Origin of the sequence: Paracoccus zeaxanthinifaciens ATCC 21588 (genome assembly GCF_000420145.1) — a bacterium.
Classification (GTDB): domain Bacteria; phylum Pseudomonadota; class Alphaproteobacteria; order Rhodobacterales; family Rhodobacteraceae; genus Paracoccus; species Paracoccus zeaxanthinifaciens.
In genome coordinates this window covers 280,481-325,039 of sequence record NZ_ATUJ01000003.1, presented here as the reverse complement: position 1 = coordinate 325,039, position 44,559 = coordinate 280,481, and the positions used below count along the sequence as shown (strand labels likewise).

At 68.5% G+C, this 44,559-nt stretch carries 39 protein-coding genes and 1 tRNA gene (1 of these 40 running past the window's edge); 20 read left to right on the top strand and 20 right to left on the bottom strand.

The window, feature by feature from the left end:
* A partial coding sequence (locus tag F804_RS15670; RefSeq protein WP_022706632.1) for a transposase occupies positions 1-269 on the bottom strand: 269 nt, incomplete at its 3' end.
* Position 270: 1 nt separating this feature from the next.
* Here F804_RS15670 and F804_RS15665 point away from each other — a divergent pair.
* The 4 genes from F804_RS15665 to F804_RS0104870 all read left to right on the top strand — a co-directional run bounded on the left by F804_RS15665 (position 271) and on the right by F804_RS0104870 (position 4,409).
* Positions 271-1,473, top strand: coding sequence for a cytochrome P450 (locus F804_RS15665; protein ID WP_245540312.1), 1,203 nt, complete (start codon positions 271-273; stop codon positions 1,471-1,473).
* 75 nt (positions 1,474-1,548) lie between these two features.
* A complete protein-coding gene (locus F804_RS0104880; RefSeq protein ID WP_022706630.1) occupies positions 1,549-2,955 on the top strand; it encodes an alanine/glycine:cation symporter family protein in 1,407 nt (468 codons plus the stop codon).
* Positions 2,956-3,039: 84 nt separating this feature from the next.
* A complete protein-coding gene (gene pheS, locus F804_RS0104875) occupies positions 3,040-4,122 on the top strand; it encodes a phenylalanine--tRNA ligase subunit alpha (protein ID WP_022706629.1) in 1,083 nt (360 codons plus the stop codon).
* On the top strand, positions 4,119-4,409 hold the full coding sequence (locus F804_RS0104870; protein ID WP_022706628.1) for a YrhK family protein: 291 nt from the start codon (positions 4,119-4,121) through the stop codon (positions 4,407-4,409). The genes pheS and F804_RS0104870 overlap by 4 nt, the downstream gene beginning before the upstream one ends.
* A 3-nt stretch (positions 4,410-4,412) precedes the next feature.
* On the opposite strand, the gene F804_RS0104865 is transcribed toward F804_RS0104870, so the two are convergent.
* The gene (locus tag F804_RS0104865; RefSeq protein ID WP_022706627.1) at positions 4,413-4,715 is read right to left on the bottom strand and encodes a TM2 domain-containing protein; all 303 of its coding nucleotides are present in this window, start codon (positions 4,713-4,715) and stop codon (positions 4,413-4,415) included.
* Positions 4,716-4,795: 80 nt separating this feature from the next.
* On the bottom strand, positions 4,796-6,031 hold the full coding sequence (locus tag F804_RS0104860) for a hypothetical protein (RefSeq protein WP_022706626.1): 1,236 nt from the start codon (positions 6,029-6,031) through the stop codon (positions 4,796-4,798).
* Between the two features lie 177 nt (positions 6,032-6,208).
* Here F804_RS0104860 and pheT point away from each other — a divergent pair, with 177 nt between their 5' ends.
* Complete coding sequence (gene pheT, locus F804_RS0104855) at positions 6,209-8,596, top strand: phenylalanine--tRNA ligase subunit beta (protein ID WP_022706625.1); 2,388 nt, start codon at positions 6,209-6,211, stop codon at positions 8,594-8,596.
* A 121-nt stretch (positions 8,597-8,717) separates the two neighbouring features.
* Positions 8,718-9,560, top strand: coding sequence for a fumarylacetoacetate hydrolase family protein (locus tag F804_RS0104850; RefSeq protein ID WP_022706624.1), 843 nt, complete (start codon positions 8,718-8,720; stop codon positions 9,558-9,560).
* Positions 9,561-9,585: 25 nt separating this feature from the next.
* Here F804_RS0104850 and F804_RS0104845 read toward each other — a convergent pair.
* Both F804_RS0104845 and F804_RS0104840 read right to left on the bottom strand, forming a co-directional pair.
* Positions 9,586-9,659: transfer RNA gene (locus tag F804_RS0104845), tRNA-Gly, on the bottom strand.
* 50 nt (positions 9,660-9,709) lie between these two features.
* Positions 9,710-10,162: a nucleoside deaminase gene (locus tag F804_RS0104840; protein WP_022706623.1), complete on the bottom strand. Its 453-nt coding sequence runs from the start codon at positions 10,160-10,162 to the stop codon at positions 9,710-9,712.
* A gap of 112 nt (positions 10,163-10,274) precedes the next feature.
* On the opposite strand from F804_RS0104840, the gene F804_RS15660 reads away from it, so the two are divergent.
* Positions 10,275-11,858: a pseudouridine synthase gene (locus F804_RS15660; RefSeq protein ID WP_022706622.1), complete on the top strand. Its 1,584-nt coding sequence runs from the start codon at positions 10,275-10,277 to the stop codon at positions 11,856-11,858.
* Between the two features lie 55 nt (positions 11,859-11,913).
* Here the strand turns inward: F804_RS15660 and hemP are convergent, their stop codons facing one another.
* Positions 11,914-12,090, bottom strand: coding sequence for a hemin uptake protein HemP (hemP, locus tag F804_RS15655; protein WP_084686456.1), 177 nt, complete (start codon positions 12,088-12,090; stop codon positions 11,914-11,916).
* Between the two features lie 139 nt (positions 12,091-12,229).
* The gene (locus F804_RS0104825; RefSeq protein WP_028725627.1) at positions 12,230-13,267 is read right to left on the bottom strand and encodes a zinc ABC transporter substrate-binding protein; all 1,038 of its coding nucleotides are present in this window, start codon (positions 13,265-13,267) and stop codon (positions 12,230-12,232) included.
* A 104-nt stretch (positions 13,268-13,371) separates the two neighbouring features.
* On the opposite strand from F804_RS0104825, the gene F804_RS0104820 reads away from it, so the two are divergent.
* From F804_RS0104820 to F804_RS0104805, 4 genes are all read left to right on the top strand, one after another.
* On the top strand, positions 13,372-13,863 hold the full coding sequence (locus F804_RS0104820; RefSeq protein ID WP_022706619.1) for a Fur family transcriptional regulator: 492 nt from the start codon (positions 13,372-13,374) through the stop codon (positions 13,861-13,863).
* A complete protein-coding gene (locus F804_RS0104815) occupies positions 13,860-14,627 on the top strand; it encodes an ATP-binding cassette domain-containing protein (protein WP_022706618.1) in 768 nt (255 codons plus the stop codon). The genes F804_RS0104820 and F804_RS0104815 overlap by 4 nt, the downstream gene beginning before the upstream one ends.
* Entirely contained in the window at positions 14,620-15,402 is a 783-nt protein-coding gene (locus F804_RS0104810; RefSeq protein ID WP_022706617.1) for a metal ABC transporter permease, read from the top strand. The genes F804_RS0104815 and F804_RS0104810 overlap by 8 nt, the downstream gene beginning before the upstream one ends.
* A gap of 111 nt (positions 15,403-15,513) precedes the next feature.
* Positions 15,514-15,804, top strand: a complete 291-nt coding sequence (locus F804_RS0104805; RefSeq protein ID WP_371822299.1) for a hypothetical protein — start codon at positions 15,514-15,516, stop codon at positions 15,802-15,804.
* Between the two features lie 151 nt (positions 15,805-15,955).
* On the opposite strand, the gene F804_RS0104800 is transcribed toward F804_RS0104805, so the two are convergent.
* From F804_RS0104800 to F804_RS0104785, 4 genes are all read right to left on the bottom strand, one after another.
* A complete protein-coding gene (locus tag F804_RS0104800) occupies positions 15,956-16,588 on the bottom strand; it encodes a YjbF family lipoprotein (protein ID WP_022706615.1) in 633 nt (210 codons plus the stop codon).
* A complete protein-coding gene (locus F804_RS0104795; protein ID WP_022706614.1) occupies positions 16,585-18,771 on the bottom strand; it encodes a YjbH domain-containing protein in 2,187 nt (728 codons plus the stop codon). The genes F804_RS0104800 and F804_RS0104795 overlap by 4 nt, the downstream gene beginning before the upstream one ends.
* A gap of 33 nt (positions 18,772-18,804) precedes the next feature.
* Positions 18,805-19,383, bottom strand: coding sequence for a COG3650 family protein (locus tag F804_RS15650; RefSeq protein ID WP_022706613.1), 579 nt, complete (start codon positions 19,381-19,383; stop codon positions 18,805-18,807).
* Positions 19,384-19,491: 108 nt separating this feature from the next.
* Positions 19,492-20,874: an L-serine ammonia-lyase gene (locus tag F804_RS0104785; protein WP_022706612.1), complete on the bottom strand. Its 1,383-nt coding sequence runs from the start codon at positions 20,872-20,874 to the stop codon at positions 19,492-19,494.
* A gap of 255 nt (positions 20,875-21,129) precedes the next feature.
* Here F804_RS0104785 and dusB point away from each other — a divergent pair, with 255 nt between their 5' ends.
* From dusB to hflX, 9 genes are all read left to right on the top strand, one after another.
* Positions 21,130-22,134, top strand: coding sequence for a tRNA dihydrouridine synthase DusB (gene dusB / locus F804_RS0104780; protein WP_022706611.1), 1,005 nt, complete (start codon positions 21,130-21,132; stop codon positions 22,132-22,134).
* Complete coding sequence (locus F804_RS0104775) at positions 22,131-23,246, top strand: two-component system sensor histidine kinase NtrB (RefSeq protein WP_022706610.1); 1,116 nt, start codon at positions 22,131-22,133, stop codon at positions 23,244-23,246. The genes dusB and F804_RS0104775 overlap by 4 nt, the downstream gene beginning before the upstream one ends.
* Before the next feature lie 11 nt (positions 23,247-23,257).
* Entirely contained in the window at positions 23,258-24,712 is a 1,455-nt protein-coding gene (locus F804_RS0104770; protein ID WP_022706609.1) for a response regulator, read from the top strand.
* A 75-nt stretch (positions 24,713-24,787) separates the two neighbouring features.
* Positions 24,788-27,046, top strand: a complete 2,259-nt coding sequence (locus F804_RS0104765) for a sensor histidine kinase NtrY-like (protein ID WP_028725623.1) — start codon at positions 24,788-24,790, stop codon at positions 27,044-27,046.
* Positions 27,043-28,434: a nitrogen assimilation response regulator NtrX gene (ntrX, locus tag F804_RS0104760; RefSeq protein WP_022706607.1), complete on the top strand. Its 1,392-nt coding sequence runs from the start codon at positions 27,043-27,045 to the stop codon at positions 28,432-28,434. Before F804_RS0104765 ends, ntrX begins: the two co-directional genes overlap by 4 nt.
* An 82-nt stretch (positions 28,435-28,516) precedes the next feature.
* Positions 28,517-29,893, top strand: coding sequence for a Trk system potassium transporter TrkA (gene trkA / locus F804_RS0104755; protein ID WP_022706606.1), 1,377 nt, complete (start codon positions 28,517-28,519; stop codon positions 29,891-29,893).
* A gap of 11 nt (positions 29,894-29,904) precedes the next feature.
* Positions 29,905-31,527 (top strand): potassium transporter TrkG, encoded by a 1,623-nt coding sequence (locus F804_RS0104750; protein WP_022706605.1) that lies wholly within the window; start codon positions 29,905-29,907, stop codon positions 31,525-31,527.
* 118 nt (positions 31,528-31,645) lie between these two features.
* Positions 31,646-31,879, top strand: a complete 234-nt coding sequence (hfq, locus tag F804_RS0104745; RefSeq protein ID WP_022706604.1) for an RNA chaperone Hfq — start codon at positions 31,646-31,648, stop codon at positions 31,877-31,879.
* A complete protein-coding gene (hflX, locus tag F804_RS0104740; RefSeq protein WP_022706603.1) occupies positions 31,880-33,214 on the top strand; it encodes a GTPase HflX in 1,335 nt (444 codons plus the stop codon).
* Between the two features lie 43 nt (positions 33,215-33,257).
* On the opposite strand, the gene F804_RS0104735 is transcribed toward hflX, so the two are convergent.
* The 9 genes from F804_RS0104735 to F804_RS0104695 form a co-directional block, all read right to left on the bottom strand.
* Complete coding sequence (locus F804_RS0104735) at positions 33,258-34,169, bottom strand: carbohydrate kinase family protein (RefSeq protein ID WP_022706602.1); 912 nt, start codon at positions 34,167-34,169, stop codon at positions 33,258-33,260.
* A gap of 24 nt (positions 34,170-34,193) precedes the next feature.
* A complete protein-coding gene (locus F804_RS0104730) occupies positions 34,194-35,360 on the bottom strand; it encodes a TFIIB-type zinc ribbon-containing protein (protein WP_022706601.1) in 1,167 nt (388 codons plus the stop codon).
* 2 nt (positions 35,361-35,362) lie between these two features.
* Positions 35,363-36,496, bottom strand: coding sequence for an SPFH domain-containing protein (locus F804_RS0104725; RefSeq protein ID WP_022706600.1), 1,134 nt, complete (start codon positions 36,494-36,496; stop codon positions 35,363-35,365).
* A gap of 58 nt (positions 36,497-36,554) precedes the next feature.
* The gene (locus F804_RS0104720; protein WP_028725621.1) at positions 36,555-37,595 is read right to left on the bottom strand and encodes a DUF2927 domain-containing protein; all 1,041 of its coding nucleotides are present in this window, start codon (positions 37,593-37,595) and stop codon (positions 36,555-36,557) included.
* 2 nt (positions 37,596-37,597) lie between these two features.
* Positions 37,598-38,767 (bottom strand): toxic anion resistance protein, encoded by a 1,170-nt coding sequence (locus F804_RS0104715; protein WP_022706598.1) that lies wholly within the window; start codon positions 38,765-38,767, stop codon positions 37,598-37,600.
* Between the two features lie 127 nt (positions 38,768-38,894).
* Entirely contained in the window at positions 38,895-41,081 is a 2,187-nt protein-coding gene (locus F804_RS0104710; RefSeq protein ID WP_022706597.1) for a 3-hydroxyacyl-CoA dehydrogenase NAD-binding domain-containing protein, read from the bottom strand.
* 11 nt (positions 41,082-41,092) lie between these two features.
* Positions 41,093-42,304, bottom strand: a complete 1,212-nt coding sequence (locus F804_RS0104705) for an acetyl-CoA C-acetyltransferase (protein ID WP_022706596.1) — start codon at positions 42,302-42,304, stop codon at positions 41,093-41,095.
* A complete protein-coding gene (locus F804_RS0104700; RefSeq protein ID WP_028725620.1) occupies positions 42,301-42,942 on the bottom strand; it encodes a glutathione S-transferase family protein in 642 nt (213 codons plus the stop codon). Before F804_RS0104700 ends, F804_RS0104705 begins: the two co-directional genes overlap by 4 nt.
* Before the next feature lie 54 nt (positions 42,943-42,996).
* Positions 42,997-44,559, bottom strand: partial view of an acyl-CoA dehydrogenase C-terminal domain-containing protein gene (locus tag F804_RS0104695; RefSeq protein WP_022706594.1) — the 3' portion only. 213 nt of this gene lie beyond the right edge of the window; only the last 1,563 of its 1,776 coding nucleotides appear in the window; its start codon lies off the right edge, out of view; the stop codon is at positions 42,997-42,999.

Below are 44,559 nucleotides of genomic sequence, written 5' to 3'. Positions count from 1 at the left end.
AGGATCTCGTTTGCCTGACGCAGCTCCCGGTTCTCCCGTTCCAGCGCCTTCATCTTCTCGGTCATGTCGGTCGGGATGCCAGCCCGCTTGCCGCTGTCGACCTCGGCCTTCTTGATCCACTCGTTCAAGGTCTGGGGCGCACAGCCGATCTTTGCGGAAATCGACATGACGGCCTGCCAGCGCGATCCATGCTGGCCCTCATTGTCGAGGACCAAGCGCACCGCACGCTCACGCACTTCGGGGGAAAATTTGTTCGTCGTCTTGCTCATGATGCTCCATCCTACTCAGGAGTTGGAGCCTCCGGCAAACCCGGAGCGGTTCAAGGAACGGGTCGAGGATTACCCGAAATCCACCACGACCAAGCTGATCCTGGAACCGGCCATCGGCGACAGCCTGTTCGTGGCCGAGGGCGCGCATTGGCGCTGGCAGCGCCGCGCCGCGGCCCCCGCCTTTTCCAGCCGCAACGTCGAGGCGCTGGCCCCCGTGATGACCGCCGCGGCCGAGGCGTCCTGCCGCCGCATCGCCGCCGCCCAGGGCGCGCTGGACATCTTCGAGGAGACGGTGGCCGCCACCTTCGAGGTGATCTCGGACGTGACCTTCTCGGGCGGCGAGGGCGCGTTCGACCGCGACGGCGTGCATCAGGCAATCGACGCCTATATCGCGCAGACGGCCAAGGTGTCGCTGATGGACGTGATGGGGCTGCCCGCATGGCTGCCGCGTCCGGGGCGGCTGTTCGCGGGGCCGGGGCTGAAGCGGATGAAGGCCATCGCGGACCGGGCCATCGCGACCCGGGCCGAGCGTCCGCATGTCGGGGTGCCGGACCTTCTGGACCTGCTGCTGGGCGCGTCCGACCCCGAGACCGGTCGCGCGATGAACCGCGACGAGCTGCGCGACAACCTGCTGACCTTCATCGTCGCGGGCCACGAGACGACGGCCCTGACGCTGGCCTGGGCGCTGTATCTGATGGCCTTCGACCCCGACTGGCAGGAACGCGCGGCGGCCGAGTCGCAGGCCCTCCTGCAGGGGCGCGCGGCCACCGCGGCGGATGTCGCGCATCTTCCCGTCACGACGCGCATCGTCAACGAGACGCTGCGCCTTTATCCGCCGGCGGCCTTCCTGTCACGCACCGCGCAGGCGGCGGACCGCCTTTGCGGCCGCGAGGTGCGCCCCGGCGACACGGTCATCCTGCCGATCTATGCGCTGCACCGTCACCACCTGCTGTGGGACCGCCCCGACGGGTTCGATCCCGACCGCTTCCTGCAAACCCCTGACCGCTATGCCTTTCTGCCCTTCGGCGCGGGGCCGCGCATCTGCATCGGTGCCAGCTTCGCGATGCAGGAGGCCGTGATCATCCTGGCGACGCTGCTGTCGCGCTTCCGTTTCCGCCGCGTGCCGGGCCGCGATCCCAGGCCCCGGATGATCCTGACCCTGCGCCCCGAGGGCGGCGTCTGGCTGACGGCCCGACCCCGCTGATCGCGGGTCCCCGGACTTGCCATCGCTCACGACCCTGTTAAGGACTGCCTCATATCTCGGCAGAGGAGGGGCGGCATGGACGCCATCATCGATTTTCTGAACAACATCTTCTGGGGCTATGTGCTGATCTACGGTCTGCTGGCCGTCGGCATCTACTTCACCATCCGCCTGGGCTTCGTCCAATTCCTGCATTTCCGCGAGATGTGGCGCTGCGTGAAGGGCTCGGGCGAGGTCGACCGGGCGGGCATCTCGCCGTTCCAGGCGCTGGCGGTGTCGCTGGCAAGCCGCGTGGGCACGGGCAATATCGCAGGCGTCGCGGTCGCGCTGACCCTGGGCGGCCCGGGCGCCATCTTCTGGATGTGGATGGTCGCGCTGGTCGGCATGGCCACCGCCTATTCCGAAAGCCTTCTGGCGCAGCTCTACAAGGTGCGTGACGGGCAGGGCATGTATCGCGGCGGTCCCGCATATTACATCGCCCGCGGCCTTGGCCAGAACTGGATGGCGGCGCTGTTCTCGGTCGCGCTGATCGTGTCCTTCGGTCTGGTCTTCAACGCGGTCCAGGCCAATTCGATCGCGCAGGCGGTCGAGGGGTCGTTCGGCGTCAGCACGCTGGCCGTCGGCATCTTCGTGGCCGCGCTGTCGGGCCTGATCATCTTCGGGGGCATCCCGCAGATCGCGCGCACCGCGCAGCTGATCGTCCCGATCATGGCGGGCCTGTACCTGCTGGCCGCCGTCATCGTGCTGGTGATGAATATCGGCGCGGTTCCGGGCATCCTGACCGGCATCGTGAAATCGGCCTTCGGCCTGCAGGAAGCGGTGGGCGGCGTCACCGGCGGCGTCATGGCCGCGATGATGAACGGCATCAAGCGCGGGCTCTTCTCGAACGAGGCCGGCATGGGCTCGGCCCCGAACATCGCGGCAGTTGCCGTGCCGGATCCGCACCACCCCTCCAGCCAGGGCTTCGTGCAGGCACTGGGCGTCTTCATCGACACCATCCTGGTCTGCACCGCGACGGCGGTGATGATCCTGCTGGCCGACGTCATGCCCTCGTCCGAGCTGACGGGCGTGAACCTGACGCAGGCGGCGCTGGCCGACCATTTCGGCGGCTTCGGCCACATCTTCGTCGCGATCGCGATCTTCTTCTTCGCCTTCACCTCGATCATCGGCAACTACTCCTATGCCGAGAACGCGCTGGTCTTCCTGGGTGCGGGCAAGTCGGGGATCATGGTGCTGCGGATCGCCGTTCTGGGCATGGTCGTCTGGGGCGCGCTTCAGGCCGTCTCGACCGTGTTCAACTTCGCGGATGCCAGCATGGGCCTGATGGCCACGATCAACCTGATCGCCATCGTGCTGCTGTCGGGGACGGTCGTGCATGTCACGCGCGACTACCTGCGCCAGCGCAAGGCGGGGCAGGAACCCGAGTTCCACATCGAGAAGCACCCCGGCATCGCGCCCGGCGTGACGCGCGACATCTGGAACTGAAGAACGGCGCGCGCGGGGGGCGGACAGGCTTTCCCCGCGCGCGCACCCATGCTAACCGAGGGCCGACTGGAATGAGGCCCCTCGATGGATGATCTGAACCCCCTTCGCCAGACTTGGCTCGACCGTATCGCCGGTGCCGCCGATCCTGCCCAGATCGAGGAAGTGCGTCTTGCCGCCCTCGGCAAGAAGGGCGAGATCAGCCTGAAGATGCGAGAGCTGGGCAAGATGACGCCCGAAGAGCGTCAGACCACCGGCCGCGCCCTGAACGAGCTGCGCGACGAGATCGACGCCGCCCTGCGCACCCGCAAGCTTGCGCTGGAAGACGCGGCGCTGGATGCGCGGCTGAAGGACGAATGGCTGGACGTGACCCTGCCGGGTCGCCCGCGCCGCCAAGGCACCATCCACCCCATCAGCCAGGTCACGGAAGAAATCACCGCGATCTTCGCCGACATGGGCTTTGCCGTGGCCGAAGGCCCGCAGGTCGAGAGCGACTGGTACAATTTCGACGCGCTGAACATCGCGCCCGAACATCCCGCGCGCCAGGAACACGACACCTTCTTCATGCATCGCGAGCCGGGCGACGACCGCCCGCCGCATGTGCTGCGCACCCATACCAGCCCCGTGCAGATCCGCGCGATGAAGGAACAGGGCGCGCCGATCCGCGTGATCGCACCGGGCCGTGTCTATCGCATGGACATGGACCAGACGCATACGCCGATGTTCCACCAGATCGAGGGTCTGGCCATCGGGCGCGACATCAGCATGGCCCAGCTGAAATGGACGCTGGAGGAATTCTGCCGCGCCTTCTTCGAGGTGGACGAGGTCGAGCTGCGCTTCCGCGCCAGCCACTTCCCCTTCACCGAACCCTCGGCCGAAGTGGACATCCGCTGTTCCTGGGAAGGCGGCCAGCTGAAGATCGGGCAGGGCAATTCCTGGCTGGAGATCCTGGGCTCGGGCATGGTCCATCCCAACGTGCTGCGCGCTGCGGGGATCGATCCCGACCAGTGGCAGGGCTTCGCCTTCGGCGTGGGCATCGACCGGATCGCCATGCTGAAATACGGCATCCCCGACCTGCGCGCCTTCTTCGAAAGCGACCTGCGCTGGCTGCGCCATTACGGCTTTGCCGCGGGCGACATGCCCTCGATCGCAGGCGGTCTGAGCAAATGAGCTTCTGGGCCGGCGCGTTCAGGCATCACCGTCGCGAGGCGTCCCATGCCTCGCGCAGGCTCTATGCCCAGGTCGAGCTGGCCCATACCTTCGTCGATTTCGGCGCGGCGATCTGCTTTCTTGTCGGGTCGATCATGTTCTTCTTCGACAGCTGGACCTTCACGGCGACCTGGTTCTTCACCATCGGCTCGGTCCTGTTCTGCGTGAAGCCCACCCTGCGCCTGTGGCGCGAGGTGAAGCTGTATCGCATGGGCAAGACCGACGAGCTGGCCGACCGGGCCGAGTAGCCGTCAGACCGCCAGCCTGCGGCGGGTGTCGTCCTTGTCGGCGCGGATCATGCCGGGGATCAGGAACAGGTCGATCACGCACCACAGCGCGACGAAGGCGATCGGGATCCAGCCGATCAGGATGGGCGTCATCAGCCAGCCCAGCAGCCAGGTGACCAGCATGATCAGCCCGCTCATCCAGCGGCCCAGATACATGCGGTGCACGCCGAAGCCCCACAGGAAGATCAGCAGCAGATAGGCGACCACCGGCGATCTTGCGTCATTCGCGACGCGTTGTTCGATCAGCAGTTCCCGTTGCGTGTCCATGGCTTTCCCTATGTCTGTTCGTGCAGACAAAGATGGGGGCGGATGCCGGCCAGACAAGGCCGGCACCGGGGATCACGCGCTTACTCGGCCCGCAGGAAACGGTCGAAGGTCAGCGTGACGGGCCGCACCGCGCCCTGTTCGTCGCGCCCGATATCGGTCAGCGCAAGGCGATAGAGGCCGGGCTGCAGCAGTACCGGACCCAGCTGCGAATCGGTGCCCTCGCCGTGGTCGTCGTTCTGTTCCAGCGCGGCCCCGCCCGGCCCGAACAGCGCAAGGTTGGTGTCCACGCCGGTCATCATGCCATAGGCGTTGACGACGACCATCGTCTCCTCCTCCAGCGTGAAGGTCAGCCATTGCGCGGTGCCGTCCTGCAGCACGACCGTCTCGCGGTCGCGGGGGAATTCCAGCGCCTGCATCGGATAGCTGCCATCGGCGGTCGGCGCGATCTCGCCCCTTGCATAGGCCCCGGCCAGGTAGGTGTCGCGATCAAGCGCCTCGGCCAGGACCGCGATGCTGCCGCTGCCCGCAGACAGCGGCGCGACGCCCAGGCAATAATCGCCCGCCATCAGCCCGTTGGGGAAATCAAGCCGCGAGTTCAGCCCGTCCGCATCGTCGTTCTCGGCGATCTTGCGGCCGGTGCCGTCGAACAGAACCATGTTCGGGTCCAGCTGCTCGCTGGTCGCGCGCAGGGTCAGGCCCGTGGGCTGGTCCAGCGTGAAGCGGTGATAGGTGACGCTGGCCGGGGCCTCGGTCCGGGCGGGCAGGGCGGCTGCCAGCGGGGCTTCGGCAAGGGGCGTCGCCTCGGTCTGGGGCGTGCAGGCGGCGATCGCCAGGTCCTCGGGGTCGGCCAGCAGCGGCTCCATGTCGGCGGTGCCCAGCTGGACCTGCGCGGTCATGTCCTCGTTGCCGACGGGGATCAGCTGCACGCAGTAGTCGCCCGGCGCCAGCTGCGTCTCGATCCGGGAATTGAGCGTGCCCGCCGCGTCGTCGTTCTCGTCGATCTGGGTGCCGTCGGGGGTCTGCAGGCGCAGCATCGGATCGCCGTCCGACGCGGCCTCCAGCCGGATCTGCTGCGCGTCGCCGGTCACGGTGAAGGCCGCGTGGGGGTGCTGGCCGGTCCGGGTCGTCATGGTCAGCGCGATGGCCGCATCCGCGGTCGCGATGTCGCTGCCTTCGCGCGTGCCGCCCAGCCATTCGGCGGGCTGACCCGCGCAGGTGAAGGTCTGGGGTTCTGCGGCGGCGTCCTGCGCGGAAGCGGGCAGGGCGGGGGCCATCGCCGCGACCAGCGCGACGCCAAGGGGGATGTGACGGACCATCGGGACACCTTCAATCGTGAATTCGGATGCACCTAAGCACCCCTTTTCCCGGCTCACAACCCCGCCGGGACGCGGGAAATCCGCGCTTGCGACTTGACCCGCAGCGCCTTGCACGGTTCAAGGCCATGAAATGCCATTCCCGCGCGCCCGCGCGGGCAGGAACCGAAAGCGAGCGCCATGAAGTTCACCCTCTCCTGGCTCAAGGAGCATCTCGACACCTCCGCCACCCTCGACGAGATCGTCGAGGCGCTGACCGATCTGGGCCTCGAGGTCGAGGACGTCCGCGACCCGGCAGCCAAGCTGGGCAGCTTCACGCTGGCGCGGGTGGACCATGCCGAGCAGCACCCCGATGCCGACCGCCTGCGCGTCTGCCGCGTCACCACCGACGAGGGCGAGAAGCAGATCGTCTGCGGCGCGCCCAACGCGCGTGCGGGGATCACGGTCGTGCTGGCCAAGCCCGGCGATTACGTCCCCGGCATCGACGTGACCCTTGGCGTCGGCAAGATCCGCGGCATCGAGAGCCACGGCATGATGGCCTCCGAGCGCGAGCTGGAGCTGTCGGACGAGCACGAGGGCATCATCGAGCTGCCCTCGGGCGAGGTCGGGCAGCGCTATGTCGACTGGCTGGCCGAGAACGCGCCGGACAAGATCGACCCGATGATCCACATCAAGATCACGCCGAACCGCCCCGACGCGCTTGGCGTTCGCGGCGTGGCCCGCGATCTGGCAGCCCGCGGGCTGGGCGCGCTGAAGCCCGCCCCCGAGGCCGAGATCCAAGGGCAGTTCCCGTGCCCCGTCGGCGTGACCATCGCGCCGGACGTCGCGGGCAAGGCGCCCTTCTTCGCGGGTCGCGTGGTGCGTGGCGTGAAGAACGGCCCGTCGCCGGAATGGCTGCAGAAGCGCCTGCGCGCCATCGGCCTGCGCCCGATCAGCGCGCTGGTGGACATCACCAACTTCTTCACCTTCGACCTGAACCGCCCGCTGCACGTCTTCGACGCCGCCAAGGTCGCGGGCGACCTGACCCTGCGCGCCGCCCGCGCGGGTGACCGGATCGAGGCGCTGGACGAGAAGACTTATGTTCTGCCCGAGGGCGCCGTCGTCATCTGCGACGAGAACGGCCCCGAGAGCATCGCGGGCATCATGGGCGGTCTGGCGTCGGGTTCGTCCGACGACACCGTGGACGTGTTCATCGAGGCCGCCTATTTCGACCCGATCGCCATCGCGACCACGGGCCGCGCCATGAAGATCCTCAGCGATGCGCGCTATCGCTTCGAACGCGGGATCGATCCGGCATCCACCCTGCCGGGGCTGGACCTGGCGACCCGCATGGTGATGGATCTGTGCGGCGGCACCCCGTCCGAGGTGGTGGCCGCGGGCGCGCTGCCTGACACCTCGCGCGCCTATCGGCTGGACCCGTCGCGCACCTCGCGCCTTGTCGGCATGGACATTCCCGAGGACACGCAGCGCGCCACGCTGCAGGCCCTGGGCTTCCGGATGGAGGGCGAGATGGCCCATGTCCCGTCCTGGCGCCCCGACGTCCTGGGCGAGGCCGACCTGGTCGAGGAGATCGCCCGCATCGCCAGCCTGACGCGGCTTGAGGGCAAGCCCCTGCCGCGTCCGCAGGCGGGCGTTCCGCGCCCCGTCCTGACGCCCCTGCAGATGCGCGAGAAGACCGCGCGGCGCATGGCGGCATCCCTCGGCTACAACGAATGCGTGACCTACAGCTTCATCGACCAGGCATCGGCCGCGCTGTTCGGCGGCGGCACCGACGCGCTGCGGATCGAGAACCCGATCAGCAGCGAGATGACGCATCTGCGGCCCGACCTGCTGCCGGGCCTGCTGGCCGCGGCCGCCCGGAACCAGGCGCGCGGTTTCGCGGACCTGGCCCTGTTCGAGCTTGGCCCCGTCTTCAGCGGCGGCGAACCCGGCGATCAGGCGATGCAGTTGTCGGGCCTGCTGGTCGGCTCGACCGGGCCGCGCGATCCCTTCGGCACGCGCCGCAAGGTCGATCTGTATGACGCCAAGGCCGATGCCGAGGCCGTGCTCGAGGCCATCGGCGCTCCGGCCCGCGTGCAGATCAACCGCAAGCTGGACGGCTGGTGGCATCCGGGCCGCGCGGGCAACGTGGCACTTGGTCCGAACGTGCTGGCCACCTTCGGCGAGGTGCATCCCCGCATCCTCAAGGCAATGGACGTGAAGGGCCCCGCGGTCGCCTTCACCGTCCGCATCGCCGCCGTGCCCTTCCCCAAGGCGCGGACGACGACCCGCCCCGCGCTGCAGGCGTCCGAGCTGCAGGCGGTGGAACGCGACTTCGCCTTCGTGGTCGATCCGCAGGTCGAGGCGCTGACCCTGGTCAATGCCGCCGCGGGTGCCGACAAGGCGCTGATCGACAGCGTGGCGGTCTTCGACCAGTTCACCGGGCTGGACGATGGCCGCAAGTCCATCGGCATCACCGCGCGCCTTCAGCCGCGCGACAAGACGCTGACCGATGCCGATATCGAGGCCGTAAGCGCCAAGATCGTCGAGAAGGTCCAGAAGGCCACCGGCGCGACCCTTCGCGGCTGAGGCCCGCCGGACAGGCAAAGAAAAGGGGCGTCCCGTCGCGGGGCGCCTCTTTTTCATTATGTGCACTTTACACTGCGTCAACCTGTGACAAGACTGCGCCCGACTGAACAGGGGGATTGCGATGAAGCTGCTGCGTCACGGCCCGAAGGGGCAGGAAAAACCGGGACTTCTGGACGATGCGGGCAATATCCGCGACCTGTCCGCGCATGTCGACGACATCGCGGGCGACGTCCTGACCCCGGACGGCCTGGGGCGGATCGCGGCGCTGGACCCGCTGTCCCTGCCGGTGGTCGATCCCGCGACGCGGCTGGGCCCCTGCGTGGGACGGGTGGGCAAGTTCATCGGCATCGGCCTGAACTATGCCGATCACGCCGCCGAGGCCGGAATGGAGATCCCGTCCGAGCCGATCCTGTTCTCGAAGTTCACCAGCGCGATCTCGGGGCCGAACGACGATGTCGAGATCCCGCCGGGCTCCGCCAAGACCGACTGGGAGGTCGAGCTGGGCTTCGTCATCGGGCAGGGCGGCCGCGACATACCCGAGGCCCGCGCGATGTCCCATGTCGCGGGCTATTGCGTGGTCAACGACATCTCGGAACGCGAATGGCAGGCCGAACGCGGCGGCAGCTGGGACAAGGGCAAGGGCTTCGACAGCTTCGGCCCGATCGGCCCCTGGCTGGTGACCACGGACGATGTGCCCGACCCGCAGCGGCTGAGGATGTGGCTGGAGGTCGACGGCCAGCGCCACCAGGACGGCACCACCGCGACGATGATCTTCGGGGTGCGGACGCTTGTCGCCTATCTGTCGCGCTGCATGTCGCTGCAACCGGGCGACGTGATCGCGACGGGCACCCCGCCGGGGGTCGGCATGGGCATGAAGCCGCCCCGCTTCCTGCGCGGGGGCGAGACGATGCGCCTTGGGATCGAGGGCCTTGGCGAACAGCGTCAGCTGGTCAGGCGGCGCTGAGATCTGCGTGGGTCCGGTGGGGGATTGGAGCGGGTGATGGGAATCGAACCCACGTCTTCAGCTTGGAAGGCTGCGGCTCTACCATTGAGCTACACCCGCATGCGCATCGGTATAGGCAAGCCCGCCGCCCCTTGCAAGCGGGTTCGGCCCTAGCGCCGCGCGGTGAAGAATTCGCGCAGGATGATGCGCGCCGGATCTGCCGCGATCCCGTCATAGATCTCGGGGCGGTGGTGGCATTGCGGGTGCGAGAAGACCCGCGCCCCATGCGCGACGCCGCCCATCCGCACATCGTCCGCGCCGTAATACAGCCGCGCGATCCGCGCGCCCGCGATGGCGCCCGCGCACATCGGGCAAGGCTCCAGCGTGACCCACAGGTCGTGCCCCGGCAGACGTTCCGACCCGAGCGCCGCGCAGGCCGCGCGGATGGCCAGGATCTCGGCATGGGCGGTGGGGTCGGACAGTTCGCGGCAGCGATTGCCCGCGCTGGCGACGACGCGGCCTTCGGGGTCGGTCACGACCGCGCCGACCGGCACCTCGCCCCGCAGGGCTGCGGCGCGGGCCTCGGCCAGGGCCAGGTCCATGTGGCTGCGATATCGCGTCATCGGATGCTTGTCGCGCGAAGACCAGCCATGCGCAAGATGGGGCTTCCCAAGCCGCCCCGTGGTCGCGTATGGCTGCGCCTTTGCCACCGCAGAGATGCGCAGGAGAGATCGCATGACCGAAGACCTGACCCCCCGCAAGGACAGCCCCGAACGCATCGCCAAGGTGATGGCGCGCGCAGGCGTCGCCAGCCGCCGCGAGGCCGAGCGCATGATCCTCGAGGGCCGTGTCACCGTGAACGGCGAGAAGATCGCCAGCCCCGCGCTGGACGTGCTGCCGACCGACCGCGTGACCATCGACGGCAAGAAGATGGATGCCCCGCAGGAAACGCGCATGTGGCTCTATTACAAGCCGCTTGGCCTCGTGACCTCCGAATCGGACGAGAAGGGTCGCCAGACCGTCTTCGACGCGCTGCCGCGCGACCTGCCGCGGGTGATGACCGTGGGGCGCCTCGACCTCAACTCCGAGGGGCTGCTGCTGCTGACCAATGACGGCGACCTTAAGCGCCGGCTGGAACTGCCCGCCACGGGCTGGCTGCGCCGCTATCGCGTGCGGGTCAACGGCACGCCGAACGACCTGACCTTCGCGCCCCTGCGTCGTGGCGTGACCATCGACGGCGAGGATTTCGCCCCGATGGAGATCAAGCTGGACAGCCAGCAGGGCGCGAATGCCTGGCTGACCGTCGGCATCCGCGAGGGCAAGAACCGCGAGATCCGCCGCGCGATGTCGCATATCGGCCTGCAGGTGAACCGCCTGATCCGCGTCGGTTACGGCCCGTTCAAGCTGGGCAACCTGGAAAAGAACGAGGTGTCCGAGGTCAAGCGCCGCGTGCTGCGCGACCAGCTGGGCGGCCTGCTGACCGGCGAGCCCGACGAGCGCCCGCGCGAAATGCGCCCGCGTGGTGCCGAGGACAACCGCGGCGAGAAGGGCGGCTTCCGCCCGCGTGGTGATGGCGAACGTCGCGAAGGTGGCTTCCGTCCGCGCGGTGAGGGCGAGCGTCGTGAAGGTGGCTTCCGCCCGCGTGGTGACGGTGAACGTCCCGCACGCAGCTTCGGGGCCAAGCGCGATGGCGACGAGGGCGGCTTCCGCCCCCGCAAGGATGGGGATTCGCCCCGCTTCAAGGGACGTCCCGGCGGCGATCGCGGCGATTTCCGCAAGCGCGAGGACGGCGATGACCGCCCCGCACGTTTCGGCGGCAAGCCCGGCGATGCCCGCAAACCCTTCAAGCCCAAGGGCGACCGCCCCGAAGGTGCCCGTTCCTATGGCGACCGCCCGCGTGGCGAAGGCCCCCGCGGCGATGGTCCGCGTGGTGATCGTCCGGGCAAGCCCGGTGGCTTCGGTCGCAAGAGCTTTGGCGATTCGCGTGGAGAGGATCGCGGCGGCAAGCCGTTCGGCAAGGGGCCCCGTGGCGACCGCCCCGCAGGCGACCGTTCCTATGGCGACCGTCCGCGCGACGACCGCCCCCGCAACGACAAGCCGCGCGGCGACAAGCCCTGGGCCGACAAGCCGCGTGGGGACAAGCCTTGGGCCAACAAATCCCGCAATGACGGACCGCGCGGTGACAGGCCGCAGGGCGACCGTCCGCGTGGCGAAGGGTTCCGCTCCGGCGGGCCCCGTTCCGGCAGCCAGCATTCCGGCGGCCCGCGCTCGGGCGGTCCCCGTTCGGGTGGCCCGAAAGGCAACAAGCCGCGCGGGTGATCCGCAGCGGCTTGTCGCATCGAATATCGAAGGGCCGGGCAATCGCCCGGCCTTTTCACTTCGTCAGGATCAGCTTGCCCGCACGGGTGATGCGCAGCTGATAGACCTGCTCGTCCAGGACGATCAGGGCCTGGTTTCCACCAGCGGTCAGTTCGGTGGCGTCATGTTGCGGCAGGCGCGAAAGAAGCGTGTTGCCGGGACGGACGAAATCTGCGGGACGCGTGGCGGTCATGGTCAGCCCTTTGCTGTGGCGGTTGATCTTTGCCAAAGCTGACAAATTCGTTCGGGATTGTCAAAGTAAAAGAGTCGGGAATCCGGACAAAAGAGAACGCCCGGCGCGGGGGCCGGGCGTTTCGTGTCGTGAAATCAGGTCACTCGGTCTCGAAACACTCGATCAGGCTGTCGCCGAGCGCGGTCAGGATGGCCATGTAACCGCCATCCTCGACCGTTGATCCTTCGGGGCTGAGCGTGCCGCCCATCCGCACGCCCGTGCCCTCGATCACGGTTTCGACCAGGCGCGGGTCGTGCGCGTATTCGGGGAAGGCGCAGACGGCGCCGGTGTCTTCGATCCGGTGGCGGACCTCCTCCAGGCGCTGCGCCGAGGGAGCGGTCGCATCGCCGAGCGCCACGGGGGTCGCGGGTTTAAGCCCGAACGCGGTGGTGAAATAGCCGTAGGCGTCATGGAAGACGACGAATTCCTTGTCGGCATGCGGGGCAAGGCGCTGGCGCAGATCCTCGGCCTCGGTCTCGATCCGCGCGGCCGCGGCCTCGGCATTGGCGCGATAGGTGGCGGCATTCTCGGGGTCGGCCTCGGACAGCGCGTCGGCGATGGCGCCCAGCCAGGGGCCCGCGTTCTCGGGGGTCAGCCAGGCGTGGGGATCGGTGCCCGAGTGGTCGTGCCCCTCGTGGTCGCCGTGGTCATGTTCTTCGTGCCCGTGATCGTCGTCCTCGTGGTCGTCGTGCCCGTGATCCTCGTGGCCGTGTTCGTCATGCCCATGATCATCGTGATCATGCCCCTCGTGATCGTGGTCGTGATCCTCATGCTCATGCTCGTCATGGTCCCCGGCGGTGCCGCCGAAGTCCTGCAGATGCGTTCCCTCGACCGACAGCAACTGAAGCTGCGCGGCATCGGCGGCGATGTTCTGTGCCGGACGCTCCAGCCAGCCGGTCATCGAGGGGCCCATCCAGACCAGCAGCGCCGCGTCCTGCAGCCTGCGCGCGTCCGAGGGCCGCATCTGGTAGTCATGCGCCCCCGACCCGGCGGGCAGCAGCACCTGGACATCGGCCAGATCGCCCGCGACCTCGCGGACCAGCGCGCCGGTGGGCGGCAGGTCGACCATGATCGGGCCGGGATCGGCAAGGGCGGGCAGGGCGGTCAGCGACAGCATCGCGGTCAAAGTAAGGCGCATGGTCGTCCTTCGGGCTTTGTTGCGGTTGGCGGCTTGTCCATGTTACAGGATAACAAGTCAAGCCAAGTGTAACTTCATAACATGACGGACCGCATCGCGTGCCCATGACATCCGACGGAATCGGCGCGGCCTTCGCGCCGCACGACCATAGCCATTGCAGCGCCCGCGCGCTGGCCGATGCCGCCGAAAGGCTGGCATCCGAGGGCGCGCGCCTGACGCCCGTCCGCCGCCGCACGCTAGAGATCCTGCTGGAGAACCACCGCGCCATGGGCGCCTACGAGGTGCTGGATCGCCTTGCGGCCGAGGGGTTCGGCCGTCAGCCGCCCGTCGCCTATCGCGCGCTGGAATTCCTGGTGCAGCACGGCCTGGCCCACCGGTTGCAGCGCCTGAACGCCTTTGCCGCCTGCCTGCACCCGGGCGAGGAACACCAGCCCGCCTTCCTGATCTGCGACAGGTGCGACCGCATCGCCGAGGTCCCCTCGGGCCCCATGCGCGCCGCGCTGGCCGAGGTCGCGGCGGGGTCGGGCTTTGCCGTGGACCGCGTCACGGTCGAGGCCGTCGGCACCTGCGCCATCTGTGCCGAGGACCGCGGATGAACAGCCTGATCGAGGCGCAGGGCCTCACCGTTCACCGCCCCGGCACCGACGAGCCGGTACTGTCCCATATCGATTTCCGCATCCTTCCGTCCGAGATCGTGACGGTGGTCGGGCCGAACGGCTCGGGCAAGTCGTCGCTGGTCCGCGCGCTTCTGGGCCATCTGGCGACGGCGTGCGGCGACGTGCGCAGGATGCCGGGGCTGCGCATCGGCTACGTCCCGCAGAAGGTGCACCTGGATACCGCGATCCCCATGACCGTGCGCCGCTTCCTGTCGCTGCCGCAGCGCGTCACCGATGCCGAGGCCGAGGCGATGCTGGCCCGCACCGGCGTCGAGGGGCTTGGCAACCGTCAGCTGACGCAATTGTCGGGCGGCCAGTTCCAGCGCGTGCTTCTGGCGCGCGCCCTGCTGAACGATCCGCATCTTCTGGTGCTGGACGAGCCGACGCAGGGGCTGGACCAGCCGGGGATCCTGTCCTTCTATCGCCTCATCGACGAGGTGCGACGCGAGACGGGCGCCGCCGTGCTGATGGTCAGCCACGACCTGCTGGTGGTGATGCGCGCCTCCGACCGCGTGGTCTGCCTGAACGGGCATGTCTGCTGCGAGGGCACGCCCCAGCATGTCAGCTCGGCCCCGGAATACCGCGCGCTGTTCGGCGCCGAGGCCGAGGGGACGCTCGCGCTCTATCGTCACCGTCACGATCACGACCATGACGCCGTGGGGCATGTCCACGGCCCCGATTGCGGACATCACCCGAATGCTTGACGACTTCTTCATGCGCGCCGTTCTGGCGGGGCTTGGCCTTGCGCTGGTGGCGGGTCCCCTGGGCAGCTTCGTCGTCTGGCGGCGCATGGCCTATTTCGGGGATTCGACCGCCCATGCCGCCATCCTGGGCGTGGCGGTCGCGCTGGCCTTCGACATCTCGATCTATGTCGGGACGCTGACGGTGGCGGGGCTGATGGCGGTCGTGGTGTCCGCGCTGGTGTCGCGGGGGCAGGCGATGGACACCATGCTGGGCGTGCTGTCGCATTCGGCGCTGGCCTTCGGGCTTGTCGCGATCAGCTTCGTGCCTGCGGCGCGCACCGATCTTTCCAGCTATCTGTTCGGGGATATCCTTGCGGTGGGCAAGCTGGACCTGGCGCTGATCTGGTCGGGCGCGCTGCTGGTCACCTTCATGCTGGCCTGGCGCTGGCAGCGGCTTCTTACATCGACCCTGAACGAGGAACTGGCCATGGCCGCGGGCATCGATCCGCGCACCGAAAGGCTGATCCTGTCCATCGCACTGGCCATCGTCGTGGCGCTTGCGATTCGCGTCGTCGGATCGCTGCTGATCTCGGCAATGCTGATTGTCCCGGCGGCGGCTGCCCGCATATGGGCACGCACCCCTGAGCGGATGGCCGCCGTCGCGGCGGTGCTGGCGGCGCTGTCGGTCCTGTCGGGGCTGTGGGCCAGCCTGCGACTCGACACTCCGGCAGGTCCGTCGATAGTTGCGGCGGCTGCGATATTTTTCCTGCTCTCGCAGGGCTTTCGCCGGGGTTAGTGCCGAAAAGTCACAGTTTTTCCCGGGGTTTGCGGGATCGGGAACAAGGGCCCGAAATGGGTGTTGGCCAATATGCAACAGTGACCGCGACCCGACCGAGTGAGGAATTCAATGCTGCTTTTCAACTCATCGGGTTTGTGTAACTGTCGCAGCGATGTTGCCGGTGACGGCAGCTTTCAACCGAAACGGAGCATGATCATGACCAAATTCGCTACTTTCGCTGCCGCTCTCGGCCTGACCGCAACTTCGGCTCTGGCCGGTGGCTACGTCGCCCCCGTCGTTGAAGTCGAGCCCGTCGTCGTCGAGGAGCAGGCTGCTTCGTCGAACGCCGGCCTGGTGGTTCCGGCTCTGCTGCTGCTGGGCGTCATCGCCGCAGTCGCTTCGGACGACGACGACAGCTGATTTCGGAACGGATCGGTTCTTCCGGTCTGTTTCAAGGGGGGCTGGCCTTGTGCCGGCCCCCTTTTCCTTTGCGCCGCGCCCCTTGCGTCGGGCAGTGCGCACGAAAAAACCGGCCCCCGCAGGGGCCGGTTTTCGCGTTTCTGACGAAGGTTCAGGGCCGCAGGGTCTGGATGGTCACATACCCCGCCGCGGGGCCGATCCACTGGCGCGACACCGCACCCTGCGCGCCATAGCTGTTCTGGAAGGTCACGCCGTGCCCCTCGCAGTTCTCGACCGTGACGCCGGGCTGCGGACCCGCGCCCACGGTGCAATCGAACCGCAGCGGGCGTTCCAGCCCGTCACCCGAGAAATAGCGCATGACCCGCGTGCCCGAACCGGAGCCCGCACGGATCGCGGCGGCGGTGCCGACCTCGGCCACGGACAGGTCGTTGCCCAGGCCCCGCGTGCCGACCAGAAGCCCGTCGCGGATGATCAGCGCTTCCTCGGACGGGGTCATGTAGGTGCGCATCGCGCCGTTCTGGCCCGTCAGCGCCATGACCTGCGTGCGGCCAAGGTTCTCGAAGCCCGCCTGGATCAGCGGGCCCTGGTTGACGCGCAGCGCCTCGGCCGCGGCCTGGGCCGGGGTCTTGGCGGGCGCTGCGGGTTCCGCGCGCCGTTCGGCCACGACCTGGCCCGCGGTCTGGGCCAGCACGCCCAGGGGGCCGGTCGCGGCGGTGTCGTTCCCGCAGGCCGCCAGCCCCGCCAGCGCGGTCGCGGCCATCGTCAGCTTGACTGCACGGATCATCGCCAGAACCTCCCCCAGCCTTCATACAGATCGACGGTCTGCGCCTCGCGCACACGGTCATAGAGCCGCCCGTTCACGTTCAGCTGCGCACCGCCGTCGCGCGACAGCGACCGCAGGTCGGTCGAGACGCGGTCGCGGCTGGCCTCGCCAGTCGCCCAGCCGAGCGGGATCGACAGGGTGATGCCCTTGTCGAAGCTGCCCTCGCCGAATTCCTCGGCCGACAGGTCGGTCTTGGTGGCATAGGCGCCGATGCGCCAGCCATTCGCGAATTCGCGCTGCAGCGCGACGGTCGCGCCGACATCGCCCGCAAGGTACTTGCCGACCGACAGCTGGCCGGTGAAGCCTTCCGTGAACTCGTAATAGGCCGAGACATGGCCCATCGTGACCTCGTAGTCGCGGAAGTCGAACAGCTGGTCGAAATCGCGCTTCCTGACGTGGTTCACCTCGGCCCCGATGGCCAGCTGCGAATTGGCGGGCTTCCACAGGGCCTCGGCGGAGACGCCGCCATAGGCGCGTTCCAGAAGGCCCGTGGTGACGCGGGTATAGACCGTGTCGGTGGGCTTCTCGTACCACGCAAGGGTCAGTTCCGGGATCACCGGGCTGGTATTGCCCGTGTACATGCGCGTGTCCGAACGCACGCGCGGCACGCCCTCGGGCGTGGTTTCCAGCGACGCGTCGGCTTCGTATTCCTCGGGGGTGTAGTATTCGCCGCGCTCGCCCGGGATGCCGGGGCCGCGCTGGCCGATATCACCGAAGGCGCGCTGGCGGATGGCACCCGTCACGATCAGGCCCGGCGTGATCTCGTAGCTGGCGCGGGCCTCGGCGCCGACCTCGTGGGTCAGGCCGTCCTCGGCGCTGAAGATGCCCAGATCGACATAGGGCTTGATCGACCAGCGGAAGCGCGGCGTGACGCCGGGCGTGGTGACCAGCCCCGGCGCGCTGCGCGGCGCATCGACCAGCTGCGAGGCGGCGGCGATCTGCCCGGCCTCAGTATTCTCCAGCCGCTCGACATCGGACCGGCGCAGCACCACGGTCGAGGTCGGCATCCCGTTCGCGGTCGAGGTGATCGCGAAGGTCTCGACCGAAGGGGGCAGGGCGCGGGTCATCAGGCGCGCGGTGCGGCCCACGGCCTCGGCCTGGTTGATAAAGCGGGTGTTGCGGATGCGAACCTCGGCGCGGGTCGCGCTCAGGCCCATGCTCTCGAGCGTCTGGCCCTCGTCGGCCAACGCGTCGCCAAGCGCCTTCTGGATGGCGGGCTGGGCGGTCGGGTCCTGCGACCAGCTGCCGGACCAGCCTTCGGGATCCGCCGCGGGCGAGGGGCGCGGACGCACGGGCGCGGGGGCCTTTTCCAGCCCGGAAGGATAGGCGGCCTCGCGCGGGTTCAGCGCGATTGTGAAGGTCGCGCCGATCGTCTCGCCGCCGATGGTATAGAGGCCGGCCTCGTAGTTGCGCCCGATGCGATAGTTCGCGGCCAGGTTCAGGCTGCTGCCCGGTTCCTCGCCCTGCTGGAAGCTGTTGCCGTTGCTGTAGTTCGCGACATATTCGTCGTTCGAATATTCCGCGATCAGGTTCAGCTTGTCGGTGGCCTGCCAGCTGACCGAGGCGAAGGGCTTCGGGCTGCCGCTGAACCACTGGTCCACGTTCGGGGTGCCGCCCTCGTCGCCGACATCGATGGTGCGCGGATTGCCCGCAAGCACGCCCCAGCCCAGACCCGCCGAGACGCGGATGCGCGGCGTGATCGTCTTGGTCGCCACGACGTATTCGCCGGAATAGACGCCGGTCCCCAGGAAGTCCTGCAGGCCCACCGCCACGGCGGGACGCCAGCCGTCCTCCTCCAGCACCTGGTATCGCAGGTCCAGCGAGCGGTCCGAGATATAGCCCTCGTTCCGGTAGTCGTTGATCCCGTCCACGCGGCCATAGCGCAGCACGGCCGTCAGGCCCGGCAGCGCCTGGAAGAAGATGTTGCCGCGGCGGGCATAGTCCGACCAGGACACCGTCGCGCCAAGGGTGCCGTCCGGCAGCGTCTCGGCGGTGGGCGTGTCGATGCCGCCCGGCAGGCCATAGGTCGACATGTTCCGCGCGATCAGCGGGTCCGCGACGGCTGTTCCCGTCCCCGAGCCCAGAAGCAGGGCCGCGGGCAGGGCGGTGGCCATCAGATGGCGTGTCAGGCGCGAGCGGCGCATGGTGGTGGGTCCTTTCCCTTGGGGGGCGGGGGCTCAGCCCTCGGTCGCCTCGGCTTCCGTCTCGGCGGTCTGGGTGGTCACGGTTGCGGTCTGGCCGCAGCCCGACAGCTTCTGACCGCGAACGGTCAGGCTGGCGGTCAGCGGGAATTTCTCGTCGGCCATCGTGTCCTGGCATTCCTGCGCGCGCAGGTTCACCACGAAGGGACGGCCATCCAGCACGCCCACATATTCGACGCCGTCCGCAAACACGATGCGGTTGACCGAGATGCCGCGACCGGCCTGGTTCTCGGGGGTCTTGTAGGTGGCGGTGCCGTCGCTGATGTCCACGCGCCAGAAGGGCTCGTTGCCGCGGGCGATGAAGGCCCGGGCGTTGTAGGTCACCGGCTCGGCGCCGGGGATGACGCGGGGGGCCTCGGCGCCGGTCTCGATCGGCTGTTCCAGCGGGCTGACGGCGGGGGCGCGCGGCTTGGCCGGCTCCTCGGGTTCGGGCTCGGGCTGCTCGATGCCGATATTGCGGCGCAGATCGGTCATGGCGGCGCTGTCGCAGCCTGCCAGCGGCAGGGCGATCAGGGCGAGAAGGGCGAGGCGCGCGGGTGCGGGACGCAGGGACATGGGTTCCGGCCTTTGTTCTTCGGGATCGATCACTGTCACGACAGCGTTAGCAATCGCGGCCCCCTTGGGCAAGCACCGCCGCCCGTTCGGGGCCTGCGCAGGCGGCTTTCAGCAGTTCGGAACGTTGACCGCCAGCCCGCCCAGGGACGTCTCCTTGTACTTCTCGCTCATGTCGCGGCCGGTCTGGCGCATGGTCTCGATCGCGGCGTCCAGCGGCACGATGTGATCGCCGTCGCCGCGCAGCGCCAGGCTGGCGGCGCTGACGGCCTTGATCGCCCCCAGCCCGTTCCGTTCGATGCAGGGCACCTGCACCAGGCCGCGCACGGGGTCGCAGGTCATCCCCAGGTGATGTTCCAGCGCGATCTCGGCGGCGTTCTCGACCTGAGTGGGGGTGCCGCCAAGGACGGCGGCCAGCCCTGCGGCGGCCATTGCGCTAGCGCTGCCCACCTCGGCCTGGCAGCCGCATTCCGCCCCCGAGATCGAGGCGTTGTGCTTGATCAGCCCGCCCACGGCGGCGGCGGTCAGCAGGAAATCGGGCAGCAGGCGCAGGGACGCGCCGGGCACATGGTCCAGCCAGTATTTCACGACGGCCGGCAGGGTGCCCGCCGCGCCGTTCGTGGGCGCGGTCACGACCTGCCCGCCGGCGGCGTTCTCCTCGTTGACGGCCATGGCATAGGTGGACATCCAGTCGTTCACCACATGGGGCGCGGTCATGTTCATGCCGCGTTCGTCTAGCAGCGCGCGGTGGATGCCGGGGGCGCGGCGGCGCACGTTCAGCCCGCCGGGCAGCGTGCCCTCGGTCGCAAGCCCCCGGTCCAGGCAGTCCGACATCGTGGCCCAGATCCGGTCCAGCCCCTCGGCCAGATCGGTGCGGGACCGGAAGCACAGCTCGTTCTCCTCCTTCATGCGGGCGATGGACTTGCCCGATGTCGCGGCCATCCGCAGCATCTCGGCGGCGGTGGCGAAGGGAAAGGGGACCGCGCTTGCGGCATCGCTGCGGTCCTGGTCGCCGCGCCGCTCCAGCTCCTCGGGCGTCATGACGAAGCCGCCCCCGATGGAATAGTAGATGCGGTGGAAGATCACGTCGCCCTGCGCATCGGTCGCGGCGATGGTCATGCCGTTCGTATGGCCGGGCAGGGGGGTGTCGTAATCGAAGCGCAGATCGGCATCGGGATCGAAGGCCAGCGGCTGCAGGTCGGGCGGCGTCAGGCGGCGCTCGGCGCGGATCGTGGCCAGTGCCGCCTCGGCGCGGTCCTGGTCCATGCGTTCGGGCGTGAAGCCCTGCAGCCCCAGGATCGTCGCGCGGTCGGTCGCGTGCCCCTTGCCGGTAAAGGCCAGGCTGCCATGCAGGCTGACCCGGACCCCATGCGCCGCGAAGGGCTGGGCGCGCAGCGAATCGAGGAACCGCGCCGCCGCGATCATCGGCCCCATGGTATGAGAGGATGAAGGTCCGACACTGACCTTGAAGAGGTCGAAAACCGACAGGAACATGCTGCCCTCGCTGCCTTTCGGGGTTGCGCTTTGCGGGTCATCCAAGCACGACGCCCCCCGTGCCGCCATGCCGCCCGCGACCATTTCGCCCATCGGTTGCGACATCGCAACGCGGTTCGGGTGGGCTGTCCGGTTTGCCTAATATTATGGCATTGTGCACAATTAAAGATCAGCTAAGCCCCGCCTGCGAAATAGGCAGGGGGCAGCCACTCTGCCCGCCTTGCGGGCGATAGCGGCCAAGGTGAAGGAAAAGTCATGCAGCGATCCGAACCGATCATACTGGGAAACAACGCGCTTGGGGCGCCCGTCTTCCTTGCGCCGATGGCGGGGATCACGGACCTGCCGTTCCGCCGGGCCGTCGCACGTTTCGGCGCGGGCCTTCTGGTCAGCGAGATGGTCGCATCGTCCGAGATGGTCACGCCGCGCCCCTCGACCCGCGCGGCCGTCCGCGCCAAGGCCCTGACCGAGGGCGCGCTGCCCGTCAGCGTCCAGATCGCGGGATGCGAGGCCGCCGCCATGGCCGAGACCGCCCGCATCGTCGAGGGCATGGGCGCGCGGATCATCGACATCAACATGGGCTGCCCCGCCAAGAAGGTCACGGGCGGTCTGTCGGGCTCGGCGCTGATGCGCGATCTGGATCACGCGCTGGGCCTGATCGACGCGGTGGTCGGCGCGGTGGACGTGCCCGTCACGCTGAAGATGCGGCTGGGCTGGGACGAGACCTGCCTGAACGCGCCCGAGCTGTCTGCGCGGGCCCGCGATGCGGGTGTCGCGATGCTGACGGTCCATGGCCGCACGCGGTCGCAATTCTACAAGGGGCAGGCGGACTGGAACGCGATCCGTGCCGTGGCCGACCTGCCGAACCGCCCGCCGCTGGTCGCCAATGGCGACATCGTCGATGCCGACAGCGCCCGCCGGGCCTTCGCGCAATCGGGCGCGGATGCGGTGATGATCGGGCGTGGCGCGCAGGGTCGTCCCTGGGTGCTGGCGCAGATCGCGCATCAGCTGTGGGGCACCCCGGCGCCCGTCATCCCGCAGGGCGATGCGCTGGCCGATCTGGTGTCCGAACATTATGAGGACATCCTGGATTTCTACGGCCCCGAGCTGGGCCTGCGCGTCGCGCGCAAGCATCTGGGCTGGTATGCCGAGGCGAACGGCGCCCCCCTGCGCGCCGAGCTGCTGCGCGCGGCCACCCCCGAGGCGACGCTGGCGCTGATCCGGCGCGCCTTCACCCAGACCGATACCGAGGCTGCCGCATGACCTCACCGCGCCCCCGCGACTTCGTCGAGGCCGATCCCGGGCCGGGCTGGCACGCCCTGCCGCTGCCCGCGGTGATCCTGGATGCCGAGGGGCGCGTGGCCGCGATGAACGACGCGGCCGAACTGTGGCTGAACCTGTCGCGCACCTGGTCCCTGGGCAAGCATCTCGAGGGCGACGAGATGGCGACCCGCCTGCGCATCGCGCCGCCCATCGGGCCGCTGGTCGGGCGCGTGAATGCCAGCGAGGAGGCGTTCTTTCACAGTCACGTGGTCTTCGATATCGGCGATCGCGCGGGGGGGCACAGCTCCCGCAGGGCGGCGGTCCATGCGGGACCGCCGGGGCATGGCGGCGGCGTGGCCAGCCTGCTGATCGTCCCCGACGAGGCCGAGGGCCTTCACCAGACCCGCAGCGCCCGCAGCGTCGCCCGCAGCGCCATCGGCATGGCCGAGATGCTGGCCCACGAGATCAAGAACCCCCTGGCGGGCATCCGCGGCGCCGCGCAGTTGATGGGCATGAACGCATCCCCCGAGGATCGCGAGATGGCCGAGATGATCGTCAGCGAAAGCCGCCGCATCGTCGCGCTGCTGGAACAGGTCGAGCGGTTCGGCGACACCTCTCCGCCCGCTTTGGGATCGCTGAACGTGCATGACGTGCTGGAGCAGGTGCGCCGCTCGGCGCAGGTGGGCTTTGCCAGGGACGTGAAGATCGTCACCGATTACGACCCCTCGTTGCCCCCGGCGCTGGCCGATGCGGACCAGCTGATGCAGGTCTGCCTGAACCTGGTCAAGAACGCCGCCGAGGCGCTGAAGGGCAAGGCCGGCGGCACCATCCGGCTGCACAGCTTCTACGACCATACCCTGCGGCGTCCCCCCAGCGATACCGACCCTGCGGGCCGCGCGCTGCCCCTGCAGATCGAGATCGAGGATAACGGCCCCGGCTTCCCCCCCGAGATCGCGGACCAGGTGTTCGAGCCCTTCGTCTCGGGTCGCGAGAACGGCACCGGGCTGGGGCTGGCGCTGGTCAGCAAGATCGTCACCGACCACGGCGCGCTGATCCGGGTGGACAGCCGCCCCGGTCGCACCGTCTTCCGAATTTCACTGCCCAAGGCATAAGGACCTGAATCATGGACGGAACAGTTCTGATCGCCGATGATGACCGCACCATCCGCACGGTGCTGACGCAGGCGCTGACCCGCGCGGGCTGTCGTGTCCATGCCACCGGCAGCCTGGCGCAGCTGGCGAAATGGGTGGACGAGGGCCGCGGCGACCTGGTCATCACCGATGTCATGATGCCCGACGGCAACGGCATCGACCGCATCCCCGCCATGCGCGAGGCCCGGCCCGACCTGCCCGTCATCGTGATCTCGGCGCAGAACACCATCGTGACCGCCATCCGCGCGACCGAGGCCGAGGCGTTCGAATACCTGCCCAAGCCCTTCGACCTGCCGGATCTGATGACCAAGGCGAACCAGGCCCTGTCGCGCCGCCCGCGCAAGTCGGACCCGGTGCCGGAACCGCTCCAGATCTCTCGCGAGGCGGCGGATCCGGCGATGCCGCTGATCGGGCACGCGCCCTCGATGCAGGCGCTGTTCCGCATGGTCGCGCGGGTGCTGAACGCCGACCTGGCCGTGATCATCGCGGGCGAGGCGGGGGTCGGCAAGACGACCATCGCGCGCAGCTTCCACGAACTGTCGGATCGCCGCGACGGGGGGCTGGCCTTCCTGACCTCGGCCGATGCGGGCGAGGACGCGGTCGCCCGCGCTGCCGAGAAGGCCCGCGGCGGCACCATCGTGATCGAGAACCCGGCCGGTTTCGACACCGCCGCGCAGGCCCGCCTGATCGGCCTGATCGAGGCGATGGAGACCGGCCCGGACCGCGCCAACGCGCCGCGCATCGTCGCCACGACCGGTCCCGATCCGCAGGCCGATGTGACCGCGGGGCGGCTGCGCTCGGACCTGTACTATCGCCTGGCGGGGGTGACGATCAGCGTGCCGCCGCTGCGGTCGCGCGTGGACGACATCCTGCCGCTGGCCAGCCATCTGCTGGCGCGCGCACAGGCGCATGGCCTGCCCGAGCGCGGCCTGTCGGACGATGCCGCGGCCCTGCTGCGCGCCCATCCCTTCCCCGGCAACGTCCGCGAGCTGGAGAACATGATGCGCCGCCTGGCCCTGACGGCCAGCGGTCCCGCCATCAGCCTGGACGAGATGCGCGAGGCGCTGTCCCAGCATGGCGGCGGCGGTCGCGCCCCCGCCCCGCAGGCGGCCCCCGTCATGCAGGCCGACCTGTCCGAGCCCGCATCAGCGCCCATGCCCGCGCATGGCGCCGGTGCCAACCTGTCGGATTCCGTGGAACAGCATCTGCAGCGCTATTTCGACCTGCATGGCGACAGCCTGCCGCCCCCGGGCCTCTACGACCGCATCCTGCGAGAGGTCGAGCGTCCGCTGCTGCAGGTCGCGCTGGATGCGACCGGCGGCAACCAGCTGCGCTGCGCCGATCTGCTGGGGATCAACCGCAATACGCTGCGCAAGAAACTGACCGAGCTGAATATCGAGGTGACACGGCGCCGCAAACTGATGTAAAACCGCCACAGGGGCGCAGCGCGGATACAACGCGCTGGCCATTCTGGAAGCCGCGTCAGACGGCGAGTGGGGGTTATGTCGGGCCTGGTTGCAGGTTTGAGCTGGGACAGGTTGGCGCGTCTGCGCCTTCCGCGTCACTGGCGTGGCGCGACCACGTGGATCGTGCTGGTCAGCGGGCTGCTGCTGGCCTTGGCCACATTCGCCGTGATGACGCCCTTCGGGCGCGACTGGCCGGGGCACATGCTGCGTGCGGTGCTGCTGGCCGATCTTCTGTACCTGCTGGTCCTGGTCGCCTTCATCGTGGCGCGGATGGCGCGGCTGATTTCGGCCCGCAGGCGTGCGGCCCCGGCGGCGCGACTGCATGCGCGGCTGGTCGCGATCTTTGGCGGCCTTGCGCTGATCCCGACGGTACTGGTGGCGCTGTTCGCGGGCTTTCTGGTGAATATCGGCCTGGAGGGCTGGTTCTCGGACCGGGTGCAGCAGGTGGTGACCACCTCTCAGGCGGCGGCCGAGGCGTATCAGGCCGAACATCGCAGCGACCTGGCCGAGGATGCGCGCGCCCTTGCGGGGGTGCTGATCCAGGCGGGCCGCGCGAACCCCCTCATCGAGGATGGCGAGATGCGCCAGCTTCTGACGCAGGGGCAGGGGCTGATCCAGCGCGGCCTGCGCGAGGCCTATATCATCAACGGCGCGGGCGAGATCCGCGCACGCGGCGAGCGCAGCTACCTGTTCTGGTACGAACAGCCCGTCAGCGACGACCTGGACCGCGCCCAGACCGAGGGGCTGGTCCTGATCGAGGATTGGGACAATGACGAGTTCCGCGCCCTCGTGGCGCTGCCGCCGCTGGCGGACCGGTATCTCTATGTGACGCGGGACGTGGATGGCGATCTGCTGGGGCTGGTGGACGACACCCGCGCGACGGCGGGCGACTATCGCCAGCTCGAGGAAATGCGCAGCCAGGTGCTGCTGGAATTCTCGCTGGTCTATCTGGGCTTTGCGCTGCTGCTGGTCGCGGTGGCGATCTGGCTGGGCCTGTGGTTCGCAAGCCGCCTGTCGCGGCCCATCGGGCTGCTGGCGCAGGCGTCCGAACAGGTGGGCCGGGGCGATCTGGACCTGCAGATCCCCGAACCCCGCACCGGCGACGAGATCCAGACCCTGGGCCAGGCCTTCAACCGCATGACCCGCCAGCTGAAGGCGCAGCGCGAGGAACTGGTCGAGAGCTATCGCGCCAGCGACGAGCAGCGCCGCCTGTTCGACAACGTGCTGGGCTCGGTCACGTCGGGGGTGATCGGGCTGGATGCCGCCGGAGAGATCGACTTCGTCAACCGCTCGGCCAGTCGCCTTCTGGGGCTGGATCCCAAGCTGGACATCGACGCGCTGCTGTCCGAGGTCGTCCCCGAATTCGAGCCGCTGTTCGAGAAGCTGGCGTCATCCGTGGCCGAGACGGTGCAGGACGAGGTGCGCCTGATGCGCCAGTCGCGGCTGGAGAGCCTGCTGGTCCGCATGGCCGTGCGCCGCGGCAACGATGGCGCGCTGGAGGGGTACGTGGTCGCCTTCGATGACGTGACCGAACTGGTCAGCGCGCAGCGCATGGCCGCCTGGGGCGATGTCGCCCGCCGCGTCGCCCACGAGATCAAGAACCCGCTGACGCCGATCCAGCTGTCGGCCGAACGCCTGCGCCGCAAGTTCGCGCCCATGGCCCCCGAAGAGGACCGCCCCGCGCTGGACCAGTATGTCGAGGTGATCATCCGCCAGACGAACGACCTGCGCCGCATCGTGGACGAATTCAGCCGCTTTGCCCGCATGCCCGAACCCGACCGCGCGGAGACCGACCTGGCCGCCCTGCTGTCCGAGATCGTGATCCTGCAGCAGGACGCCCTGCCGGGGGGCATCACGACCGACATTCCGGCCCAGCCCGTCATCGTCGATTGCGACGCGGGCATGCTGCGGCAGGCGCTGACGAACATCCTCAAGAACGCGGGCGAGGCCGTCGAGGAGAAGGCGTCCGAGGCCCCCGAGGGCTGGCAGCCGCGCATCTCGGTCGCGCTGATCGCCGAACCCGAGATGGTGGTGATGCGCGTGACCGACAACGGTCCGGGCCTGCCCGCCGACCGGTCCCGCCTGTTCGAGCCCTACGTGACGCTGAAGGCGCAGGGGACCGGGCTGGGCCTGCCCATCGTGAAGAAGATCGTCGAGGAACATGGCGGAAGCCTGACCCTGACGGACGCGCCCGACGATCAGGGCGCGATGGCCGAAATCCGACTGCCGCGCGAACGCCATCCGGTGCGCGCGGCCAAGAAGAGCAGACAGGAAAGCAGCGAGGCGAGCGCATGAGTGACATCCTGATCGTCGATGACGAACGCGACATCCGTGAACTGATCTCGGACATCCTGAAGGACGAGGGCTTCGAGACCCGGCTTGCGGCCAATTCCGACGAGGCCATCGGCGCCCTGAACGAGCGCGAGCCCTCGCTCATGATCCTGGACATCTGGCTGAAGGACAGCCGCATGGACGGGATCGACATCCTCAAGCAGGTCAAGCGGAACAATCCCGACGTGCCGGTCATCATCATCTCGGGGCATGGCAATATCGAGATCGCCGTCGCCGCGATCCGGCAGGGGGCCTACGACTTCATCGAGAAGCCGTTCAACATCGACCAGCTGATGGTCGTCATCAACCGCGCGACCGAGACCAGCCGCCTGCGCCGCGAGAACAGCACCCTGCGCCGCGGCGAGGGGCGCAGCACCGAGATGCTGGGCCAGTCGGTCGCCTTCAAGCGGCTGCGCGACGGGCTGGACAAGGTGGCCAAGTCGAACGGCCGCGTCATGCTGTCGGGCGAACCCGGCACCGGCAAGGAACTGGCCGCGCGCTATATCCACGCCCACAGCCCGCGCGCTCAGGCGCCCTTCGTGACCGTCCCCTGCGCCACCATCGAACCCGAGCGCATGGAAGAGGTGCTGTTCGGCCGCGAATCCCCCGAGCGCGGGGTCGAGCCGGGCCTGCTGGAACAGGCGCATGGCGGCATCATCTATTTCGACGAGGTGGGCGACATGCCGCTCGGCACCCAGCCCAAGATCCTGCGCGTGCTGACCGAACAGCAGTTCATCCGCGCTGGCGGCACCGACCGGGTGCGCGTGGATCTGCGGGTCCTGTCCTCGACCAACCGCGACCTGCCGACCGAGATCGCGGCGGGCCGCTTCCGCCAGGAGCTGTACGACCGGCTGAACGTGGTCCCCATCGCCGTGCCGTCCCTGGCCGACCGGCGCGAGGATATCGGCCACCTGGCCCGCCATTTCATCGAGCATTTCCACCAGCACCAGGGCCTGACGCCCCGCGACCTGCCCGAAGAGACGGTGGCCGCGCTGCAATCCATGCGCTGGCCCGGCAATATCCGCCAGCTGCGCAACGTGATCGAACGCGTGCTGATCCTGGCCGAAGGCCCCGGCGCGATCCAGCCCGCCGAGCTGGAGCCGCAGGGCGCCACCCCCGAGAACGGCGACGCGCTGAGCCTCGGGCCGCAGATCACCTCGATGGCGCTGCGCGAGGCACGAGAGCTGTTCGAGCGCGAATACCTTGTCGCGCAGATCAACCGCTTCGGCGGCAATATCAGCCGCACCGCGCAATTCGTGGGCATGGAGCGCAGCGCATTGCACCGCAAGCTGAAATCCCTCGGCGTCGTCGGCGGCGCGCGCAGCGACGACGAGATGGTGGTCGGCAAGTAGTGCCGCGCTTGCGCGCCCGTGTCCCCCGGCATAGGCAGGGGGGATCGGGTGCGTCACGCGCCGGGCCATTCGGGGGCGACACATGAAGATCATCATCTGCGGAGCGGGGCAGGTCGGCTGGCAGATCGCGCGCCACCTGGCAGGCGAACGCAACGACGTGACGGTGATCGACAACAACCCCGAACTGATCCGCCGCGCGACCGACACGCTGGATGTGCAGGGCGTCAGCGGCTTCGCCAGCCATCCCGACATCCTGGACCGCGCAGGCGCACGCGATGCCGACCTGATCATCGCCGCCACCCATTCGGACGAGGTGAACATGGTCACCTGCCAGGTGGCCCATTCCGTCTTCCAGGTCCCGCGCAAGATCGCCCGCCTGCGCAGCGCGGCCTATCTGGACGCGATCTACAGCGATCTCTATCGCACGGAACACCTGCCCATCGACGTGGTCATCAGCCCCGAGCAGGAGGTCGCGAAGGCCGCGCTGCAGCGCCTGTCCGCGCCCTCGACCTTCGATGTCGAGACCTTCATGGACGGCAAGATCCAGCTGCTGGGGATCGACCTGGAACCCGACTGCCCGGCGCTGAACACGCCGCTGCGCCAGCTGACGGAGCTGTTCTCCAGCCTGCGGGCCATCGTTGCGGGCGTGCGCCGCGAAGGGCGTCTGTTCGCGCCGGAACCGGGCGACCAGCTGTTCGCGAACGACCAGATCTATGTCTTCGCCCATGCCGAGGATGTGGGGCGCACGCTGGACATCTTCGGCAAGCCCCCCCAGAAGCAGGAACGCCTGACGATCATCGGGGCGGGCAATGTGGGCCTGTCGGTCGCCCAGACGCTGGAGCGGCGCGCCGACCGGATCCGCGCCAAGCTGATCGAGCGCGACCGCGGTCGCGCCGAATTCGCCGCCGACCGGCTGGAGCGGACCATCGTGCTGAACGGCGACGGGCTGTCGGCGGAATTGCTGGACGAGGCGGGCGTGCCGCGCGCGGATGCGGTGCTGGCCGTCACCGACGACGACAAGACGAACATCCTGGCCTCGGTGCGCGCCAAGCAGTCGGGCGCGAAGATGGCCATCGCGCTGATCAACGACCCGACGCTGGTGCCGCTGATGGGGGCGCTGGACATCGACGCCTATATCAACCCGCGCGCGACCACCGTGTCCACGATCCTGCGCCACATCCGCCACGGGCGCGTGCGCGACATCTATTCCGTGGGCGATGCCGAGGCCGAGGTGATGGAGGCGCAGGTCCTGTCGACCAGCCCCATGTCGGGCCGCGCGATCCGCGACATCGAATTCCCCGAGGGCGCGCTGCTGGGCGCGGTGCGCAAGGGCGACCGCGTGGTGAAGCCCACCGCCGACACCCGCATCGAAGAGGGCGACATCGTCCTGATCTTCGCCCTGACCCATGACGTCCCCGAGGTCGAGCGCCTGCTGCAGGTCTCGATCGACTTCTTCTGAGGGCGCCCGCGATGCTGCGCACCCTGTCCCGGCTGCCGCTTCTGATCCTGCTCAGCGCGGGGGTGGCGCTGATGATGCTGATCCCGGCCTCCTATGCCTCGGTGACGGATCACGACGCCATCGCGCGCACGTTCCTCTATGCCGCACTGCTGATCCTGATCGTCGGCGGGCTGATCGGCCTTGCGACCCATGCCAACCCGCGTCCGCAGAAATCCCGCGAGACGCTGCTGACCATGCTGGGGGTCTTCGGCCTGCTGCCCGTGCTGATGGCCTTTCCCTTCGCCGAGAGCCTGCCCGATACCGGCTATGTCAACGCGTGGTGGGAAATGGTGTCCTCGCTGACGACGACGGGGGCCTCGCTCTATTCGGCGGACCTGCTGCCCGAACCGCTGCATCTGTGGCGCGCGATGGTCGGCTGGATGGGCGGCTTCTTCATCCTGGTCGCCGCCGTCGCCATCCTGGCCCCCCTGCGCGTCGGCGGGTTCGAGATCATGGCAAGCCCGTCCGGCCGCGAGGAATACCGCGAGAGGCTGCCGAAATCCTCGGACCCGCGCACGGTGCAGCCGCATCTGTCGGACCCGGTCTATGACAGCCCGCTGGCCGATCCCGCGCTGCGCCTGCTGCGCGCCGGGGCCGAGGTGGGGCCGATCTACCTGGTGCTGACGCTGGTCCTGTGGGTGGGGCTGCTGCTGCTGGGCGATCCCTCCTTCCTTGCGCTGACGCGGGCGATGGGAACGCTGTCCACCTCGGGGATCTCGCCCGTGGTCGGCCCGCCGGGCGAGGTGTCGGGCGTCGCCGGAGAGATGCTGGTCTTCGTCTTCCTCGTGCCCGCGCTGTCGCGTCGCTTCTGGCCGGGCGGGGCCGAGCTGCGGGCCACCGACAAGCTGCGCGACGATCCCGAACTGCGCATGGCCTTCGGGCTGGTCGCGCTGGTGACGGCGGTGCTGTTCCTGCGCCACTTCCTGGGGGCGATCGACCTGGGCGACCAGCGCCCCGACCCGTTGCAGCGCATCGCATCGGGGCTGTCGGCGCTGTGGGGGGGGATGTTCAACGCGCTCAGCTACCTGACGACGACGGGCTGGAACTCGGTCAGCTGGCAGGGTGCGCGGTCCTGGTCGGGGCTGACCGCACCGGGGCTGATCCTTGCGGGGCTGGCGATGATGGGCGGCGGTGTCGCCACGACCGCGGGCGGGGTCAAGCTGCTGCGCGTCTATGCCCTTGCCCGCCACGGAGAGCGCGAGATGGAGCGCATCATCCACCCCAGCTCGGTCTCGGGCGGGGGGCGCATCGCAAGGCGCCTGCGCCGCGAGGGGGCCTATCTCGCCTTCATTTTCTTCATGCTGTTCGCCACCTCGATCGCGGTGGTCGTGTCGCTGGTCTCGATCCATCAGATCGAGTTCGAGACCGCGACGATCCTGTCCATCGCCGCCCTGACGAATACCGGCCCGCTGGCCGGCGCGATCCCCCTGACGCCCGCATTCGAGGGGACGGCGGGCATCGCCTCGGCCCCGTGGGAGGGGTGGTCGGGCCTGCCCGACTTCACCAAGGGCGTCCTTGCCATCGCGATGATCATGGGCCGGATCGAGACGCTGGCCCTGCTGGCCCTGCTGTCGCCGGAATTCTGGCGCCGCTGAGGCCGCAGGGTCGCAACATGTCGATAATATGATGGTTCTTGCCCGGCGTGCTTGCATGGGGTGGCGCTACGGCCTAAGTGTTGAACCGATCGGGACAGTGACAAACGGACGACAGATAATGGCCGGTGAAAAACAGAACCTTCAGGACGCATTTCTCAATCATGTCCGCAAGGCGAAGGTGCCTGTCACCATCTTCCTGATCAACGGCGTCAAGCTGCAGGGCGTGATCACCTGGTTCGACAATTTCTGCGTCCTCCTTCGTCGCGACGGACAGTCGCAGCTGGTCTACAAGCATGCCATCAGCACGATCATGCCGGGCCAGCCCATCAATCTGTATGAATCCGAGGACTGATTGGCCGAGCCGACCTCTACCGAAGCCAAGCCGACCCGCGCCTATGTAATCCACCCCGACCTGGGCAATTCGCGCACGCAGCGGCGACAGCCCGAGCATGCGCTGGCCGAGGCCGTGGCGCTTGCCCATGCCCTGCCGGGCATCGAGATCGTGGGCGAGGAAGTGGCGCGACTGCGTGACCCCAACCCCGGAATGTTGTTCGGCAAGGGCAAGCTTGCCGAGATCCGAGAGCGCCTCGAGGCCGTCGAGGCCGAGCTGGTGCTGATCGACGGTCCGGTGACCCCCGTGCAGCAGCGCAACCTGGAAAAGGACTGGGGCGTCAAGCTTCTGGACCGGACCGGGCTGATCCTGGAGATCTTCGCCGACCGTGCCCGCACCCGCGAGGGCGTGCTGCAGGTGGAACTGGCCGCGCTGTCCTATCAGCGCACGCGGCTGGTCCGCGCTTGGACGCACCTCGAACGGCAGCGGGGCGGTCTGGGATTCGTCGGCGGTCCGGGGGAAACCCAGATCGAGGCCGACCGCCGCGCCATCGACGAACAGATGACGCGCCTGCGCCGCCAGCTGGAACGCGTGGTCAAGACGCGCACGCTGCATCGCGCGGCGCGCGCCAAGGTGCCCTATCCGATCGTCGCGCTGGTGGGCTATACCAACGCGGGGAAATCCACGCTGTTCAACCGCCTGACCGGGGCCGAGGTGATGGCCAAGGACATGCTGTTCGCCACGCTGGACCCCACGATGCGCGCGATCCGCCTGCCCGATGCGGGGGGCGGCAATTCGGGCCGCAAGATCATCCTGTCCGACACGGTGGGCTTCATCAGCGACCTGCCGACCGAGCTGGTCGCCGCCTTCCGCGCCACGCTGGAAGAGGTGCTCGAGGCCGATCTGATCCTGCATGTCCGCGACATCAGCCACCCCGAGACCGAGGAACAGGCCGGCGACGTCGCCGACATCCTCGAAAGCCTGGGCGTGGACGAGGAGGTAGCCCTGATCGAGGTCTGGAACAAGATCGACGCGCTTGGCCCCGAGACCCGCGCCGCCCTTCAGCGGACCGATGCGCGGACCGAAGGGGTGCAGGCCGTCAGCGCCCTGTCGGGCGAGGGGCTGAACGCGCTGATCGGCGCGATCGAGACGCATCTGGAACAGGCGCTGGACGAGGCGCGCGAGGAAGCGCAGGTCGTTCTGGATTTTGCCGACGGTCGCCGTCGCGCATGGCTGCACGAGGCGGGCGTCGTCGAACGCGAAGAGGCGGTCGAGGAGGGCCTGCGCCTGCAGCTGCGCTGGACCGCAAGACAGCGCGCCGGTTTCGAGGCGCTGGACCAGCCGGAACAGGAATGAGAAAGGGGCCCGCAGGGGCCCCTTGTCGCATCTGGCAGTCGCTTCAGGCGGGCATCTCGTGCGCCCAGGGCGGGTTCGCACCCGCGCGCGACACGGTGACCGAGGCCGCCTGCGCCCCAAGCGTCAGCGCCGCCTTGATCTGTTCGGGCGTGATCGCGGCCAGCGCCGCCTTGGACAGCAGGCCCTGCTGGGACAGGCTGGCCATGAAACCCGCATTGAAGGTGTCACCCGCGCCGATCGTGTCGGCGACCGTCGTGCGGACAGCGGGGGCATTGACGGTCTCGCCCGCCCAGAAGGCCCGTGCGCCGGTCTCGCCGCCCGTCAGCAGGACCATGCGCGGGCCGGATGCCAGCACCTTGCGGGCGGCATCCTCGGGGGTCAGGTCGGGATGCAGCCATTCGAGGTCGTCCGCCGACAGCTTGACGATATCGGCCATGGGCAGGATGCGGTCCAACCGGGCGCGGAAGGCGTCGGGCTGGGTGATGAAGAAGGGGCGGATGTTCGGGTCGATCATCACCACGCGGTCCCCGTGATGATCCGCGATCAGCGATTCCACCGTCGCGCCGCAGGGATCGGGCACCAGGCTGATGCCGCCCGCGAAAAGGGTCGTGACCTCGTCCGGCAGGGGGGCGATGTCGTCGCGCGTCATCATGCGCCCCGCCGATCCCTCGTCATAGAAGGAATAGCGCGCATCGCCGTTTTCCAGCGTCACCAGCGCCAGCGTGGTCAGCCGGTCGGTGCGCGGGCAGAGGTCGGTGTTCACCCCGGCCTCGGCCAGGGGGCGCAGGATCTGTTCGCCGAAGGGGTCGCGGCTGATCGGCCAGAGATAGCCCGCATCGACGCCCAGACGCCCAAGCGCGATGGCCGTGTTGAACACCGCCCCGCCTGCCAGCGGGCGGAAGCTGCCGTCCTGCGGCACCATGTCGATCAGCGATTCACCGGCACACAGGATCATGGGTCCCCTCCATTGGCGTGGTTCTCAGCGCGTGAAATACAGGATAATCGCTAGCGCTACCAGCGCCGCGACCGCCGCACCGGCGATTTTCCATGCGGACCACGGACGCTCGCCCATGACGCGACCGGACTGGCCGTTCACGACGAAGCGGAAGCTGCGCCCGTTATAGCGGTAGGCGGCGGTCCAGATCGGCAGCAGGATGTGCTTGAACGTCTCGGCGTCGAATTCGCTGGCGATGCTGTCGATGCGTTGCCGGTCGCCGCCGATGTCGCGGCGCACGTCGCCCTCGATCACGCGGGCCATCTGCGCGCGGGCCGCGCCATGCCCGTCCGCCAGCGCGACGGTATAGCCCTCGGCCTCGAACCCGGCCAGGAAATCGGGGCGATAGACCGCAAGATGGGACAGGTCCCAGGGCGCCATCGCGCCGGTGAAGCGCTGCGGCAACGAGGTCGAGGCAGGCACCAGCACGTCGTTGAAGCTGCGGGCCACGCGTCCCCGCGCCGGCCTCCAGCGGACCTTGGCGACGCGCCGGGCGACGCGGCGCGACTTGCCGTTCACCGTCTCGGTCACCCAGTGGGTTTCGTAATAGACATCCCCCCGCTGCCCGGAATAGCGCGAGCGGCTGTCGGCATCGAAGGTCCAGAAAGGCGAATAGACCCCGGTCAGGTGCTTGTCCTTGCGGGCATAGGCGACCAGCCCGGAGGGCGCGAACCACAGCCCGCCCAGCCAGTCCGACATGGCCTTGCGGGCCTCGGCCTCGGTCAGGCGGAAGGGCAGCACCGCCTGCGGCTTGATCCGCCGCGTGGCACCCGTATCGGTGACGACGGGGGTGGCGCAGAAGGGGCAGGCGCTGGCGTGATGCGTGTCGTCCAGATCGACCCGCGCCCCGCAATTTGGACAGGACAGTGTGCGGACCTCGTGGACGATGTCGCCGCCGTCGCGATCCAGATGCAGACCGCGTTCCAGCGGGATCTCGGCCAGTTCGGGGGCCTTGTGGGCGGCGTCCCATTGCAGGGCGGGGTCGGCAGGACCGGCATCCGGCTGGCGACCCGGCGCGCGTGCATCGCCCGGACCGATGGGCTGCACATGGCCGCACCAGTCGCAGACCATTTCCCGCTGGCCCGGGCGAAAGCGCAGGCTGGCCCCGCAGCGGCTGCAGGGAAAGCGGTGTTCCTGCGTCTGATCCGTCATCTTCAGGCGTTGGGCAGGGGCGGCGGCATCATGGTGAACAGCTGCGCCAGCTCGTCGATCTCCTCGGCGGGCAGCCAGCCGTCCTGGCCGGGGGTCCAGACCAGCGTGTCGCGGGCAAAGCTGCCATCCGCGATCAGGCGGCCCAGATGGCCGCGACCGAAGGGCCCCAGCGCCTGGCCGCCGATGGCGATGTGCCACACCGTCTCGACCGGCTTGCCGGGCAGGGGCGGGGGCGTGGACTGGGCGGGTTGCGCTGCGGGTTGCTGCGCCGCCTGCTGCGGAACGGCGCCCCAGGGGCCGCGCATGGTCGCGCCCATCGCGGCACCCATCGCCGCGCCGAAGCTCGCGCCCGCGCCGCCCTGGTTCTGCGCGGCGGCCAGCATCGCCTCGGACGCGGCATATTGGCCGAAGCGGTCCAGATCGCCCACGATCCCCATCGAGGTGCGCTTGTCCAGCATGGCCTCGACCTCGGCGGGCAGGCTGACATTCTCGATCCAGAACTCGGGCAGGGCGATGCCATAGCTGTCGATCACCGGGGCGATGGCCTTGGCCACCAGCCGCGCCAGCTGATCGGTATTCGCGGCCATGTCCAGAACCGGGATCCCCGAGGAGGCGATCGCGCGCGAGAATTCCTGCACGATCACGTTGCGGATCTGGAAGGCGATCTCGTCGCGGGTGAAGTCGCCATCGGTGCCGACGATCTCGGACATGAAGCGGGCGGGGTCCGTCACCCGCATGGAATAGGTGCCGTAGGCGCGCAGGCGCACCGGGCCGAATTCGGGATCGCGCGCGATGATCGGGTTGCGGGTGCCCCATTTCAGGTCGGTGAAGCGCGTCTTGTCGACGAAATACACTTCGGACTTGAAGGGGCTGCGGAAGCCGTGATCCCAGTGCTGAAGCCGCGTCAGCACCGGCAGGTTGTTCGTTTCCAGCAGGTACAGGCCGGGCCCGAAGACGTCGGCCAGCTGCCCCTCGTGGACGAAGACGGCGGCCTGTCCTTCGCGGACGGTCAGCTTCGCGCCGTACTTGATCGCGCGTCCGACCGTGTCGAAGCGCGAGACCATCGTGTCGCGACCGTCATCGACCCATTCGATGACCTCGATGAATTCGCCGCCCAGAATGTCGAAGATGGACATGGCTTTCCCCCGTTCAGGCTGTCCCGCGCCCCATGTATGGGACGCGGGCGGCACGGGATCAAGCTTCGCGGGCCAGAAGCTCGGCCGCGATGCGGCGGACGATGGGACCGGCCTCGGCCTCGGTCATGCCGGGGCGCAGGCGCGGATCGTAGAGGATCTTCAGCAGCAATTCGTCGTGCCGGGTCAGCAGGGCGAATTCCTCGTCGTCGTTGAAGACCGAGGGCCGCGCGGCGGGGCTGTCATTCGACAGGCCCATGCCCTGCGCCAGTTCCTCGTGGATGCAGGAGGTCCGCAGCAAGGGTGGCAGCTCGGCCCGGATCACCGCGACGGCATGCGCGTAATCCGAGGCACCGCCCCGGCTGTAGGCGAAGACCGTGCAGCTGATCGCGGCGGGCAGGCCGGTCAGCACGTCGATGTCGCGGGCGGGGATGCCGGGCACCAGCTCGGCAATGCGCGAGGATGCCTGGCGGCGCTCGTCCTCGGTCATGACCAGCACGACGAAATTGCCGCCGCCCCCGGTCAGCGACACGGGATGGCCCGTCGCGTTCGACAGCGTGCCGGCCATCTGCGCCAGTTCGGACCGCCACAGCGCGCGGTCGCCCGTATCCTTGCTGGTGCCGAAATCGGGCTGGATGCGGACCGGCTGCGACCAGCGCCGCAGCGGCGCGCTGCGGGCCTTCGCCACGATGCCGTCGGCGGTGGGGCTGTATTCGTCCTGCAGCGCGATGGCCATGAAGTTCCGGGCCAGCGTCTCGGCGTCGATGGGCGCGTCCAGCGGCACGCGATCGCGCCGCAGGCGGCCGCGAGCCAGCAGCCGCGCCTCGACCGAGGCATAGTATTGCCGCTGCGCGTCGCTGACATCCGACCCCGTCGAGGCCGCGCTCTGGGCGTTGGTCTGACGGTTGCGTTCGGCGCGGGCCTTGCGCAGCTCGGCCTGGCTGGGGCCGGGATCGGGGCGGGCCTCGCCCAGCCCTTCGGGGGTGGGCAGGGGGCGCGGCGACAGGGCAGGATCGGCGCCCCGGTCGCAGGCCGCCAGAACCATCCCGCCGACAAGTGCCGCCAGAACGCCCGGACGCAGCCGGGCCAGCAATTGCGTCATGGTCAGACCGCCTTGCCCGGGGCCGGACGGGCGCGGGCGGCCGACAGCGTGTCGCGCAGCTCGCCCTCCATCCGGGTCAGTTCCTCTTCGGCGGCGCGACGGCGCGTGCGGCCTTCGTCGGCGATGCGCAGGCTGTCCTCGATCGTGGCGATCAGCTGAGCATTGGCCGACTTGACGGCCTCGATGTCGAAGACGCCGCGCTCGGTCTCGGTGCGGATCTGGGCGTTGGCGCTGCGCAGGTTGTCGGCGTTGCGGGTCAGCAGCTCGTTCGTCAGGTCGCCCGCCTCGCGGACGGCGCGCGCGGCCTCGGCGCTGCGCTGGATGGTGACGGCCTGCGCCAGCTGGGTTTCCCACAGCGGCACCGTGTTCACCAGGGTCGAGTTGATCTTGGTGATCAGCGACTTGTCGTTTTCCTGCACCAGCCGGATCGAGGGCAGCGACTGCATCGTCACCTGCCGCGTCAGCCGCAGGTCGTGGACGCGGCGTTCCAGATCGTCGCGCAGCGTGCGCAGGTCGCGCAGCTCCTGCGCCTCCATCACCTGCTCGCCCTCGGGGCGGGCGGCGACCTCCTCGACCTTGGCGGGGATGACCTGCTGGTCCAGTTCGCGCAGCTTCGCGTCGCCCGCCGCGATATAGAGCGCGAGCTCGTCGTAGAAGTTCAGCGTGCGGTCATAGAGCAGGTCGAGCGACTTCACGTCCTTCAGCAGCGTCTGCTCGTGGCTTTCCAGCTCGGCCGTGATGCGGTCGATCTGGGTCTGCACCTTCTCGTAGCTGGCGACGAACTTGGCGAAGGGCGCGGCGCGTCCCAGCAGCTTTTCCCACCAGCTGCGGGTGCGGCGCACGTCCAGCTCCTGGGTCGAGAAGCCGCGGATGGTGGTCACGACCTCTCGCAGGCTGTCGCCGGCGGGGCCTGCATCCTTGCTTTTGACATCGGACAGCATCTGCTGGCTGATCTGCTGCAGATCGCCCTGCGCGCGCGTGCCGAAACGCAGGATCGAGCCGCTGTCGCCCAGGTCGATCTCGTCCATGCGCTTGCGGATCTGCGCCTCGGTCGCGGGGTCGGTGGCGTCCAGCGCGGTCTCTGCGGGGGCGGGTTCGGGAAGGGCCGTCGCGGCGACCGTCTCGATATCTTCGCGCAGGGCCTCGGCGCGGCGGCGAATCTCGTCACTCATCACAAATTTCCCTGTTCTGCGGCGCGGACGACGATGTCGCGCCTTTCGCATCGCAGCATATCGGGGATATCGGGTTTCGCAACGTGACAAGGGGGCGAATTGATCGCCCCCTTGCAATCATGACACGTCAGGCGGCCTGGGACTTCGCCCCGAAGCGGCCATAGAAGCTGTCACCCTTCTCGGCCATCTCGCGCAGCAGGGCGGGGGCCTTGAAGCGGTCGCCGTGGCGTTCGGTCAGACCGTCGCAGATTTCCACCGCGCGGGCGGCGCCCAGCATGTCCAGCCAGCCAAAGGGGCCGCCCGACCAGGGCGCGAAGCCCCAGCCCAGGATCGCGCCGACATCGCCTTCGCGGATATCCTCCAGCACGCCCGATTCCAGCGCGCGCACGGCCTCCAGCGTCTGGGCGAACATCAGGCGGTGCTGCACCTCGGTCAGTTCCGGCTGATCGCCCGACTGGGGATAGCGGGCGTCCAGTTCCCCCCACAGGCCCTGGCGCTTGCCCTTCTCGTCATAGTCGTAGAAGCCCGCATTCGCCTTGCGGCCCATGCGGCCCGCATCGGCCATGGCGAAGATCACCTCGTCCACCGCACCGTCGGGATAGGCATCGCCCATTGCCGCGCGGGTGGCCTTGGCGATCTTGACGCCCAGGTCGATGCTGGTCTCGTCGACCAGCTGCAGCGGCCCGAGGGGCATCCCCATCATCTTGGCGGCGTTTTCGATCAGGGTCGGGTTCACACCCTCGCCGACCATGCGGATGCCTTCGTTGATATAGGGGATGATGCAGCGGTTGGCGTAGAAGAACCGTTCATCATTGACCACGATGGGCGTCTTGCGGATCTGGCGGACGAAATCCAGCGCCTTGGCGACGGCGCGGGGACCGGTCTCGCGGCCCTTGATGATCTCGACCAGCAGCATCTTGTCCACCGGGCTGAAGAAGTGGATGCCGATGAACTGCTCGGGGCGGCTGCTGGCGCGGGCCAGGTCGCTGATCGGCAGGGTCGAGGTGTTGGTCGCGAAGATCGCGTCCTCGGGGATCACGGCCTCGGCCTTCTTCGTGACCTCGGCCTTGACGGAGGGGTCCTCGAACACGGCCTCGACGATCAGGTCGCAACCCTTCAGCGCGTCGTAATCGGTCGTGGCGGTGATGCGGCCCAGCACTTCGGCCTTCTTTTCGTCGGTCGATTTCTTGCGGCTGATGGCCTTGTCCAGCAGCCCTTCGGAATAGGCCTTGCCCTTGTCGGCGCTGGCCTGCGCCGCGTCGATCAGCACGACCTCGATGCCCGCCATCGCGCTGACATAGGCGATGCCCGCGCCCATCATGCCCGCGCCAAGGATGCCGACCTTGCGGACGGTCTGATCGGGGGCCTCGGGGCGGTTCGCGCCTTTTTCCAGCGCTTCCTTGTTGATGAACAGGCTGCGGATCATCGCGCTGCTCGACGGGTTCATCAGCACGTTGGTGAACCAGCGGGCCTCGATCTTCAGCGCCTGGTCGAAGGGCACCATTGCGCCTTCATAAACCGCCGACAGCAGCGCCTTGGCCGCCGGATAGACGCCCATCGTCTTGCCGTGGATCATCGCGGATGCGCCGACGAAGGTCATGAAGCCCGCGGGGTGGAAGGGCTCGCCCCCCGGCATCTTGTAGCCCTTGGCGTCCCAGGGCTTGACGATGTCGGCATCCGACGCGGCCAGCACCCATTCGCGGGCGGCGGCCAGCGGATCCTCGGACACCTCGTCGATCAGGCCGGCGGCCTTGGCCTTCTTCGGGTCCGACAGCTTGCCTTCCAGCAGGAAGGGCGCCGCGGCCATCGCGCCCAGCTTGCGGGCAAGGCGGGTGGTGCCGCCCGCGCCGGGGAAGATGCCGACCATGATTTCCGGCAGCCCGATCTTGGCCTTGGCATTGTCGGCAACAAAGATGCGATGCGTGGCCAGCGGCAGTTCAAGACCGATGCCAAGCGCGGTGCCGGGCAGTGCCGCGGCGATGGGCTTGCCGCCCTTCTTCGTCTTGCGGTCCATACCCGCCAGCTCGATCTTGCGCAGCAGGTGGTGCAGGCCCATCACGCCGTCGAACACGCCCTGCGCACCGCCCCGTTCGCGCATGCCTGCGATGACGTTCAGGTCCATCCCGGCGGCGAAGTCCTTCTTGCCGCTGGTGATGACGATGCCCTTGACCGCATCGTCGGCCAGCGCGTCGTCGATCAGGTCGCTGAGGGCATTGGCACCCTCCATCGACAGCACGTTCATGGATTTGCCCTGAACGTCCCAGGTGATGATCGCGGCGCCGTCGGCGCCCTTCTCCATCGTGAAATCGGTCATGGTCTGATCCCTCACACGCGTTCGATGATGGTGGCCGCGCCCATGCCGGACGCGATGCACAGGGTCGCCAGACCCACGTTCTTGTCCTGACGCTCCAGCTCGTCCAGCAGGGTGCCGATGATGATCGCGCCCGTCGCGCCAAGCGGGTGACCCATGGCGATCGCGCCGCCATTGACGTTCACCTTGGCCGGATCGACCTGGAAGGCCTGCATGAAGCGCAGCACGACCGAGGCGAAGGCCTCGTTCACCTCGAACAGATCGATATCGCCGATGGACATGCCGCTGTCGCGCAGGATCTTCTCGGTCACGGGGACGGGGCCGGTCAGCATGATCGTGGGATCGGTGCCGATCTTGGCGGTGGACCGGATGCGGGCGCGGGGCTTCAGGCCGTGGGCCTTGCCGAATTCCTCGTTCCCGATCAGCACGGCGGCGGCGCCGTCCACGATACCGCTGCTGTTGCCCGCATGGTGGATGTGGTCGATGGCGGACAGATGCGGGTATTTCAGCATCGCCACCTTGTCGAAGCCGGGCATCATCTCGCCCATCTCCTTGAAAGCGGGCTTCAGCTTGGCCAGATCGTCGATCGTGGTGCCGGGGCGCATGTATTCGTCGCGATCAAGGATCGTCAGGCCGTTCTGGTCGATGACCGGGACGATGGACTTGTCGAAGCGGCCTTCCTGCCAGGCCTGCGCGGCGCGGCGCTGGCTTTCCAGTGCCAGGGCGTCGGCCTGGTCGCGGTCAAAGCCGTATTCGGTCGCGATGATGTCGGCGCTGATGCCCTGCGGCACGAAATAGGACTTCATCGCAAGGCTGGGATCGACCGCGATGGCCGCCCCGTCGCTGCCCATCGCGACGCGGCCCATCATCTCGACCCCGCCGGCGATATAGGCGCTGCCCGCGCCGCCCTTGATCTGGTTGGCGGCCAGGTTCACGGCCTCCATCCCCGATGCGCAGAAGCGGTTGATCGACAGGCCCGGGATGCGCTCGTCCAGGTCGGATGCCAGCACCGCGCTGCGCGCAAGGCAGCCGCCCTGTTCCTTGACCTGGGTGACATTGCCCCAGATCACGTCCTCGACCGCGTGACCTTCCAGGTTGTTGCGTTCCTTGACCGCGTTCAGCAGGCGCGCGGACAGCGCCAGCGACGTAACCTCGTGCAGGCTGCCATCGGGGCGGCCCTTGCCGCGCGGCGTGCGGGCGGCGTCATAGATGAATGCGTCGGTCATATGTCCTCCTCGGTCGCCCGGTCGGATGGATTGCCGGGCATCAGGTCATAGGGGTGTTTCCAGCCGGGCAGGGCGGCGATGCCGTCCAGCCAGCGGTCGATGTTCTTCCATTCGGCGCGATCGAAGCCGAAGGGCTCGGGATAATAGAGGTAACCGCACAGCGCGAAATCGGCGATGGTCGGGCCGCCCGGGGCGACCCAGTCGCGATCCGCCAGATGCGCGTCCAGCACCTTCAACGCGGCCAGAAGGCGCCCCTGAAGGAACTCGGCCGCGCCCACGGGGCGCTTGTTCTGCGGGATGAAGTTCAGCTGGAACCGTGCCGGCCCGCCCGAGGCCGAGACCTTGTGGTTGTCGAACATCAGCCAGCGCAGCGTCTCGTTGCGGTCGGTGCCCCAGAACTTGCCGTGCAGATCCGCGACATGCATCTGGATCACCGCCGATTGCGTCAGCGTCAGGTCCCCCTCGCGGAAAACGGGCACCTCTCCCATCGGGTTCAGCGCGCGGAATTCGGGGCCGCGCGCCTCGCCGTTGAAGAAGTCGACATAGACCGGTTCCCAGTCATGTCCCGCCAGCTGCAATGTCAGCGCCGCCTTGTAGGCGTTGCCGCTTTCGCCGAAGCACCAGAGCCTTGCCGTCATCATCCCTCCGAGTGCCGGGGGCCCGGCCCCCGGTCCGTCATGGTTTCAGGGTTCTCAGAACGCTTCCGCCTCCAGCGCCATCACCGTGTCGGCGCCCGACTGGATGCGTGCCAGATGCGTGGCGGTCATGGGCAGCTGCCGCTTCATGTAGTAGCGCCCGGTCGCCAGCTTGGTGCGATAGAACGCCTCGTCGGCGGTGCCTGCGTCCAGCGCGGCCTGCGCGGTGACGGCCATCCGCGCCCAGATCAGGCCGAAGGTCACGTGCCCGAACAGGTGCATGAAGTCGTAGCTGCCTGCCAGCGCGTCGTCGGGGTTCTTCATCCCGCGTTCCATGAAGAACATGGCGGCGGTCTGCAGATCCTTGGACGCGGCCTTCAGGGGCGCGATGAAGTCGTCGGCCAGCGGGCCTTCGGAATGGTCCTTGCAGAAGGATTTCACCATCTCGAAGAAGGCCATGACATGCTTGCCGCCGTCCTGCGCCAGCTTGCGGCCGACAAGGTCCAGCGCCTGCACGCCGTTCGCACCTTCGTAGATCATGGTGATGCGCGCATCGCGGACGAATTGCGACATGCCCCATTCCTCGACATAGCCGTGGCCGCCGAAGACCTGCTGGGCAAGGATCGTGGTTTCCAGGCCCTTGTCGGTCATGAAGCCCTTGATGACCGGCGTCATGAGCGAGATCATGCCCTCGGCATCCGCATCATTCGCCATGTGGGTGCGGTCGATCAGGTGCGCACCCCACAGGGCCAGCGCACGCGCGCCTTCCAGGAAGGATTTCTGGTCCATCAGGCTGCGGCGGATGTCGGGATGCACGATCAGCGGATCGGCCGGACCGGCGGGGTTCTTCGCACCGGTGACGGCGCGGCCCTGCAGGCGGTCCTTCGCATAGGCCAGCGCGTTCTGATAGGCGGGCACCGCGCAGGCATAGCCCTGCAGGCCGACGCCCAGGCGGGCCTCGTTCATCATGGTGAACATGGCGCGCATGCCCTTGTGCAGGTCGCCCAGCAGCCAGCCCTTCGCGCCGTCATAGTTCATGACGCAGGTGGCGTTGCCGTGGATGCCCATCTTCTCTTCCAGCGAACCGACCGAGACGCCGTTGGCCTGCCCAAGCGATCCGTCCTCGTTCACGAGGAATTTCGGCACGATGAACAGGCTGATGCCCTTGGTGCCCTCGCCGCCGCCGGGGGCCTTGGCCAGCACCAGGTGGATGACGTTCTCGGCCAGGTCGTGATCGCCGGCGGAAATGAAGATCTTCTGGCCCGTGATCAGATAGCTGCCGTCGTCCTGCGGTTCGGCCTTGGTGCGCAGCATGCCCAAGTCGGTGCCGCAATGCGGCTCCGTCAGGTTCATGGTGCCGGTCCAGTCGCAGGTGACCATCTTGGGCAGATAGGTCTGCTTCTGTTCGTCCGTGCCATGGGCATGGATCGCCGAATAGGCACCATGGGTCAGGCCCTGGTACATGTTGAAGGCCATGTTGGCGCTGACGAACAGCTCGCCCACCGCGGTGCCCAGCACGTAGGGCATGCCCTGGCCGCCATATTCGGGGTCGCAGTCCAGCGCGGTCCAGCCGCCTTCCTTCATCGCCTCGAACGCCTTGTCGAAGCCCTCGGGCGTGCG

What these genes read in the sequence shown, in the direction of transcription:
- F804_RS15665 (WP_245540312.1), top strand. Translation starts at nt 271, where the DNA reads ATGCTCCATCCTACTCAGGAGTTGGAGCCTCCGGCAAACCCGGAGCGG.
- F804_RS0104880 (WP_022706630.1), top strand. Translation starts at nt 1,549, where the DNA reads ATGGACGCCATCATCGATTTTCTGAACAACATCTTCTGGGGCTATGTG.
- pheS (WP_022706629.1), top strand. Translation starts at nt 3,040, where the DNA reads ATGGATGATCTGAACCCCCTTCGCCAGACTTGGCTCGACCGTATCGCC.
- F804_RS0104870 (WP_022706628.1), top strand. Translation starts at nt 4,119, where the DNA reads ATGAGCTTCTGGGCCGGCGCGTTCAGGCATCACCGTCGCGAGGCGTCC.
- F804_RS0104865 (WP_022706627.1), bottom strand. Translation starts at nt 4,715, where the DNA reads ATGGACACGCAACGGGAACTGCTGATCGAACAACGCGTCGCGAATGAC.
- F804_RS0104860 (WP_022706626.1), bottom strand. Translation starts at nt 6,031, where the DNA reads ATGGTCCGTCACATCCCCCTTGGCGTCGCGCTGGTCGCGGCGATGGCC.
- pheT (WP_022706625.1), top strand. Translation starts at nt 6,209, where the DNA reads ATGAAGTTCACCCTCTCCTGGCTCAAGGAGCATCTCGACACCTCCGCC.
- F804_RS0104850 (WP_022706624.1), top strand. Translation starts at nt 8,718, where the DNA reads ATGAAGCTGCTGCGTCACGGCCCGAAGGGGCAGGAAAAACCGGGACTT.
- F804_RS0104840 (WP_022706623.1), bottom strand. Translation starts at nt 10,162, where the DNA reads ATGACGCGATATCGCAGCCACATGGACCTGGCCCTGGCCGAGGCCCGC.
- F804_RS15660 (WP_022706622.1), top strand. Translation starts at nt 10,275, where the DNA reads ATGACCGAAGACCTGACCCCCCGCAAGGACAGCCCCGAACGCATCGCC.
- hemP (WP_084686456.1), bottom strand. Translation starts at nt 12,090, where the DNA reads ATGACCGCCACGCGTCCCGCAGATTTCGTCCGTCCCGGCAACACGCTT.
- F804_RS0104825 (WP_028725627.1), bottom strand. Translation starts at nt 13,267, where the DNA reads ATGCGCCTTACTTTGACCGCGATGCTGTCGCTGACCGCCCTGCCCGCC.
- F804_RS0104820 (WP_022706619.1), top strand. Translation starts at nt 13,372, where the DNA reads ATGACATCCGACGGAATCGGCGCGGCCTTCGCGCCGCACGACCATAGC.
- F804_RS0104815 (WP_022706618.1), top strand. Translation starts at nt 13,860, where the DNA reads ATGAACAGCCTGATCGAGGCGCAGGGCCTCACCGTTCACCGCCCCGGC.
- F804_RS0104810 (WP_022706617.1), top strand. Translation starts at nt 14,620, where the DNA reads ATGCTTGACGACTTCTTCATGCGCGCCGTTCTGGCGGGGCTTGGCCTT.
- F804_RS0104805 (WP_371822299.1), top strand. Translation starts at nt 15,514, where the DNA reads ATGCTGCTTTTCAACTCATCGGGTTTGTGTAACTGTCGCAGCGATGTT.
- F804_RS0104800 (WP_022706615.1), bottom strand. Translation starts at nt 16,588, where the DNA reads ATGATCCGTGCAGTCAAGCTGACGATGGCCGCGACCGCGCTGGCGGGG.
- F804_RS0104795 (WP_022706614.1), bottom strand. Translation starts at nt 18,771, where the DNA reads ATGCGCCGCTCGCGCCTGACACGCCATCTGATGGCCACCGCCCTGCCC.
- F804_RS15650 (WP_022706613.1), bottom strand. Translation starts at nt 19,383, where the DNA reads ATGTCCCTGCGTCCCGCACCCGCGCGCCTCGCCCTTCTCGCCCTGATC.
- F804_RS0104785 (WP_022706612.1), bottom strand. Translation starts at nt 20,874, where the DNA reads ATGTTCCTGTCGGTTTTCGACCTCTTCAAGGTCAGTGTCGGACCTTCA.
- dusB (WP_022706611.1), top strand. Translation starts at nt 21,130, where the DNA reads ATGCAGCGATCCGAACCGATCATACTGGGAAACAACGCGCTTGGGGCG.
- F804_RS0104775 (WP_022706610.1), top strand. Translation starts at nt 22,131, where the DNA reads ATGACCTCACCGCGCCCCCGCGACTTCGTCGAGGCCGATCCCGGGCCG.
- F804_RS0104770 (WP_022706609.1), top strand. Translation starts at nt 23,258, where the DNA reads ATGGACGGAACAGTTCTGATCGCCGATGATGACCGCACCATCCGCACG.
- F804_RS0104765 (WP_028725623.1), top strand. Translation starts at nt 24,788, where the DNA reads ATGTCGGGCCTGGTTGCAGGTTTGAGCTGGGACAGGTTGGCGCGTCTG.
- ntrX (WP_022706607.1), top strand. Translation starts at nt 27,043, where the DNA reads ATGAGTGACATCCTGATCGTCGATGACGAACGCGACATCCGTGAACTG.
- trkA (WP_022706606.1), top strand. Translation starts at nt 28,517, where the DNA reads ATGAAGATCATCATCTGCGGAGCGGGGCAGGTCGGCTGGCAGATCGCG.
- F804_RS0104750 (WP_022706605.1), top strand. Translation starts at nt 29,905, where the DNA reads ATGCTGCGCACCCTGTCCCGGCTGCCGCTTCTGATCCTGCTCAGCGCG.
- hfq (WP_022706604.1), top strand. Translation starts at nt 31,646, where the DNA reads ATGGCCGGTGAAAAACAGAACCTTCAGGACGCATTTCTCAATCATGTC.
- F804_RS0104735 (WP_022706602.1), bottom strand. Translation starts at nt 34,169, where the DNA reads ATGATCCTGTGTGCCGGTGAATCGCTGATCGACATGGTGCCGCAGGAC.
- F804_RS0104730 (WP_022706601.1), bottom strand. Translation starts at nt 35,360, where the DNA reads ATGACGGATCAGACGCAGGAACACCGCTTTCCCTGCAGCCGCTGCGGG.
- F804_RS0104725 (WP_022706600.1), bottom strand. Translation starts at nt 36,496, where the DNA reads ATGTCCATCTTCGACATTCTGGGCGGCGAATTCATCGAGGTCATCGAA.
- F804_RS0104720 (WP_028725621.1), bottom strand. Translation starts at nt 37,595, where the DNA reads ATGACGCAATTGCTGGCCCGGCTGCGTCCGGGCGTTCTGGCGGCACTT.
- F804_RS0104715 (WP_022706598.1), bottom strand. Translation starts at nt 38,767, where the DNA reads ATGAGTGACGAGATTCGCCGCCGCGCCGAGGCCCTGCGCGAAGATATC.
- F804_RS0104710 (WP_022706597.1), bottom strand. Translation starts at nt 41,081, where the DNA reads ATGACCGATTTCACGATGGAGAAGGGCGCCGACGGCGCCGCGATCATC.
- F804_RS0104705 (WP_022706596.1), bottom strand. Translation starts at nt 42,304, where the DNA reads ATGACCGACGCATTCATCTATGACGCCGCCCGCACGCCGCGCGGCAAG.
- F804_RS0104700 (WP_028725620.1), bottom strand. Translation starts at nt 42,942, where the DNA reads ATGACGGCAAGGCTCTGGTGCTTCGGCGAAAGCGGCAACGCCTACAAG.